This is a genomic window from Paenibacillus sp. SSG-1, assembly GCF_002224835.1.
GTDB lineage: Bacteria > Bacillota > Bacilli > Paenibacillales > Paenibacillaceae > Paenibacillus_AQ > Paenibacillus_AQ favisporus.
The window spans coordinates 4,181,883-4,239,553 of record NZ_MBRK01000001.1 but is presented as its reverse complement, the minus strand read 5'-3'; the positions used below and the strand labels follow the sequence as shown (position 1 = coordinate 4,239,553).

59 protein-coding genes (2 of these 59 cut by a window edge) are annotated in these 57,671 nt (G+C 55.3%); 52 read left to right on the top strand and 7 right to left on the bottom strand.

What is annotated here, in order from left to right; genetic code table 11:
* The 4 genes from BCV73_RS19695 to BCV73_RS19680 form a co-directional block, all read left to right on the top strand.
* A protein-coding gene (locus tag BCV73_RS19695) for a carbohydrate ABC transporter permease (protein WP_076169700.1) crosses the window boundary here: on the top strand, positions 1-712 show its 3' portion. Its footprint begins 185 nt before the window's first position; only the last 712 of its 897 coding nucleotides appear in the window; its start codon lies off the left edge, out of view; the stop codon is at positions 710-712.
* A 15-nt stretch (positions 713-727) separates the two neighbouring features.
* Positions 728-1,567, top strand: coding sequence for a carbohydrate ABC transporter permease (locus BCV73_RS19690; protein WP_076169701.1), 840 nt, complete (start codon positions 728-730; stop codon positions 1,565-1,567).
* Positions 1,568-1,610: 43 nt separating this feature from the next.
* On the top strand, positions 1,611-3,812 hold the full coding sequence (locus tag BCV73_RS19685) for an alpha-L-rhamnosidase-related protein (protein ID WP_089548276.1): 2,202 nt from the start codon (positions 1,611-1,613) through the stop codon (positions 3,810-3,812).
* A 260-nt stretch (positions 3,813-4,072) separates the two neighbouring features.
* The gene (locus tag BCV73_RS19680) at positions 4,073-4,678 is read left to right on the top strand and encodes a pentapeptide repeat-containing protein (RefSeq protein WP_076169703.1); all 606 of its coding nucleotides are present in this window, start codon (positions 4,073-4,075) and stop codon (positions 4,676-4,678) included.
* Between the two features lie 37 nt (positions 4,679-4,715).
* Here BCV73_RS19680 and BCV73_RS19675 read toward each other — a convergent pair whose 3' ends face one another.
* The gene (locus BCV73_RS19675; RefSeq protein ID WP_076169704.1) at positions 4,716-5,126 is read right to left on the bottom strand and encodes a GNAT family N-acetyltransferase; all 411 of its coding nucleotides are present in this window, start codon (positions 5,124-5,126) and stop codon (positions 4,716-4,718) included.
* A 145-nt stretch (positions 5,127-5,271) separates the two neighbouring features.
* Positions 5,272-6,021, bottom strand: coding sequence for an SDR family NAD(P)-dependent oxidoreductase (locus BCV73_RS19670; RefSeq protein WP_089548275.1), 750 nt, complete (start codon positions 6,019-6,021; stop codon positions 5,272-5,274).
* 370 nt (positions 6,022-6,391) lie between these two features.
* Between BCV73_RS19670 and BCV73_RS19665 the strand changes: the two genes are divergently transcribed.
* The 8 genes from BCV73_RS19665 to BCV73_RS19630 all read left to right on the top strand — a co-directional run bounded on the left by BCV73_RS19665 (position 6,392) and on the right by BCV73_RS19630 (position 14,912).
* Positions 6,392-7,465 (top strand): lactonase family protein, encoded by a 1,074-nt coding sequence (locus tag BCV73_RS19665; RefSeq protein WP_089550327.1) that lies wholly within the window; start codon positions 6,392-6,394, stop codon positions 7,463-7,465.
* Between the two features lie 162 nt (positions 7,466-7,627).
* Positions 7,628-7,945: a metal-sensitive transcriptional regulator gene (locus tag BCV73_RS19660; RefSeq protein ID WP_089550326.1), complete on the top strand. Its 318-nt coding sequence runs from the start codon at positions 7,628-7,630 to the stop codon at positions 7,943-7,945.
* A gap of 202 nt (positions 7,946-8,147) precedes the next feature.
* Positions 8,148-8,348: a cation transporter gene (locus BCV73_RS19655; RefSeq protein ID WP_089548274.1), complete on the top strand. Its 201-nt coding sequence runs from the start codon at positions 8,148-8,150 to the stop codon at positions 8,346-8,348.
* A 28-nt stretch (positions 8,349-8,376) separates the two neighbouring features.
* A complete protein-coding gene (locus BCV73_RS19650) occupies positions 8,377-10,839 on the top strand; it encodes a heavy metal translocating P-type ATPase (RefSeq protein ID WP_089548273.1) in 2,463 nt (820 codons plus the stop codon).
* Positions 10,836-11,729 (top strand): hypothetical protein, encoded by an 894-nt coding sequence (locus tag BCV73_RS19645; protein WP_089548272.1) that lies wholly within the window; start codon positions 10,836-10,838, stop codon positions 11,727-11,729. The genes BCV73_RS19650 and BCV73_RS19645 overlap by 4 nt, the downstream gene beginning before the upstream one ends.
* A 62-nt stretch (positions 11,730-11,791) precedes the next feature.
* A complete protein-coding gene (locus BCV73_RS19640) occupies positions 11,792-12,448 on the top strand; it encodes an NAD(P)/FAD-dependent oxidoreductase (RefSeq protein ID WP_076169710.1) in 657 nt (218 codons plus the stop codon).
* 136 nt (positions 12,449-12,584) lie between these two features.
* Positions 12,585-13,286 (top strand): RNA polymerase sporulation sigma factor SigK, encoded by a 702-nt coding sequence (sigK, locus tag BCV73_RS19635; RefSeq protein ID WP_076169711.1) that lies wholly within the window; start codon positions 12,585-12,587, stop codon positions 13,284-13,286.
* A 393-nt stretch (positions 13,287-13,679) separates the two neighbouring features.
* Positions 13,680-14,912 (top strand): MFS transporter, encoded by a 1,233-nt coding sequence (locus tag BCV73_RS19630; protein WP_089548271.1) that lies wholly within the window; start codon positions 13,680-13,682, stop codon positions 14,910-14,912.
* 54 nt (positions 14,913-14,966) lie between these two features.
* On the opposite strand, the gene BCV73_RS19625 is transcribed toward BCV73_RS19630, so the two are convergent.
* Positions 14,967-15,329: a winged helix-turn-helix transcriptional regulator gene (locus BCV73_RS19625; protein ID WP_076169713.1), complete on the bottom strand. Its 363-nt coding sequence runs from the start codon at positions 15,327-15,329 to the stop codon at positions 14,967-14,969.
* Between the two features lie 227 nt (positions 15,330-15,556).
* On the bottom strand, positions 15,557-16,573 hold the full coding sequence (locus BCV73_RS19620) for a LacI family DNA-binding transcriptional regulator (protein WP_089548270.1): 1,017 nt from the start codon (positions 16,571-16,573) through the stop codon (positions 15,557-15,559).
* 405 nt (positions 16,574-16,978) lie between these two features.
* On the opposite strand from BCV73_RS19620, the gene BCV73_RS19615 reads away from it, so the two are divergent.
* The 8 genes from BCV73_RS19615 (at position 16,979) to BCV73_RS19580 (ending at position 26,351) form a co-directional block, all read left to right on the top strand.
* Positions 16,979-18,115, top strand: coding sequence for an ABC transporter substrate-binding protein (locus BCV73_RS19615; RefSeq protein WP_089548269.1), 1,137 nt, complete (start codon positions 16,979-16,981; stop codon positions 18,113-18,115).
* Between the two features lie 16 nt (positions 18,116-18,131).
* Entirely contained in the window at positions 18,132-19,073 is a 942-nt protein-coding gene (locus tag BCV73_RS19610) for a carbohydrate ABC transporter permease (protein ID WP_089548268.1), read from the top strand.
* A 15-nt stretch (positions 19,074-19,088) separates the two neighbouring features.
* Positions 19,089-19,913, top strand: coding sequence for a carbohydrate ABC transporter permease (locus BCV73_RS19605; RefSeq protein WP_089548267.1), 825 nt, complete (start codon positions 19,089-19,091; stop codon positions 19,911-19,913).
* Between the two features lie 32 nt (positions 19,914-19,945).
* The gene (gene melA, locus BCV73_RS19600; RefSeq protein WP_089548266.1) at positions 19,946-21,247 is read left to right on the top strand and encodes an alpha-galactosidase; all 1,302 of its coding nucleotides are present in this window, start codon (positions 19,946-19,948) and stop codon (positions 21,245-21,247) included.
* A complete protein-coding gene (locus BCV73_RS19595) occupies positions 21,247-22,200 on the top strand; it encodes a carbohydrate kinase family protein (protein ID WP_256992911.1) in 954 nt (317 codons plus the stop codon). Before melA ends, BCV73_RS19595 begins: the two co-directional genes overlap by 1 nt.
* Positions 22,201-22,334: 134 nt before the next feature.
* A complete protein-coding gene (locus BCV73_RS19590) occupies positions 22,335-23,873 on the top strand; it encodes a right-handed parallel beta-helix repeat-containing protein (protein ID WP_076169720.1) in 1,539 nt (512 codons plus the stop codon).
* A 256-nt stretch (positions 23,874-24,129) separates the two neighbouring features.
* Positions 24,130-25,101, top strand: a complete 972-nt coding sequence (locus BCV73_RS19585; protein ID WP_089548265.1) for a D-2-hydroxyacid dehydrogenase — start codon at positions 24,130-24,132, stop codon at positions 25,099-25,101.
* A 113-nt stretch (positions 25,102-25,214) separates the two neighbouring features.
* Positions 25,215-26,351, top strand: coding sequence for a glycerate kinase (locus tag BCV73_RS19580; protein WP_089548264.1), 1,137 nt, complete (start codon positions 25,215-25,217; stop codon positions 26,349-26,351).
* A gap of 217 nt (positions 26,352-26,568) precedes the next feature.
* On the opposite strand, the gene BCV73_RS19575 is transcribed toward BCV73_RS19580, so the two are convergent.
* A complete protein-coding gene (locus BCV73_RS19575; protein ID WP_076169723.1) occupies positions 26,569-26,922 on the bottom strand; it encodes a LytTR family transcriptional regulator DNA-binding domain-containing protein in 354 nt (117 codons plus the stop codon).
* A gap of 222 nt (positions 26,923-27,144) precedes the next feature.
* Between BCV73_RS19575 and BCV73_RS19570 the strand changes: the two genes are divergently transcribed.
* Positions 27,145-27,726 carry an NADPH-dependent FMN reductase gene (locus tag BCV73_RS19570; protein ID WP_089548263.1) on the top strand — a complete coding sequence of 194 codons (582 nt, stop codon included), beginning with the start codon at positions 27,145-27,147 and terminating at the stop codon, positions 27,724-27,726.
* 158 nt (positions 27,727-27,884) lie between these two features.
* On the opposite strand, the gene BCV73_RS19565 is transcribed toward BCV73_RS19570, so the two are convergent.
* A complete protein-coding gene (locus tag BCV73_RS19565; RefSeq protein WP_089548262.1) occupies positions 27,885-28,958 on the bottom strand; it encodes a M42 family metallopeptidase in 1,074 nt (357 codons plus the stop codon).
* Between the two features lie 511 nt (positions 28,959-29,469).
* Between BCV73_RS19565 and spoVAC the strand changes: the two genes are divergently transcribed.
* The 30 genes from spoVAC to BCV73_RS19410 all read left to right on the top strand — a co-directional run bounded on the left by spoVAC (position 29,470) and on the right by BCV73_RS19410 (position 55,450).
* A complete protein-coding gene (spoVAC, locus tag BCV73_RS19555; RefSeq protein WP_076169727.1) occupies positions 29,470-29,973 on the top strand; it encodes a stage V sporulation protein AC in 504 nt (167 codons plus the stop codon).
* Positions 29,970-30,992, top strand: coding sequence for a stage V sporulation protein AD (spoVAD, locus tag BCV73_RS19550; protein ID WP_089548260.1), 1,023 nt, complete (start codon positions 29,970-29,972; stop codon positions 30,990-30,992). The genes spoVAC and spoVAD overlap by 4 nt, the downstream gene beginning before the upstream one ends.
* A gap of 3 nt (positions 30,993-30,995) precedes the next feature.
* Complete coding sequence (gene spoVAE, locus BCV73_RS19545) at positions 30,996-31,346, top strand: stage V sporulation protein AE (protein WP_076169729.1); 351 nt, start codon at positions 30,996-30,998, stop codon at positions 31,344-31,346.
* A 285-nt stretch (positions 31,347-31,631) separates the two neighbouring features.
* Complete coding sequence (locus BCV73_RS19540) at positions 31,632-32,588, top strand: AAA family ATPase (RefSeq protein ID WP_089548259.1); 957 nt, start codon at positions 31,632-31,634, stop codon at positions 32,586-32,588.
* A 3-nt stretch (positions 32,589-32,591) separates the two neighbouring features.
* Entirely contained in the window at positions 32,592-33,836 is a 1,245-nt protein-coding gene (locus tag BCV73_RS19535) for a DUF58 domain-containing protein (protein ID WP_089550325.1), read from the top strand.
* Positions 33,833-36,064, top strand: a complete 2,232-nt coding sequence (locus BCV73_RS19530) for a transglutaminase TgpA family protein (RefSeq protein ID WP_256992909.1) — start codon at positions 33,833-33,835, stop codon at positions 36,062-36,064. Before BCV73_RS19535 ends, BCV73_RS19530 begins: the two co-directional genes overlap by 4 nt.
* Positions 36,065-36,183: 119 nt before the next feature.
* Positions 36,184-36,711 carry a YqeG family HAD IIIA-type phosphatase gene (locus tag BCV73_RS19525; RefSeq protein WP_076169732.1) on the top strand — a complete coding sequence of 176 codons (528 nt, stop codon included), beginning with the start codon at positions 36,184-36,186 and terminating at the stop codon, positions 36,709-36,711.
* Positions 36,708-37,835 (top strand): ribosome biogenesis GTPase YqeH, encoded by a 1,128-nt coding sequence (gene yqeH, locus BCV73_RS19520; protein WP_089548258.1) that lies wholly within the window; start codon positions 36,708-36,710, stop codon positions 37,833-37,835. Before BCV73_RS19525 ends, yqeH begins: the two co-directional genes overlap by 4 nt.
* A gap of 55 nt (positions 37,836-37,890) precedes the next feature.
* On the top strand, positions 37,891-38,763 hold the full coding sequence (locus BCV73_RS19515) for a shikimate dehydrogenase (RefSeq protein WP_089548257.1): 873 nt from the start codon (positions 37,891-37,893) through the stop codon (positions 38,761-38,763).
* 42 nt (positions 38,764-38,805) lie between these two features.
* Positions 38,806-39,096: a ribosome assembly RNA-binding protein YhbY gene (gene yhbY / locus BCV73_RS19510; protein WP_076169735.1), complete on the top strand. Its 291-nt coding sequence runs from the start codon at positions 38,806-38,808 to the stop codon at positions 39,094-39,096.
* A gap of 15 nt (positions 39,097-39,111) precedes the next feature.
* Positions 39,112-39,714 (top strand): nicotinate-nucleotide adenylyltransferase, encoded by a 603-nt coding sequence (nadD, locus tag BCV73_RS19505; protein WP_089548256.1) that lies wholly within the window; start codon positions 39,112-39,114, stop codon positions 39,712-39,714.
* Positions 39,686-40,264 carry a bis(5'-nucleosyl)-tetraphosphatase (symmetrical) YqeK gene (gene yqeK, locus BCV73_RS19500; RefSeq protein WP_076169737.1) on the top strand — a complete coding sequence of 193 codons (579 nt, stop codon included), beginning with the start codon at positions 39,686-39,688 and terminating at the stop codon, positions 40,262-40,264. The genes nadD and yqeK overlap by 29 nt, the downstream gene beginning before the upstream one ends.
* A complete protein-coding gene (gene rsfS / locus BCV73_RS19495) occupies positions 40,261-40,608 on the top strand; it encodes a ribosome silencing factor (protein ID WP_076169738.1) in 348 nt (115 codons plus the stop codon). Before yqeK ends, rsfS begins: the two co-directional genes overlap by 4 nt.
* On the top strand, positions 40,605-41,525 hold the full coding sequence (locus BCV73_RS19490; RefSeq protein WP_089548255.1) for a CvfB family protein: 921 nt from the start codon (positions 40,605-40,607) through the stop codon (positions 41,523-41,525). The genes rsfS and BCV73_RS19490 overlap by 4 nt, the downstream gene beginning before the upstream one ends.
* Positions 41,526-41,573: 48 nt before the next feature.
* Entirely contained in the window at positions 41,574-42,341 is a 768-nt protein-coding gene (locus BCV73_RS19485; RefSeq protein ID WP_089548254.1) for a class I SAM-dependent DNA methyltransferase, read from the top strand.
* Positions 42,342-42,522: 181 nt separating this feature from the next.
* Positions 42,523-43,242, top strand: coding sequence for a 3-ketoacyl-ACP reductase (locus BCV73_RS19480; protein ID WP_089550323.1), 720 nt, complete (start codon positions 42,523-42,525; stop codon positions 43,240-43,242).
* 347 nt (positions 43,243-43,589) lie between these two features.
* A complete protein-coding gene (locus BCV73_RS19475) occupies positions 43,590-44,438 on the top strand; it encodes a PHP domain-containing protein (protein ID WP_089548253.1) in 849 nt (282 codons plus the stop codon).
* A 13-nt stretch (positions 44,439-44,451) separates the two neighbouring features.
* Positions 44,452-45,093, top strand: a complete 642-nt coding sequence (locus BCV73_RS19470) for a DapH/DapD/GlmU-related protein (RefSeq protein ID WP_089548252.1) — start codon at positions 44,452-44,454, stop codon at positions 45,091-45,093.
* Between the two features lie 22 nt (positions 45,094-45,115).
* Complete coding sequence (locus BCV73_RS19465) at positions 45,116-45,817, top strand: GntR family transcriptional regulator (protein ID WP_076169743.1); 702 nt, start codon at positions 45,116-45,118, stop codon at positions 45,815-45,817.
* A gap of 58 nt (positions 45,818-45,875) precedes the next feature.
* Entirely contained in the window at positions 45,876-46,301 is a 426-nt protein-coding gene (gene phnG / locus BCV73_RS19460; RefSeq protein WP_089548251.1) for a phosphonate C-P lyase system protein PhnG, read from the top strand.
* Positions 46,302-46,313: 12 nt separating this feature from the next.
* Positions 46,314-46,922: a phosphonate C-P lyase system protein PhnH gene (phnH, locus tag BCV73_RS19455; RefSeq protein WP_076169745.1), complete on the top strand. Its 609-nt coding sequence runs from the start codon at positions 46,314-46,316 to the stop codon at positions 46,920-46,922.
* Positions 46,910-48,058 (top strand): carbon-phosphorus lyase complex subunit PhnI, encoded by a 1,149-nt coding sequence (locus BCV73_RS19450; protein WP_089548250.1) that lies wholly within the window; start codon positions 46,910-46,912, stop codon positions 48,056-48,058. The genes phnH and BCV73_RS19450 overlap by 13 nt, the downstream gene beginning before the upstream one ends.
* Positions 48,049-48,912: an alpha-D-ribose 1-methylphosphonate 5-phosphate C-P-lyase PhnJ gene (locus BCV73_RS19445; protein ID WP_089548249.1), complete on the top strand. Its 864-nt coding sequence runs from the start codon at positions 48,049-48,051 to the stop codon at positions 48,910-48,912. The genes BCV73_RS19450 and BCV73_RS19445 overlap by 10 nt, the downstream gene beginning before the upstream one ends.
* Positions 48,909-49,754 carry an ATP-binding cassette domain-containing protein gene (locus tag BCV73_RS19440; protein WP_089548248.1) on the top strand — a complete coding sequence of 282 codons (846 nt, stop codon included), beginning with the start codon at positions 48,909-48,911 and terminating at the stop codon, positions 49,752-49,754. Before BCV73_RS19445 ends, BCV73_RS19440 begins: the two co-directional genes overlap by 4 nt.
* A 25-nt stretch (positions 49,755-49,779) precedes the next feature.
* Positions 49,780-51,027: a phosphonate metabolism protein PhnM gene (gene phnM, locus BCV73_RS19435; RefSeq protein ID WP_089548247.1), complete on the top strand. Its 1,248-nt coding sequence runs from the start codon at positions 49,780-49,782 to the stop codon at positions 51,025-51,027.
* A complete protein-coding gene (locus tag BCV73_RS19430; RefSeq protein WP_089548246.1) occupies positions 50,975-51,721 on the top strand; it encodes a phosphonate C-P lyase system protein PhnL in 747 nt (248 codons plus the stop codon). The genes phnM and BCV73_RS19430 overlap by 53 nt, the downstream gene beginning before the upstream one ends.
* A 187-nt stretch (positions 51,722-51,908) precedes the next feature.
* Complete coding sequence (locus tag BCV73_RS19425) at positions 51,909-52,967, top strand: phosphate/phosphite/phosphonate ABC transporter substrate-binding protein (RefSeq protein WP_089548245.1); 1,059 nt, start codon at positions 51,909-51,911, stop codon at positions 52,965-52,967.
* A gap of 47 nt (positions 52,968-53,014) precedes the next feature.
* Positions 53,015-53,803 (top strand): phosphonate ABC transporter ATP-binding protein, encoded by a 789-nt coding sequence (gene phnC, locus BCV73_RS19420; RefSeq protein ID WP_089548244.1) that lies wholly within the window; start codon positions 53,015-53,017, stop codon positions 53,801-53,803.
* A complete protein-coding gene (locus BCV73_RS19415) occupies positions 53,775-54,581 on the top strand; it encodes a PhnE/PtxC family ABC transporter permease (protein WP_244169258.1) in 807 nt (268 codons plus the stop codon). The genes phnC and BCV73_RS19415 overlap by 29 nt, the downstream gene beginning before the upstream one ends.
* Positions 54,578-55,450, top strand: coding sequence for a PhnE/PtxC family ABC transporter permease (locus BCV73_RS19410; protein ID WP_481855795.1), 873 nt, complete (start codon positions 54,578-54,580; stop codon positions 55,448-55,450). The genes BCV73_RS19415 and BCV73_RS19410 overlap by 4 nt, the downstream gene beginning before the upstream one ends.
* A gap of 129 nt (positions 55,451-55,579) precedes the next feature.
* Here the strand turns inward: BCV73_RS19410 and BCV73_RS19405 are convergent, their stop codons facing one another.
* Positions 55,580-55,738 (bottom strand): asparagine synthase, encoded by a 159-nt coding sequence (locus tag BCV73_RS19405; protein ID WP_076169753.1) that lies wholly within the window; start codon positions 55,736-55,738, stop codon positions 55,580-55,582.
* A 424-nt stretch (positions 55,739-56,162) separates the two neighbouring features.
* Here BCV73_RS19405 and BCV73_RS19400 point away from each other — a divergent pair, with 424 nt between their 5' ends.
* On the top strand, positions 56,163-57,671 hold the 5' portion of the coding sequence (locus BCV73_RS19400) for a type 2 periplasmic-binding domain-containing protein (protein WP_089548243.1). The gene runs 105 nt beyond the window's last position; 1,509 of the gene's 1,614 nt are visible here — the first part of the coding sequence; the start codon lies at positions 56,163-56,165; the stop codon falls past the right edge of the window.

Sequence of the window (57,671 nt, the reverse complement as noted above, 5' to 3'; positions counted from 1 at the left end):
CGATGAGCTGTTCTACCAGTCGCTGAAAGTCACCTTCATCTTTGCCCTCGTCTCCGTCCCTTTATATCAGATTGTCTCTCTTCTCATCGCGCTGCTGCTGAACATGCGGACCCGGGGCATGAAGCTGTTTCGCCTGATCTATTTCATGCCGTCGGTCATTCCGGCCGTAGCCGTGTCGATGATGTGGATCATGATTTTCAATCCGGAATACGGCATATTGAACCGGGCGCTGGGATGGTTCGGCATTCAGGGACCGGCCTGGTTGCAGGATCCGAGCTATGCGCTTGGGGCGCTGATCGTCATGGGCATCTGGGGTGTCGGCAACACGATCATCATTTACCTGTCCGGGCTGCAGGGCGTTCCCGAGGAGCTGCATGAGGCGGCGCAGCTAGACGGTGCGGGAAGCATCCGCCGCTTTTTCAGCGTGACGATGCCGATGATTTCCCCGACGATTTTTTTCAATTTGATCATGGGGATCATCGGGGGCTTTCAGTACTTCACCCAGGCCTTTGTCATGACAAATGGAGGCCCGCTCAACTCAACGCTGTTCTACAACCTGTATTTATATAACAAGGCGTTCGTGAACTACGAAATGGGATATGCTTCAGCTTTATCCTGGATTTTATTTGCGATCATCCTGTTCTTCACGCTGATTGTCATCCGCAGCTCCTCCATGTGGGTGTACTACAACGGCGATGACGACCGGGATTAAAAGGAGGGATCGCGTATGCATACGGCAATTCGAAAATGGAGTTTGTCGCGGATCCTGACGCTGCTGCTGCTGACTGCGGGCGCTGCGATCGTACTGGTGCCGCTGCTCTGGACCGTATCCACCTCGCTGAAAACGCCGGCCGAGGTCTTTCAGGATTCGTTCTTCCCCAAAACGTGGAAGTGGGGGAACTACCGGGACGCAGTGACCGCGGTGCCGTTTTTTCTGTTCCTGAAAAACACGGTGCTGATCCTGATTCCGGTCATGATCGGAACGGTGTTTACTTCAGCCCTGTGCGCATACGGCTTCGCTAGATTCAAATTCAAGGGCAAGCGCTGGCTGTTTCTCGTGCTGCTGGCGACGATGATGCTTCCGGGCCAGGTGACGATGATTCCGATGTTCATCATGTTCAAGGAGGCGGGCTGGGTCGATACGTTCCTGCCGCTGATCGTTCCGTCCTTTTTTGGCGGGGGCGCCTTCAACATCTTTTTGATCCGGCAGTTTATGCGGGGAATTCCCCGGGACCTTGATGAAGCCGCGTATATGGACGGGGCCAACCGGTGGAGCATTTTTACGCGGATCATGCTTCCGCTGAGCAAACCGCCGCTTATCGCGGTATCGATTTTTACCTTTATGGGCGTGTGGAACGATTTCCAGGGGCCGCTGATTTATTTGAACTCGAACGAAAAATATACGCTGGCCCTGGGGCTGTCCATGTTCAAGGGGCTCTATAACGTCGAATGGAACATGCTGATGGCCGCTACCGTGCTGATCATGCTGCCGGCGATCATCGTGTTTTTCTTCCTGCAGAAGTATTTCATCGAGGGGATTTCCCTCTCGTCCGCGATGAAGGGCTAGCCTTCGCGAAAGACCAATACACAAGAAGAAGAGGAGATTCCGAATGATAAAGCAAAGCAGCAGGCATCCATTCCCGATTTATTTGACGGCGGGTGAATATATCAAGGCGGTTGGTACGCAGGACGGCTATTTCCCCGACTTTGGACATCACGTTGCCGGTGAAATGGGAGGAGTATGGCTTCATCCCATCAAGCTGCTGGACGGCTTCTGGCTCCGGCTGACCGATCACCGCCGGAACATTTCCGTCTGGTCCAAGGCGGACGAGTTCATCAATCATCCTTGGGGCGCGGAATTCCGTTACGATCATGGCCTGGGTCATATCCCGGTCTCGATGAAGCGCGTCCAGTTTGCGCCTGACGAAGAAAAGGGCATGGTCGTCCGGTACGAAATCGTAAACTATGCGGCAGAGGAAACGGTGCTGGAGCTGGAAATGCTCTTTCGCTCCGATCTGCGCCCGGTGTGGTTTTCGGAGCAAATCGGTATCGAGGACGGGGAAGAGGACCGGTTTGAAGCAGTGTCGGAATCGGCCCTGATTGCCAAAGACAGCGGCAGCGAATGGTACGTGATGGTGGGGGCTGAAATGCCCGGCATCGGATCGGTCCAGATGACCACAGACCGTTCCCTGTTCGGCCCGGAGCGGACCGCAGGCAACGGTTCCGGGGCTTCGCTCACCGCTTCTCTGAAGCTTGCGCCAGGCGAAACCTTTGCTTTTCACGCCTTTATCGCAGGCTCCTACACATCCCGGGACGAATGCATCGCCACGTTCGACCGTCTCAAGCAGGAGCATGAACGGCTGTTTGAACAAAAGCTGCGCCTGCTGGAGAGCATCGACCGGAAATCCAAGCTGATCATCGAGGGGGAAGATGAGCTGAATGAAATCTTCTCCTGGACCAAATGGAATACGCAGTGGCTCGTGCAAAAGGTCGATTTTATCGGGCGCGGCCTGACCGCGGGCTCCCCGCATTATCCGTGGTGGTTCGGCTGCGACAACTCCTACTCGGTGCAGGGACTTGCCGCTGTGGGGGATTTTCAGCTCGCCAAGGATACGGTAGATATCCTCAGAAGCATTTCGCAGGAAGCCAACGGTAACGGACGCATCGTTCACGAAATTACGACGATGGGTGTGGTTGCCAACCCGGGGAATACGCAGGAAACCGCCCATTTCATCACGATGATCTGGGATCTGTTCACCTGGACCGGTGACCTGGAGATGCTGAGAGAGAACTACAACATTTGCGTGCAGGGTATGGATTGGCTGCTGCATGAAATGGACCCGGACGGCGATCTGTTCCCATCCGGCTACGGAATCATTGAAATTTCCGGCCTGAATATGGAATTGATCGATACCGCTGTGTATTCGGCGCAGGCGGCCGGAGCTCTCGCCAGCATGAGCGTGGCGCTGGGCGAAAGGCAGCGGGCGGAGGCGTACGAAGCGCTGGCAGACCGGATGAAAAAAGCCATCAACCGGGTATACTGGTCCGAGGAGGACGGCCTATACGCCGATGCGGTCGCTCCGAAGAGTGACATTGTGCCGAAGCTCGACCATCTGGTGTCCGTTGCGGAGAAGCACGGCGTCCAGGGTTACCGGGACGTTCTGAACCGGGTGCTGGGCCGGGTGCAGGATGAGCAGGAAGACCGCGGCTGGCTGCTGAACAAAAACTGGGTGATCGTGACCCCGATGGAAACCGGGATCGCGGAGCGGGAGAAGGCGGTCCGGGCTCTCGGCAACATGAGAACGGAGGAATTCATCGGTCCGTACGGCACATACCTCTCGGGGGTATACCGGACCGAAACGATGACGATATCTACGGGCGTGCACGCCGTGGCAGAGGCGGTATACGGCTTTGCCGATGAGTCGCTTGATCTGCTCCGGCGGATGATGCGCACGTTCTCGATGGCTCTGCCGGGCTCGATGAACGAGATGTCGCCGGATTACGGCTGCGCAGTCCAGGCATGGACGCTGTATGCGATGGCCGTTCCGCTGATCCGCCACTACTTCGGCGTCAAGCCGCATGCGCATCTGAATACCGTGCACATTGCGCCGCTCATTCCGTCCGTCTGGGATGGAAAAAAGATGACGCTTCAGCAGCTGCATATCGGCCAGGCAGTGATCGACCTGGAGTTCCGCTCCGAGGCGGGACGGCTGCATGCCGATATCGCGAATCCCGGCGGCCTGAAAGTCATCCTCGAATGGGCCGGCCAGACGGTGATCCGCGATGAGCCGCATATTCGGGTGACACTGTAAGCAGGCGGCAGCACCTCAGAGCGCTGTAAAGTCGATTAGAAACAGACCATTCCCAGCAATGGTTACGCAGGGGAAAAGAACAGAAGGCCCGGGATATGACCCCGGCCTTCTGTTTTTGTTTTTTTTTCAGGGGAGGACATCGGAATGGTGCACCATAAGGCTTCACGACGATTGAGAAAGGAACATATGTTTGATAGGATAGAAATTAAACCGTCTAGACAAACTTAAGGGTTATCGAATAAAACGTGGGGGATGAGCGGATGTATCAGTACATAGATGAGGAATACGTAAAGGTGGATTTTGGCCAGGCCGATCTGAAGGAAGGGGAACTGAAGGGATGCACCTTCCATCAGTGCAGCTTTCGCGGAGCCGCGCTGGATGAGGTCTGGACGACCGGCTGCCGGTTTATCGAATGCGACTTTGGGGGAGCGACGCTGAACGCTTCTGTCCATGCCCGGTCGGCGTTTACAAACTGCCGCTTTGCGGGAGCCAATCTGTTCGTAAGCAAGTTTGAGGATTGCAAAATGACGGGCAGCGACTTCTCCGGCGCATCGCTGGACGGCATCACAATCCAGGGCGGGGACTGGTCGTACACGAACCTGCGGCACGCCAATCTCGTCAAGCAGCAGCTGCGGGGCATCCGTTTTGTAGAGGCGGACTTGTCCGAATGCAATCTGCAAAAAGCGGATCTCCGTGAGGCGGATTTGAGCGGCGTCCGGCTGGCGAAGGCCGCGTTGAACGGTGCGGATCTCCGGGGCGCGAAGCTGGACCGCTTTGATTTCCGGTCGATCGACCTCACCGGGGTGCGGATCGACCTGGAGCAGGCGGTCGGTGTAGCCCGGGCCTACGGCGCCAAGGTGGACTAAGGACTTCGCCGAGACTGCCGCCGATGGCCGCTCCGTCCTAGAACCGCCTGTACATGCCGACCGATGCCGGCGCCGTCTCCTCGAAGCCGAACTGCCGGTACAGCCGGTCGGCCGGCACATCGGCGATCAGGCTGACATAGGCGGTGGGCGGAGCGTTATGGTCCAGGTAGCCGGTGATTTCGGCCATGATCCGCTTGCCCAGGCCCTGGCCTTGATGATCGGGATCAACGGCGATGTCCACGACGTGGTACATGCAGCCGCCGTCCCCGATGACACGGCCCATGCCGATCAGTTTCCCTTCCAGGCGGAGGGTCACGATGAAGAGGGAGCCCTGAAGTCCTCTGCGGGAGGCCTCGATGTCCTTGGGACTGAGACCGGCTTTTACCCGCAGCTTGTTGTACTCCTCGGCTTCCGGGACACCATGTCCTAGCTGAATGTGTGAATTCATCATCTCACTCCTTTGCTCCCAAGTATATCTGAAGCTATGGAAGGTGTCACCGCTCAACGGACAAGCAGGCGACTTGCTTACACCGCTGTGCCCGGGAGCCGCCAATCCACGCAGCGGGATGCTGCTTCCCCATCAAGCTTGAACGCTACCGCAGCATCATGGTGCCGCCGTCAACCATGATGGTTTGCCCGGTAATAAATTTGGCGTCCCTGCTTAGCAGGAAGCAGACGACCCGACCGACGTCATGCTCGCAGTCGCCAAGCCGCCGCAAAGGGATGTTGTTGACCATTTTCTCGTAAGCTTCGGGCATCTTCACTTTCCATTCCAGCACGCCTTCGGAAGCTGCAATCGGGCAGACGATGTTGACATTGATCTGATCCGGCCCCCATTCCTTAGCCGCCACGCGGGAAATGCCGCGCAGGGCTTCCTTGGCGGCTGCGTAGGAGGTTTGCGTGGGCATGCCTTCGAGCGCCGCTCCCGATGCAAAGTTCACGATCGAGCCCTGCGTTTCTTTTAAATAGGGGTAGCTCCATTTCATCAGATGAAAAGCGGGCAGAAAGCCTGTATGCAGCGCCAGTCTGAGCTCTTCTTCAGTCGTATCCAGAAAGGGCACGTTCCTGGAAGCCTGCGCGCAGTTCACCAATCCGTGGAGCGTTTTGAACCTTCCGATAACCTGCTTGAAGCCTTGAGCGACCTCATCTTTATCGAGCAGGTTGACTTTCACAAACATGCATTCCGCTCTTTCGCTAACCTCCTTCTCCGTGATGCGTCCCTTTTCTTCGCTGCTGTCGAAAAAGGCTACCCTGGCGCCCTCTTTGGCGAGAGCCATAACGACCCCCCTGCCGATGCCCGCCGCGCCCCCATTGACGAGAATCGTATGATCCGCTAATTTCATAGGTTTGATCAGCCTCCTGATGTTGGGTTTGTTTGCGTTCGATCGCTCTATCCGAAGCACCGTAATGATTTTTACATCCGGCTGTGATCCCAGATATTCCTTATGTTTAAGGATGATGTCGCCCGTACCATAATGACTGTAAGACGATTGAACAGATCCGCCAGTGATGCAGCAATTCCCGTTACACGCATCCGCCAATAACACCGACCGTATTACTATGTTCCTTCCCGAGGATAATTACACCATGGACCCGATGATCCATCCCTTTCCCTTATGGATGGGTGAAAAAGAAGGCTGAGCCCCTTTTGCCGTATTCCACTAACAATGATACAATCATTTATACAAACACAAAGAGAGAGGCGAAGTGATCATGACAGCAAACGATCGCATGCTGGTGTTCGTCGGTTCATATGCCGAAGCGGCATCCGACGGAATCTACGTATACGAATTGAATGAAGGGAAAGGCGAGCTGACGCTGCTCGACAAGGTGGACGGCAACAAAAATCCGACGTTCCTGAACGTGGATCAGGCGGGAAACCTGCTGTACGCGATCAGCGAAACGGCAGACGAAGACGGAACGAAGACGAGCGACGCCGCAGCTTATACGATCGATCCGGAAACAGGCAAGCTGACCGAAGCCAGCCGGGCGTACGCACTGAACGGTCCGGCATGCCACATTCAGCGGAGCGCAAACAACAAATATTTGACGCTGACCAGCTATCATAAAGGCACGATCAGCCTGGTGGAGCTTGCCGCCGGCGGCAAGGTGGGAAGCGTGCTGGATATCCAGCAGCATGTCGGACAAGGCGACTACAGCGGAGTGGCTCCGCATCTGCATTCCTCGTTCTACAGCCCGGATCAGCGCTTTTTGCTCGCGTGCGACCTTGGTCTGGATCTCATCCGTACATACCGGATCGACGAAGCCGAAGGCAAGCTCGTGCCTGTGAGCGACGCCCGGGTGGAGAAAGGCGCCGGACCGCGCCATCTGACTTTCCATCCGAACGGAAAATTTGCGTATGTCATCAATGAATTGAATTCGACGGTTACAGCCTTTCAATACGATGCGGAACACGGAACGCTCGAGACGCTGGAAACCGTGCCGACGCTGCCTGCCGAGTGGACGGGGGCTAACGGCTGCGCGGAAATTACGATTTCTGCCGACGGCCGGTTCCTGTACGGCTCCAACCGCGGTCACGACAGCATTGTCGTCTATGCGGTCGATCCGGAATCCGGCAAGCTGACAACGGTGCAGCACGTGTCGACGGAAGGCCAGCACCCGCGCCATTTTTCCATCGTTCCCGGCGGTAAGCATGTGATCGCGGCCAATCGGGATACGAATAACCTGACGCTCTTCACCGTAGACCAGGATACCGGCAAATTAACGTATACAGGCCATTCGGTCGAAGTGTCCAAACCGGTCTGCGTGTGGGCTGTCCGCTTCTAAATCGATATTCCCCTGAAGATCCGGCGGGCTTTCGATGCCCGGCTGATCAAAGATCTTTACGAAACCGGACACCGGATGCACGATCCGGACTCATCAATCGGGGAAACGGATGGTACAATAGAGATAGCCAGTAAGAAAGGATGGATGCGTGTGGAAGAGACCATGGAAGAATCCGTCAAGCACGAGTCTTGCGGAACAGGCGAACGGAAAAGCCATCATTCCCCCAAAACGAAAAACAACCTGATCAGCCGCTTGAACCGGATCGAGGGGCAGATCCGCGGCATTAAAGGCTTAATCGAAAAGGATACGTACTGCGACGACGTGCTGAACCAGATTTCGTCGGTCCAATCCGCTTTGAACGGGGTCAGCAAGCTTCTGCTCGAGCATCATATGAAGAGCTGCCTGATCGAACGCATTCAGGACGGGGAGAATGAAGTAATCGACGAGCTGCTCATAACGATTAATAAATTGATGAAATAATCGAATACGGCTCGGATGATCAAAGGATTCGAAAGAATCCTTTTTTTGTAGGCAAAAATATAGATTAGGGGGGTATAGTAAAATAATGGTTGACTAATTATAGGGTAGGGGGGTATACTTCATTACAAGGAGATGGTGATCGATGATTCGGGCTCATGCCAATACCATCTTCCATCTAAAACGATCCGAGGAGAGATGATATATGAACCAAGTTACATTACAGGTTAACGGCATGTCCTGCATGCACTGCGTCAATTCCATCGAAGGCGCGATGAAGGCGCTGGGTGCGGACGCCAAGGTCAACTTGGCCGACGGGACAGTCACGGTAGCGTATGACAGCGGCAAGCTGTCGCTTCAATCCATTAAGGAAGCCATTGAAGATCAAGGCTATGAGGTCGCCTAACGAATAAATGAAACGGGGTGTCGTTGCAATGGAAACTTACGGTAGGGAGCAGGAGCAAGCGTCTTTGCAGATCACAGGCATGACTTGTGCCGCATGTGCCAACCGGATTGAGAAGGGGCTGAAAAAGCTGGATGGCGTGTCTGAGGCCAACGTGAATTTTGCGATGGAGCGCGCCACGGTTACGTATGACCCGGACCGGACCAGCATGGATCATATGGAGGAAGCCGTCAAGAAGCTGGGGTACGATACGGCCAAAGAAGTGGTCGATCTGGATATTACCGGGATGTACTGCGCGGCCTGTGCGGTCAAAATTGAAAAAACGCTCAACAAGATGCCTGGGGTAAAGAGCGCCAACGTCAATTTTGCGATGGAGACGGCCAGAGTGGAATTTAACCCGCTGGAAGTCAACGCGGGCGACATGGAGAAGCGGATCGACAAGCTGGGATACAAGGCGACTCCCAAGCGGGAACAGACCGCTGATCCGGCAGAGCAGCGCAGCCGGGTAATCACGCAGCAGAAGCGCAAGCTGCTGATCTCCGCTCTCCTGTCTCTGCCGCTGCTGTGGTCTATGGTCAGCCACTTCTCCTTCCTGTCCTGGATCTGGATGCCGGAGTTGTTCATGAACCCGTGGTTCCAGCTCGCACTCGCCACCCCGGTACAGTTTTATATCGGAAGGCAGTTCTATAAAGGGGCGTTCAACGCCCTCCGCAACAAAAGCGCCAATATGGACGTTCTGGTCAGCCTGGGCACATCGGCCGCTTACTTTTACAGCCTGTATCTAACCATCGAGTGGGCCGCCGGAGGCGGAAGCCTTCATCACGGCCCGGAAATGTATTATGAAACAAGCGCCGTGCTGATTACGCTGGTCATTATGGGTAAGCTGTTCGAGCTGCTCGCGAAAGGACGGACGTCCGAAGCGATCAAAACGCTGATGGGGCTGCAGGCGAAGAATGCCGTCGTTATCAGAAACGGCGAAGAGCTCACGGTTCCGGTCGAAGAGGTTCTGGCCGGGGACATCGTCCTTGTAAAGCCGGGCGAAAAAATTCCGGTGGACGGACTCGTGCTCGAAGGGGCGTCGGCCGTCAACGAATCGATGCTGACCGGCGAGAGCATACCGGTTGAGAAAAAGGCCGGCGATTCCGTATTCGGAGCGACCGTCAACAAAAACGGGCGGCTGAAAATTCAGGCGACGAAGGTCGGCCGGGAAACGGCCCTCGCGCAAATTATCAAAGTGGTGGAGGAAGCGCAGGGCTCGAAGGCGCCGATCCAGCGGGTGGCCGACGTCATCTCCGGCATCTTCGTCCCGATCGTGGTCGGCATTGCCCTCCTGACGTTCGTCGTCTGGTACTTCTGGGTTTCCCCGTACGACTTTGCCAGTGCGCTGGAGAAGGCGATTGCGGTTCTGGTTATCGCCTGCCCGTGTGCCCTCGGACTCGCGACACCGACGTCGATTATGGCCGGGTCGGGCCGCGCCGCCGAGCTGGGCGTCCTGTTTAAGGGCGGCGAGTATCTGGAGTCGACGCACCGTATCAATACGGTCATCCTGGACAAAACGGGCACGGTTACGAAAGGGAAGCCGGAGCTGACCGATGTACTGACCGCATCAATGGATGAGCGCGAGTTTCTGCGGCTGGCCGGCTCGGCGGAGAAGCCTTCGGAGCATCCGCTCGCTGAGGCCATCGTAGATGGCATCAAGGCCCGCGGCATTGCGTTTACCGAAGCCGGGGAATTCGAGGCGATCCCGGGTTACGGCATCCGGGCCGTCGTGGACGGCCGTGAGGTGCTCGCCGGAACCCGCAAGCTGATGGAGAAGCATGGCATCCTTGCCCGGGATGCCGAGAGCAGCATGACGAAGCTGGAGGAAGAGGGCAAAACGGCGATTCTCGTCGCAGTAGACGGCCGGTACACCGGACTGATCGCCGTTGCGGATACGATCAAGGAAAGCTCCAAGGCGGCGGTCGGCCGGTTGAAAGGCTTAGGCATTCAAGTGGTCATGATCACCGGGGACAATGAACGCACCGCCCAAGCGATCGCCCGGCAGGCGGGCATTGACGAGGTGCTTGCAGAGGTTCTGCCGGAAGGCAAAGCTGCCGAAGTCAAAAAGCTGCAGTCGCTTGGCAAAAAAGTGGCGATGGTCGGCGACGGTATCAACGATGCACCGGCCTTGGCGCAAGCCGATATCGGCATGGCCATCGGAACAGGGACGGACGTCGCCATGGAAGCGGCGGATGTGACGCTGATGCGCGGTGATTTGAACAGCATTGCCGATTCCATCGAAATGAGCCGGAAAACGATGCGCAATATCCGCCAAAACCTGTTCTGGGCGCTTGGCTACAACACGCTGGGCATTCCGGTCGCGGCCCTCGGGCTGCTCGCTCCCTGGATTGCAGGGGCAGCGATGGCGCTGAGCTCAGTCTCGGTTGTCCTGAACGCACTTAGACTGCAGCGGATGAAACTGCAGATGAACCCGAAAGGAGAGCGGGCTGCATGAAACGTTCATTGGGACTCGCCGCACTGCTCGGACTCGCGGTGCTGACCGCCTGCGAGTCCGAAACAAAAGTCATAAAAGGAGATGGAGAACAAATGAACATGTCGCATGATCATCACTCGGCCCATGGGCCGGCAAAGACGAACGGCGCAGAGGCCAGTACGCATAACCACGGCGGCGGCCAAACAGGAGGGCTTCAGGAAAAGGACGTGAACGTCAGCTGGACGTACGCAGATGGCCAAGCGCCGGAAGCCGGCGTGGATACGAAGATCACCATGGCATTTACGCATGACGGCAAGGCGATTGAATCCTTCGAAACGACGCATGAACAAAAAGAGCATCTCATTATCGTCAGCAAAGATCTGTCATACTTTCACCATATTCATCCGGAGTACCTGGGCGGCGGCGTGTTTGAAGTGAACAACCGCTTCCCCGCAGGCGGAGATTACAAGCTGATCGCCGACTTTGTTCCGGAAGGCGGAAGCGCGATGAATAAATCGACGTGGCTTGAGGTGAAGGGTGCACCGCTGCCGGCTGCTCCAGTGAAGCCAGACGGAGAGCGGGTCAAAACGGTGGACGGACTGCGGGTGACCCTGGATTTTGACCGGCTTGCGGCTGGGCAGGAGCTGATGCTCACGTACACGATCGAGGATGCCGAGACCGGCGCACCGGTCACCGACCTGCAGCCGTACCTGGGCGCCGTCGGACACGTGGTCATTCTGTCCGAGGATGCGGAGCAGTACCTGCACGTCCACCCGATGGATGAAAAAGGCTCGGGGCCAAAAGCCGAGTTTATGACAACCTTTCCTCACGCCGGCATCTATAAAATATGGGGGCAGTTCCAGCGCGACGGACGCGTCATTACCGTTCCCTTCGTCGTGAACGTGCCGTAATCTGCTGCCGGCTGTCACCAGGTACCAGGTGTATTCATCGAAGCGATAAGGAGTGAGGAAGGTTGGGTCAGCGCAAATTTGCGGTTACCCCCGGCTTCGGGGTCGGGGGAACCGTGTTCTCCCCGAAACAGCTTGCAGCGATCGGCGGCATGGCCGACAGAGTCGTCAACGTGGAAATGACCGGCTTCAAACAGCTGTACGTGACGGCAGAAGAAGAACGTCTCGCAGAGGTTCAGGAGGAACTCAGGGCCGCCGGGCTTCAAATTCACCCGGCGGGCTTTGTGACTAAGAGCCTGATCGCCTGCCAATTTTGCCGCGGAGCGGAAGAGGCCGGTTTGGATGTGGCGAGAGCTCTGGATCTGGCGATCGCGGGCATAGCGGTACCGAGTCCGCTGAGGATCGGGTACGCCGGCTGCGCACTCGGAACGAGCGAACCGCTGCTGAAGGATATCGCCGTTGTCAAGATGAAAGACAGCTACGATCTCTATGTCGGAGGTGAGCCGAAAGGGATCAAGGCCGAATTGGCCAAGCTGCTCTTGACGGGGCTTCAGGCGGAACAGCTGATTCCGGCCGTCACCAGGCTCATTGCCCAGTTTCAGGAGCATGGAAAAAGGAAGGAGTCCTACCGCCGTTTTGTCCAGCGGTTTACCCTCGAGAAGCTGCGCGAAGCCGCAGAGGACGCCGCCGGGGACACATCCTCGCAAGCAATGCAGGCCTAAAACGGCAGGATTTTCTTTTATACGTACAGGCACAGATGGGCCTTCGCCCACATAGAATGAACAGACCGCAGCCTAACAGCAGGAAGCAGCAGCCATGTTTTCGCGGTGCCCAGTCATTCAGCAGGAGGTGTCATCTTTGCCCGGACTTTTCAGCTTTATCGCCCTTTTCATTAAAGAATTAACGCTGCTGGTATCGTACGTCAAAAACAACGCCTTTCCGCAGCCGCTGACAGAGAAAGAGGAAAGTAAGTACCTTCAATTGATGGCGGAAGGAGACGCCCACGCCCGCAATATGCTGATCGAGCATAATCTGCGGCTGGTGGCGCACATTGTGAAAAAATTCGATAATACCGGCGAGGATCTGGAGGATCTGATCTCGATCGGTACCATCGGGCTCATCAAAGCTATTGAGAGCTTTCAGGCAAATAAAGGCACGAAGCTGGCCACGTTCGCAGCCCGCTGCATCGAAAATGAGATCCTGATGCATTTGCGTTCCTTGAAGAAAACGAGGAAGGACGTTTCCCTGCACGATCCGATCGGAACGGATAAAGAGGGAAATGAAATCACGTTGATTGATATTTTGGGCAGTGAGGCGGACGACGTGGCCGACATGGTCCAGCTCAAGATCGAGAAGAGCAAAATTTACCGGAACTTGGACATTCTCGATGAGCGCGAGCAGGAGGTCATCAAAGGCCGCTTCGGCCTGGAGCACGGCGGAGAAGAGCGGACACAGCGCGAAATCGCCAGGGAGCTCGGCATCAGCCGCAGCTACGTGTCGCGGATCGAGAAGCGTGCCCTGATGAAGCTGTACCATGAATTTTATAAATCCAAGCAATAGCTTGCAGCGCAGGAAACACCGATACTTTTGTCTAATTGACATAGGAAGCAGTGAGTTTGAGAAGATAAAGTAATGATTGATAGTCCGAAGGTTCGTGGCGTTTAACGTCACGGGCCTTTTTCTTTTTCTCGACGATGGTCTTTGATGACTCCCATAATCCAGTATCAAAAAGTATCCTACCTTACAAAAATGATCGGACCATACAAAAAAGTGCGTACTATTCAGGCGTAGAGGAACTTGATAATCTTACCTATAGAACGATCGATCCAGATTTCGCCGAGCGGTGCGGTCGTTTAAATCACAGGTGAGGTGCGAAGGTATGCAGAAATATTAGCTTACTTTGAAAGATAAGAACGGCACTGTCCATAGAGATAGAGTAGGAGGGGATTTATATTGACTAGACAACATAAGCTTCTGACTTTGAATTTATTTTTATTGACTTTTGTCTTGGGAACCAGTGAATTTGTGATGGTCGGGTTGTTAACCGAAGTGGCCACGGACATGAAGATCGCCATATCGATCGCAGGCTCCTTGGTGTCGGCCTTTGCCCTGTCTTTTGCCATCGGTACCCCGATCTTCACGGCGTTATTCAGCCGATTCTCCAAGCGCCCGCTCATCCTTGCTCTGATCGGCGTATTTATTATCGGGAATATGATCACGGCGATATCCGGATCCTATGGTTTGCTTCTGTTTTCCAGAGTGATCACCGCCGTGGTTACTGGCGTCCTGATTGCACTTGCGATGGCTGTGGCCAGCGAAACTCTGCCACCGGAAAAGAGAGGGCCTGTGATCTCTATCATCTTTACGGGTTTCACTGTGGCCAGCGTTCTTGGCGTCCCCCTTGGCACATTCATCGGGCAATGGGGCGGGTGGCATATGTCTTATTGGTTTACGACGCTATTGGGGATTGTTTCACTGATAGCAAGCTCTGCAACGATCCCGAGGGGACTGAAGGGGGCGCGGAGTTCACTCAAAAACCAACTTCGATTATTTACCTATCCCAGAATTGTGCTTGCTTTCTTTATTCCAGCATTTAGCATAGCGGCAACTTATAGCGTCTATACGTATTTAGCCCCTATGCTGCAGGATGTGCTTTTTGTGCCGGCACGGTATATTAGCCTAGTCTTTTTGCTTTATGGTATCGTGTCCATCTTTAGCACTTTAATCGGGGGGAAGCTGGCTGCCGGTGGCGGGATGGGAAAAATTCGCTATATTTTCCTGGCGCAGGCTGTCATTCTCGCGTCGCTTTATGTATCTTACGGCTCGCTTGCCGGGGGGCTCGTCAGCATCTCATTGATCGCCCTCGCTGTGTACCTTATGAACTCGACGATGCAGCTGTATTTCATGGATTGGGCCGATCGGCACGTTCCCGAGGCCAAAGACTTGGCTTCCTCCTTAACTTCCGTATCCATCAATGTCGGGATCGCGATGGGATCCGCTTTGGGAGGTGTCGTCACGAAGAATATGGAGCTCATTGATCTTTCCTGGTCCGGGGGAATGATGGCTGTTTTAGCATCCTTATTGGCTTGGATGACCTATCGTTTAGATCGGGGAGCCCGCAGCGTATCTAGAGAGAAGAATGGGCTGCGCACCAATACGAAGGAAGTTGGTGATCACGGAATATAAGAAGAAGAGGTACCCACCCAAGGTACCTCTGTTTTCCACATTCGAAGCGGCTGTTCAGGCATGCTTTGGGCTGGTATAGGATACTTCATCGGGATAACTTTCGATATAGGCAGTGCCAAAATCGCATAACATCGTGAGCATGGGAGCAAATTGTTCGCCCAGCTTGGACAAGCCGTATTCCACTTTTGGTGGCGAAACCGGGTAAACCTTGCGAATAATGAGTCCGTCGTTTTCCAGCATCCGCAGCTGCATCGTGAGCATGCGTTGGGTCGCTTCGGGAAGCAGCCGCTGCAGCTGATTAAACCGTACCGGACCATTGGCTAATTCGTTTAATATGGATATCTTCCATTTACCGCTAACTAAGCTTAGTATAATTTCCGAGGTACAGCGATATGTTTTGTCTCTAAAGGTTATCATCTGTCGACACATCCCCTACAGAAGAATAGAAAAACCATGGGTTTTCCAGTTCAGTCAAATTATAGATCAGTCATTCCATATATTATGTTGAACCATGCCCCTTGTCAAGAACTTCTGGATCGACTAGTACATAATTAATGAAGGAAGCCCCTGCAGCCGAAAAAAGGCCTCTCTTACCGTCTGAAGTTCATTCTTCAGAGCGGAAAGAGGGGCCTTTTGCGCTGCGACTACACCTGCCAGATGCTGGACTGGCGGAAGATCGGTTCATACGGCAGCACGATTTTGACCGGCAGCGGGAAGGGATCCCCGGTGATCTGCAGGATCGTTCGCGCGGCCATGACGCCGATTTCGAACGTCGGAATATGAATGGTGGAGAGCGGAGGAACGGTATAGCGTGACGGTTCGTTGTCGTCGAAGCCGACGACGGCGAAGTCCTGGGGCATGCGGTAGCCTTTCTCGGATATGGCCCGCATGGCGGCCATCGCCATGATGTCACTGGCCGCGAAGACCGCCGTCGGGAGCTTACCCTGATGCTCCTCCAAAAAGGTCAGCATGAGTCGGTAGGCCCGGTCGGGCTCCCATTCGGCATTCAGCACATACTCCGGCTGAACCGGCAAGCCGGCCTGCTCCAGAGCCTGCTTGTACCCCCGGTACCTTTTCTCCCGGTCGAATTGGCCGGACAAGCCCGTACCTCCGATAAACATAATCTCGCGGTGGCCCTGTCCGGTCAAATGCTTGACGGCAATCGACGCCGCTTCGACGCGGTCGTACGAAATGGTCGGGATGCTTGGGTCGGAAACGTCGATTCCGACGACATGCGGAACGTGTTTTTTGAGATAGCTGTATAATTTGGGCTCAATGCCCTCGATCACGATTAAACCGTCGATTGAATCTTTGCCGGAGATTTGCTGCAAAATTTCATTTTTTTGCAAATCTTCTTGCGTGTAGGTAAAAGCGATCTGGTATCCGTGACGGGCCAGTTCCTTCTCAATCCCTTCAAAAATAACCGAAAAATAGGGATGGTAGCGCCGTCCCTGCATGGTGGATACGACGCATCCTATTTTTTTGACTGCGGCCTGGTCCTGGGGCGGCACCTTCGCCATGTATCCGAGCTCCTGCGCCGCGTCCCAGATCTTCCTCTTGGTCCCGCTGCTTGAGGAGCGATTCGAATCGTCGGCCAGTACGCGGGAAACGGTCGATATGGAGACGCCGACGCGTTCGGCAATATCTTTTAATGTGGGCATGTCATGACCTGCCTTTAATGTCAGATGAGGATTCTGCAAAACCTGTCGTTTGGATTGCTTACTCTATATGTTAAGTAAAATAAAATCACAGGTCAACTGAAAAACGGTGATAATGTTTTGCAAATTATAATAAAATTATTGCAAAATAGTTGCAAAAATTGATTGACTAACTTTTTCATCAGAGGTATGATTTTCATGAGATTGAGGTGATATAAGCAAAAAAGTAAAGGGAAAGGGGTTATGTCATTGCGATATTTCAAAAGTTTCTCTGTTTTTGCTCTAATTTGCATGTTATTTTTGCTGATTGGTTGCGCAAAGAATGATGGCTCTGATGCTTCCGCTACCTCTGCCGGTTCAACAGGCAAAACCAAACTTGTGTTTTGGAGTCATCAGGAAGATGCCATTATGAACGCTTATAAAGCGCTGATCGCCAAGTATCAATCTTTGCATCCCGACATTGAGATCGACTACCAGACTTTCCCTTACGACGTGTACAATCAGAAGCTCAAGGCATCCTTCTCCGCCAAAAATCCGCCCGATATCGCAGAAATGTTCGGTACCTGGGTACCGGAATATTCGAAAAACGGGGCGCTTGTGGAGATCCCGGAGGCCGAGCAGCTGCGGAAGGAGTATTACGAAGCCCCGCTCGGAGGGTACACGTTGAACGACAAGCTGTATGGACTGCCGCTCGAATTTAACATCGAGAACGGCGGAATGCTGATTCACCCGCAAATGCTGAAGGATCAGGGCATCGCGAGCCCTCCGGCCACATGGGACGAACTGGTTGAAGACGCCAAGAAACTGACGGTGCGGGACGCAAACGGCATCAAGATGAAGGGATTCGATTTCGTCTCCAGCGACAATATTACCTTCACGTTCCTTTCCTTGATTCTGCAGCAAAAAGGCAAGTATTGGGGCGATAACGACCATGTGGACTTTCAAACCCCTGAAGCACAAAAGGCGATGACCGCCTTAACCTCTTTGATCGCCACCGATAAAGTGGCGGACCTCACCACGTTTGGCGGTGAACTTGACACCTCAGACTACTTCTTTCAAGGCAGCTCGGCAATGACCTACCGGGGTCCATGGACGATTGCTGCAGGGCTGAATACATACAAGGTGAAAGACTTTGAGTATGTGCCCGTTCCTTCCTTTACGGCAAATCCGCCTTCATATGCGGCCGAATCAGGCTGGGGGCTCGTAGCTTCCCAGAAGGGCAAGCATCAGGAAGCGGCCGTCGATTTTATCAAATTCATGTCATCCGACGATAATCTGCTCGAGTGGAACCAGGGAACGTTTACGGTTCCGGCCAAAAAAGCGGTGGCGCAAAATCCCGATTACGTCAAAGCGAATCCTTATATGAAAACATCGCTGGATATTTTGGAGCTGGGTCAGTGGATCGGGCCCATTGCCGACCGGGACTTTTTCTTTAAAACGATCAATGATCATTTCCAATTGATGGCGACCGGCCAGGAATCGGTGGAAAGCGGTCTGCAGCAGATTGAAAAAACCATCAACGACAGTCAGGATCAACATAAATGATCGGAGTGGTGTTTCCATGAAGCATGATGCTGCAGCAGGCAGCAGTCCAGGGATCGTCCCCGGTACCCCGAACCGCAGAGGGGAGAAAGGAAGGGGCCGCTGGTTCATCTATTTATCGCTGGCGCCGATCCTGCTGTTATTTGGTGTATTCGCTTTCATTCCTATTGGATGGAGCTTGGGACTTTCGGTATTTAAGTATAATCCGCTCAGCGCAAGCGCGCTGTTCGTCGGGGCGGACAATTATATCCGCATGCTGGGCGATTCCATTTTTATCAAGTCGCTTTGGGTCACCTTTAAGTTCGTCGTCATTGCCGTTGCGGTCAACATCCTTATCACCTTGATGTTTGCCGTCGCGATCCAGCGGATCCGTACGGGGTGGCTGCGGAACCTGATGCGAACCGTCTTTTTTCTGCCGACGATCGCGCCGCTGGCGGGAACGGCGATCGTATGGAGCACGATGTTCAATTACAATCACGGATTGTTTAATATCGTGCTGACCCAGCTCCACATGGCTCCCGTGCAGTGGCTGAGCGATCCTCATTATGCGCTGTACTCGGTAATTCTGATGACGCTGTGGGCTGATATCGGGTATAACATCGTGCTCCTTATCGCCGGTCTGGATTCCATTCCGGATATGTATTATGAAGCGGCCATTCTGGACGGGGCGAGCCGCTGGCATTCGTTCTGGCATGTGACGCTGCCGCTGCTCCGGCGCACGATGCTGTTTGTTTCGGTGACGACGGTCGTCTCCTATTTCCAGGCTTTCGCCCAGTTCCAGATCATGACCAAGGGTGAGCCGTTTAACGAGACCCGGGTGCTGGCGCTCCATATTTATGAGCAGGCGTTCTCCAATTCCAACATGGGATATGCGTCCGCGATGGCCACGGTGTTTCTGATCATTATTTTAGTGGTGACCCTGCTGCAGCTGAAGTTGGGGCGCACCGAGTGGGAGTACTGACAAGGGGGACTTTCGATGCACCGGAGGAATAGATGGTTCGACGGCATCGTCATGCTCGTGCTGATCGCAGCCGGATGCCTGATGCTGCTGCCGTATTTGTGGATGGTTTTGTCTTCTTTAAAAAGCAACATGGAAATCGTGTCCGGCTCGCATGCGCTTCTGCCGCAGCATCCCAGCCTGGAGGGGTACCGGACCGTCCTTGAAGACGCACCGTTCGGAAGGTGGTTTTTGAACAGCGCGATGACGTCGGTTGTCATTACGGCCGCAACGTTATTTACGAGCGTCCTGGCGGGCTATATTTTCGCCAAGCATCAATTCAAGGGGCAGAAGCTGCTGTTCATCCTGATCTTGGCTACGATGATGATTCCGTTTCAGGTGGTCATGATTCCGACGTATTTGATTACGGCCAAACTGGGGCTGGTCAATCATTTGCTGGCGATTATCCTCCCCAATCTGGTCAGCTCCTACGGAGTGTTTCTGGCAAAGCAGTTTATCGAGGACATTCCCCAGGATCTGCTCGATGCCGCAAGGATCGACGGGGCGGGCGAGCTGCGGCTGATGGTCCGGATCATTGCGCCTCTGATTCTGCCGATGCTGTCGGCGCTTGGTATTTTTACGTTCATGAATGCCTGGAACAACTATTTATGGCCGCTCATTATTTTGAACGACGAGAGCAAAATGACCGTGCCGCTCGCCCTTGTTTATTTTAACGGAACCCATATGGTCAACTATAACGTCGTCATGTCGGCGGCTGTGCTCATCACCCTGCCGGTCATTGTGGTGTTCCTGATTTTCCAGAAGCAGTTTATTAAAGGACTTACGATGACAGGCATGAAATAAAAAGAGAAGAGACCATGAGGAGGAGAAACTGCATGACTAAAATATCGATTATCGGCGCAGGTAGCGCCTTTACGCAGGACATCGCTACGGACATTTTACTGATTGAAGGCGTTGAGGGCGGTACGATCGCTTTGGTGGATATCGACGCGGAGCGGCTGGAGATCGCCCGCAAGCTGGTCGAGAAAATCATCGAGCTGTCCGGCAAGCGCTGGAACGTTATCGCTTCGACCGATCGCAGGGAGGTCATCGGGGGCTCGCAGTTCGTCATCAACCAAATCGAAGTGGGCGGGCTGCAAACGGTCCGCTATGAGTACGAGATTCCTCTGAAATACGGGGTCAATCAATGCATCGGCGATACGCTGGGGCCGGGCGGACTGTTTAAAACGCTGCGCACGCTTCCGAGCTGGATGGACATCATCCGCGATGTGGAGGATTTGTGCCCGGATTCGACCATTCTGAACTATACGAATCCGATGTCGGCGGTGACCCTGCTGACGTCGCGGGTGACCTCCATTCCGGTCGTCGGCCTGTGCCATTCCATCCAGAATACGTCCCGGCAGTTAGCCAAATACGCCGGCGTACCTTACGAAGACATGCAGTGGAGGGCCGGAGGAATCAACCATATGTCCTGGTTTGTGGAGTTGACCCACGAGGGAAAAGATCTGTATCCTGTGCTTCGGGACAAGATCCAGAATCCCGACCTGCTGAAAAAGGACCCTGTGCGCTTTGACGCCATGAAGTACCTGGGCGCTTTTGTCTCGGAGTCCAGCGGGCACTTTTCAGAGTACATTCCGTACTACCGCAAACGGCAGTCCTTAATCGACAAGCACTGCAGCACCGGGTATAATGGCGCGACAGGCTACTATGCGGATAACTGGCCGATCTGGCGCAAGGAAAACGACGAAAGAATCGTCAAGCAGCTGGAAGGCTCGCTCCCGATCGAGCTTGCGCCAAGCAATGAATACGCGGCTATCATTATTGAAGCGATGCTGAAAAATGAACCGAAGGTGATTTACGGAAACGTGCCGAACGAAGGGCTGATTCACAATCTTCCCGGGGACGGGATCGTCGAAGTAGCCTGCATGGTCGACCGTAATGGCGTCAATCCATGCCGTTTCGGCAGCCTGCCTGAGCATCTGGCCGCGCTGTGCCGGTCCAACATGGCGTTCTTTGACCTGGCCGTCGGCGCTGTGCTGAATAACGACAAGGAAATGGCCCGCCATGCTCTGATGGTCGACCCGCTGTCCGCCGCTGTCTGTTCGCTGGATGAGATCAGCGGCATGTTCGAGGAGCTGTATGAAGCGGAGCGCGACTTCATACCGGTGCTGAAATGATGAGAGGGGACAAGAATAAACCGATTGTCGTTGTGGCCGGCGAGCTGAACGTGGATATCATTATTTCAGGAACGGACGTGATCCCGGAATGGAACCGGGAGAAAATCGTCGACGGTTTTGACGTCGTTCTCGGCTCCTCATCGGCGATTACCGCGAGCGCGCTGTCCAGCCTCGGCCTGGACGTGCGGTTCGTCAGCGTGGTGGGGGCGGATGACTTCGGCCGCTTCTGCCTGGGCGAGCTGCAGCGGCTGGGGGTGAACACCGATCATGTAGCGGTGCTGCCGGAGATCACAACGGGGGTTACCCTCTCGTTTACGACGCCTTCCGACCGCGGTTTGATCACGTATCCCGGAAGTATTCCGCTGTTGACGCCCGGCTATATTCCCGATGCTTTGATTCAGGAGGCGGATCATTTGCATTTTGGCTCCTACTATTTGCAGGACGGCATGCGGCCGCATTGGAAAGAGCTGTTCGGGAAGGCGCAGGACTTAGGGGTGAGCACATCTTTTGATACCGGATGGGATGTCCGTGGCCGGTGGGATGCTGCCGGGATCCGCGCACTGCTGGCCGTTACAGATTTGTTTATCCCCAGCGAGGAGGAGGCGCTGCATATTTTTGAGCGGGACAGCGTAGAAACGGTATTCGGCCAATTGGCGGCCGTTCCCGGTCTGATCGCCGTCAAACAAGGCTCAAAGGGTGCATCGCTCCGGTCTCCTGATGGTTCTGTCGTGTCGGCGCCCCCTTATCCGGTTACCCCCGCAGACACGACAGGAGCGGGGGATTGCTTCAATGCCGGCTTGATTTGCGGTTTCCTCCAAGGCTTGACCGGCAGAGAGCTGCTTGAGTACGCCAATGCCTGCGGCGCGTTATCCACGCTGGGCGTGGGGGGGACCGGCCATTTGCCGACAGCAGCGGCGGTATCGGCCCTGCAGGGAAGGCGGCAGCTCCAGTAAGCGCCTCGGCGGTGGAAGCTCAGGCAAAGGTTCATGAGAGTCCGGGCAAAGGGGGTGATCGACACATTACATAGCAAGTCTAAATCGGATTTTTTCATTTCAGTTCAAACTTTAATCATGGGAGTTGATATTTCGTGAAATTCGGTAAAACACTGATTGCAGGTATCAGTCTGGCTGTATTGGGGCTTGGCATCGGGTATGCGGCGTCGCAGACCGTCGAGGCTTCGGGCGCCGAGTACTACGTTGCTGTTAACGGAAGCGATTCGAATGCGGGTACGAGCGCCGCACCGTGGGCAACGCTGCAGCATGCAGCGGACACGGCCGGGCCGGGGAGCACGGTCTATGTCCGGGGCGGGGTGTATAACCAAAAGCTGAAGGTCACCAAATCCGGTTCCGCGGATCAAGGGCCGATCACCTTTGCCAATTACAGCGGCGAGACGCCGGTTATTGACGGTACGGGACTTTCCGTAAGCGGAACGGAAGGCATCGTTGACCTTGCCGACGTCAACTATGTGACCATTCAAGGTTTCGAAATTCGCAATTATACGACGACTGCTAACAACGTCATGCCCGTTGGGATTTATGTTCACGGCGCAGGCGGCAACATTACCCTGTCCAAAAACAAGATCCATGATATCAAAAACACGTCGACTCCTGCCGGCACCGACCTGCTGGGCCGGGATGCGCACGGCATCGCCGTGTACGGAACCAAGGCGCCGGAATCCATTCATGACGTGACAATCGACGGCAATGAGCTGTACAATCTGGTGCTGGGGTCCAGCGAAACGCTCGTTCTTAACGGAAATGTGGATACTTTTGCCGTGACGAACAATATCATTCACGACAACGACAACATCGGTATCGACGTGATCGGATTCGAAGGGAAGTCGCCGAACTCCGCCTACGACCAGGCACGAAACGGAATCATCAGCGGCAATAAAGTGTACAATATCACCTCCAATAACAATCCTTCCTACGGCAAAAAGCTTCCGAACAACAGCAATTCGGCGGACGGCATTTATGTCGATGGAGGTAAGGACAGCATTATCGAGCGAAACTACAGCTATAACAACGATATCGGGGTGGAAATCGCCTCCGAGCATGCCGGCAAGGCGACCAGCAACATTACGATCCGCAGCAACTTCATTTACAACAACCGTTTGACGGGTATCGCCATGGGCGGATACGACACAGATCGCGGCTCGACGGTAGGCTGCCACATCGTCAACAATACGCTGTACAAAAATGACACCATTGGCGACGGCAGCGGTCAGCTCTACGTGCAGTATGACACCCAGAACAACGTCATCCGTAACAACATTTTTGTGGCCAGTTCTACCGATGTGCTCATTTATAATGAATACACGAAAAATTCCGGCAACGTCGTGGATTACAATCTGTACTTCGCTCCCGGCGGAAGTTCGGATGCCAGCTGGACCTGGAAAAACAAAGAATACACCGGCTTTGCCGCTTATAAAAATGGAACGGGCAATGATGCCCATTCCGTCTTCGCCGATCCACTCCTTGTGAACGCCGCTGCCGGCGATTTACATCTGAAGGCAGGGTCTCCTGCCATTGATAAGGGCTTGACGAATTCGGACATCGGGTCGCTCGATATCGACGGGCAGCCCCGCGTTCAAGGGGCAAGCGTCAATATTGGCGCGGACGAATAACGTTCCTTCATCGTCACCGCTTGCCTAATTAGCAGCCTCCTTTCGCGGGGGGCTGCTTTTATTTTATGAGGAAAAGTCTAGTTCTCAGCAAAGGTTTCGCATCTGGATCTTAAAATGATTTCCCGCTTGGCGGGACTGTTGTCGAAACGGACTTGTTCACCCGGTACTGCCTGAATGGTATAGTAGATGTAACTATCCTGCTGCTAGCTGAAGAGGCGGGAATCTATTACACTTTCAGGAACAGGAGTTGACTGTAATGAACATCGTCGTGCTGGACGGACATACGCTGAACCCGGGGGATTTAAGCTGGGACGAGCTGGGAAAGCTCGGTTCTGTGTCGGTCTATGACCGTACTCCTGCCGGGCTGATACAGGAGCGGATCGGGCTCGCCGAGATCGTGCTGACGAATAAAACCCCGCTGACGCGGGAGGTGCTGGAGGCGGCAGAGAACCTCCGCTACGTCGGCGTGCTTGCGACCGGCTACAATGTAGTTGACATTGAAGCCGCTGCTGCGCGCGGGATTACGGTGACGAATGTGCCGGCATACGGAACCGAGTCTGTCGCGCAGTTTGTGTTCGCGCTGCTGCTTGAGCTCTGCCACCAGATCGGGCGGCATGGAGACAGCGTACGCTCGGGAGATTGGGCGAAGGCGGTGGATTTCTCCTATGCGCTGACTCCGCAAATCGAGCTCTGGGGGAAGACGATGGGGATCGTCGGTTATGGCCGGATCGGCCGCCAGGTCGCGCGGCTGGCGGAGGCTTTCGGCATGCGCGTACTGGTATCCGGCAGACCGGGGAAGGCGGGCGGGAACGAAGACAGCGGCGTCCGGCGTGTCCCTCTCGAGCAGCTGCTGGCCGAGTCGGACGTGGTGAGCCTGCATTGTCCGCTGACGGCGGAAACCGACGGGCTCATCAACCGCGAACGCCTGGCGCTGATGAAGTCTTCGGCGTTCCTGATCAATACCGCCCGCGGCGGGCTGCTGCAGGAGCAGGATGTGGCTGATGCGCTGAACGAAGGCCGGCTTGCGGGCGCGGCACTTGACGTGCTTGCGGCAGAGCCTCCCGCCGCAGACCATCCGCTTGTGCATGCCCCGCGCTGCATCATAACCCCGCATATGGCATGGGCGGCGGTGGAAGCGCGGGAGCGGCTGATGAGAATCGCTGTGGGCAACGTCGCCGCGTTCCTGGAAGGCCGGCCGGTGAACACGGTTGGGCCGCATTCCCGCTGAGACTGACGTACTGCCGGAAAGCGTGAAGGCTCTTTTGATTGTGTGGGGAGAATCCGTTCATGGGAGGCATAAACATAATGCAAGGGAAGATTGTAAAAGGAGGGTTTAGCCGAATGAAAATCGTGATCGCTCCGGATTCGTTCAAAGGCAGCATCCGTGCCGCCGACGCGGCGGCCGCCATTGACAGGGGCATAAGACGCGCACTGCCTGGCGCGGAAACGGTGCTTGTTCCCATGGCGGACGGCGGAGAGGGGACGCTGGACAGCTTGACCCGCTTTGGCGGTACCAAGGCCAACGTGCAGGTGTCCGATCCGCTGGGAAGGCCGGTCGACGCCGAGTACGGCCTCATCCACGGAGGGTCCACCTGCGTGGTGGAGCTGGCCAGCGCGTCCGGGCTTGAGCTGATCGCCGCTGAGGAGCGGGACCCGCTGCATACGACGACGTACGGGACCGGCGAAGTGATCCGCCGAGCGCTCGATGCGGGCTGCCGCCAATTTATTATGGCAATCGGCGGCAGCGCCACGAACGACGGAGGCGCCGGCATCCTGCAGGCGCTGGGCGTGCGGCTGCTGGATGAGGACGGGCAGCCGGTCGGACGCGGGGGCCTGGAGCTGCAGCGCGTGGCGGCGATCGACATGGGCGGAATGGATGCACGGCTTGCCGAATCCACCTTCGTGATCGCTTCCGATGTGCAGAACCCGCTGCTCGGCCCAAACGGCGCGTCCCATGTGTATGGCCCGCAGAAGGGCGCAACGCCGGAGATGGTCGCGGTGCTGGAGCAGGGGATGCGCGTCTGGGCGGACCGCATCCTGGAGGCGACGGGCCTGCGCGTGCATGACCTGCCAGGAGCGGGCGCAGCCGGCGGCGCTGGAGCGGCGCTGCTCGCTTTTTTCAAAGCCGGGATGAGGAGCGGCATCGATCTCGTGATCGAGCATTCGGGATTCATGGCGCACCTGGAAGGCGCGGACCTCGTCATCACGGGCGAAGGCCGGATGGATGCGCAGACCGCATCCGGCAAGACGCCGATGGGCGTCGCCCGGGAAGCGCGGCGGCACGGGGTTCCGGTCATCGCCCTGGCCGGATCGGTGGGGCCGGGGATCGATCCGCTGTATGATGCGGGAATCCTCAGCGTGCACAGCATCGTGAACGGACCGATGGCACTGGAGGAAGCGATGGCCCGTGCCGGAGAGCTGCTGGAGATGTCGGCCGAGCAGGTGATCCGGACTTTTGCCGGTATTGTCCGCGGGTAGAACTATGCCGTCCGAATCGTCTTTTTATAGGGCAATATCATAAAGACTATCAACGTACATGCCAAGAAGCCAGACCGCGTTTAGCGGAAAATGATTTGCGAGATCAGGATGTTTAGCCTAGGAAGTTTATATTTTCGGATATAAAAAAAGCGGCAGTGTCCGGAAAGCCCGGCCAACTGCTGCTTTTTCTGTGATGACCCCTTGATTCTGGTTTGTGTTATTTCTTCAGCGTCATATCCGTCAGCGGGCTGGACATCCGTTTCTTAATCTGCTCCAAAATGCGTTTGGAAACGGAAATGGTGCGGGGGTAAGCAAAATCATCGCGGAAGTGAAGGACGTTGCCTTCAAAGGAAGTAATTTTATTCACGTTGACATGGATGTTGGATGCGGCTCGGACAAAATTGGGCTGCGAGATCAAAGCGGAGATTTCCTGGCTGGTTAACCGTTTCTTGATAATATAGTTTCTGCCGTGGAAAATAACCTGTCCCTGACCGCCGACCTTAAAGAAAAACGCGTCCGTCACCGGATCAAATTGATGATATTCCTGCAGCACCTTGTCGGATGAAGTCATCTTACCAAAGCCCCCTTTTAGAAGATGATAAAGTGTTAGCGCTTTCATTCTACCACACTTTTTCGTCCTGCATAAGAGTAAATTTGTGAATTTTATGATTTTTTTTGTGAACTTGGACAAAAGCGCTCGCGGTATTGACCAAATTTTCCATTACGGCCACAATGGTCATAGACGGCTGCGATAAGTGCGGCCGCCCGCCAATGTCAAACCGAGAAAGGACGAATGCCTTTGAATTCAAGTCCTATAAAGATCACGGCGATTTCCGGAAGCCTCCGGAGACAATCGTCCAATACGAGCCTGATTCACGCCCTCTATCCGCTGGCGCCGGAAACGATGGAGATTTCGATATTTGAAGGCATCGGAGACCTGCCCCATTTTAACCCGGATATGGATGGAGACGACCCGGCCCCTTCGGTGGTACGGCTTCGTGACACGATCCGTCAGGCGGACGGTGTGATCATCAGCACCCCCGAATATGCCCATGGCGTGCCCGGCGTGCTGAAGAATGCGCTCGACTGGCTGGTATCGTCCGGAGAATTCGTCTACAAGCCCGTCGCTGTCGTCAGCGGATCGCCGATGGAAACCGGTGGAGAGAAGGCGCATGAGTCCCTTCAGATGACCCTTAGGATGATGACGGCTGACCTGGTGGAGGGCGGTTCTTTCACCGTACCTTTCCTCAATCAGAAGCTTCGGGGCGGAGAGATTAAGGATGAAGAGCTGAACGAGAGGCTGAAGGGCATGCTCGGGAAGCTGGAAGAGGCTGTACGAGAGGCAGCTGCAAATGGTATGAACGGGTTCAGGTAAGTTAGATAACCGCATTTCGAAATACAAAAGCCTGCAACGCTCCAACTCTGAGATTTGGAGCGCGCAGGCTTTTTCGTGTTACCGTGTCGGAACTTCGGACGGGGAAGCATGCTGTTTAGCAAGCAATGAGCTTTCGCCGCCGGAGGGAGAGCCGTGCTTCAGGCATTTTCGATAATGGTGTTCAGCGTCGTGCGGTCGAGGCCTTTGACCAGTTTGGTCAGCAGCTCCTTGGCTGCATCGTAATCGTCGGTATGGATAATCGACGAAGACGTATGAATGTAGCGGGCACAAATGCCGATGACGGTAGACGGCACACCGATTCCGCTTAAATGCACCTGCCCGGCGTCCGTGCCGCCAGGGGATACGAAATACTGATACTTAATGTTGTGGGTATCGGCCGTATCCTGCACATATTCCACGAGTCCGCGGTGGGTGATCATCGTCGGGTCGAATATGCGCAGCAGCGCTCCCTGTCCGATATGGCCAAAGGCACTCTTGTCGCCGGTCATATCGTTGGCTGCGCTCGCATCCAGCGCGAAGAAAATATCCGGCTGGATGAGGTTGGCCGACGTGCGCGCGCCGCGCAGTCCCAGCTCTTCCTGAACCGTTGCGCCGCAGTACAGCGTATTCGGCAGCTTCTCCTGGTGGAGCGCCTCCAGCAGCTCGATTGCAAGGCCGACCCCGTAGCGGTTGTCCCAGGCTTTGGCCATGATTTTCTTCGGATTGGCCAGCGGCGTAAATTCGCAGACCGGCAGCACCTGAAGCCCCGGACGGATGCCGAAGGATTCGGCTTCCTCGCGGTTATCCGCACCGATGTCGATGTACATGGCTTTGATATCCACCGGTTTACTGCGCTGCGATTCGTCCAGCAGGTGGGTCGGCGTCGATCCGACGACCCCGAATACCGGACCGTTTGGCGTGATGATCTGCAGCCGCTGGGAGAGCACGGCTTGGCTCCACCAGCCGCCGAGCGGCTGAAAGCGCACCATTCCGGCTTCGGTAATGCCGGTGACAAGGAAACCGACCTCGTCAAAATGGCCGGCCACCATGACTTTCGGGCCGTTCTCATCCCCGCGGAGGACGCCGAACAGACTGCCGAGGCGATCCTGTACGAACTCGTTCGTGAACGGGTTCACCGCCTCCTTGAAATATGCGCGCAGGTCTTTTTCAAATCCGGAAGCTGCGGGGAATTCCGTCAGCTTGCGGAACATATCTTTCGTTTTTTGATCCATCGAACCTTATCTCCTTTATCATGAATGTGGTTATGTATATAGATTGAACCAAAGTTTTGCACCGAACTTCCTGTGATTACGGCCTTAAGAGGCCTATAATATTCATTTCTTTAGTTCATTCTATGCAGTTGGATATACTCCTTAGTATGAACCCACTTGATCCGAATGTCCACGTCCGGCGGGCAGAAGCACAAATGGCGAACCTGATGAATAGGATATTCTGGACGGATGCCCTGAAGTCAGCCGGAAGGAGCCTGGTTATGGAACCGATATACATGGATCGCCGCCAAGAAAACATCCTGATCCTCGTATTGTTGATTTTGCTGGTCATTGTGCTTCTCTTCTTATTATAATCCGCCTGCCATGGATAGCCCTCATTAAACAGCCGCCAGGTTTCAAATATTAGCGCCCGGCTGCCTGGCGCTGTTTGCTGCCCGCCTCCGCATAACATACATAACTCTCCTGCAAATGACAAATAATGAAAAGGAATGATGAATAGGAGGTGCCTGTAATGCCTGCCAATACGAAGAACAGGGGAACCGGATTCAAGATCGATTCCTTGACGCCCGAGGAATATAAATCCATCAGCAAAAAGCATTCTCCTTCGCGCAGCACATTCAAAAACTGCGTAAGTGCTTTTGTGGTCGGCGGCTTGATCTGTCTGATCGGACAAGCGATTCAGCGGGCGTTCATGAGCTGGTTTGACATGACGGTCAAAGAAGCGGGCAATCCGACCGTTGCGGTGCTCATTATTATATCGGTCATCCTGACCAGCTTTGGCGTGTACGACAAAATCGCCCAATGGGCCGGAGCGGGTACGGCGGTACCGGTTACGGGCTTCGCCAACTCCATGTGCTCGGCGGCGCTTGAGCATAAAGCGGAAGGCTATGTCCTTGGCGTCGGGGCCAACATGTTCAAGCTCGCCGGCTCCGTGATCGTGTTCGGAACCGTCGCCGCCTTCGTCGTGGGACTCGTCTACGCCATCTTCGGCATCCAGGGAGTGCATCAGCCATGAAGCTGACCGGCCAGACCTGGGAGTTTGACACCAGGCCCGTTCTGATCGGAAGCGCCGCCGTCGTCGGTCCTGATGAGGGACAAGGTCCGCTGTCTCCCGATTTCGATTATGTGTATGACAATCTCGAAATCAATGAGAAAACATGGGAGAAAGCGGAGCGGAGGCTGCTGGAGCAGGCCGCCCAGCTTGCCGTCATCAAGTCGGGACTGGACAAGGAACAGATCCAGTTCTATGTTGGCGGGGATCTGATGAACCAGATCATCAGCAGCACGTTCTCCGCCCGCAAGCTTGGCGTGCCATACCTGGGCGTGTTCGGGGCCTGCTCGACGTCCATGGAAAGTCTGGCGATTTCCGCCCTGATGGTCGACACAGGGGCCGCGGAACGGGTGATGGCCGGAACGGGCAGCCATAACTGCACGGCCGAAAAGCAGTTCCGGTATCCGACCGAATACGGCTCGCAGAAGCCGCCGACCGCCCAATACACGGTCACCGGGGCGGGCTGCGGCGTTATCGCCAAAGGCGGGCAGGGCCAAACCGGCCCGAGAATCGCCCGGGCGACCATCGGCAGGATCATGGACCTTGGGGTCAAAGATCCGTTCAATATGGGCGCCGCGATGGCGCCGGCCGCTGCCGATACGATCGCCGCGCATTTCCGGGATACGGGGCTGTCTCCCGATTATTATGACTTGATTGTGACCGGCGATCTGGCTTCGGTCGGTCTGCCGATTGCGAAGGAACTGCTGGAGAAGGAAGGCTACCAGATGGACGAGACGAAATTCGGCGATTGCGGGCTTATGATTTATAACCGTGAGAAGCAGAAGGCCGTCCTGGCCGGAGGAAGCGGCTGCGGCTGCTCGGCGGCGGTGACCTACGGCCATTTGGTCAAACGGATGTTACAACGCGAATTACATAAAGTGCTGGTCGTGGCGACCGGCTCGCTGCACTCCCCCTTGTCGGTTCAGCAGGGAGAGAGCATTCCGTGCATCGCCCACGCCGTAGCGCTGGAAATGGAGGATTAACCAATGCAGTTTTTATGGGCGTTTATTATCGGCGGTCTGATTTGTGTCATCGGCCAGCTCATGATGGACTTGTTCAAGATGACGCCGGCGCATACGATGAGCACGCTGGTGGTGGCGGGAGCGGTGGCTGACGGTCTCGGCTGGTACGATCCCCTCGTCAAATTTGCCGGTGCCGGCGCTTCCGTTCCCATCACCAGCTTCGGCAGCTCGCTTGTTCACGGAGCGCTGTCGGAGCTTCAGAGGGACGGCTGGATCGGGGTTGTGACAGGCATCTTCGAGGTCACCAGCGCGGGGATATCGGCGGCGATTATCTTTTCGTTTATCGCCGCGCTGTTCGTCCGTCCCCGCGGGTAATTCCACCAATCCGCCGTTTGCATTTCCTTGCTTGAACTGAAAATGGGTTGCCAGAATAAACACCCCGGAATTGTGTATTCCGGGGTGTTTTGCCGTTCATTTCGGCGGGTATGTGGGGGTATACGACGATTTTAGGAAATGTGCCCAATATACTTTCTGTTCTTCCTTCATGTACAATGTAAAATATATACTTATATGTATCCAGCTATTTTACGATGTTATCGATTTACCAGTGAACGCATCTGCGAGCATGTTCATTGATTACGAATTCTAGGAGGAACTGATATGCCCGTACGCAGCGAATTTCTTCACATTATTGCAGCAGTAAGATCCAATCTCGAATCTTGCATATTGGGAAAATCATTTGAAATACAGCTCCTTCTAACTGCTCTGCTGGCCGAAGGGCATGTTTTGATCGAAGATGTACCCGGAACGGGGAAGACGCAGCTCATCAAGGCGCTCGCCCGGTCCATGAGCGGCGATTACCGGCGTGTCCAGTGCAACCCGGACATTCTGCCGAGCGATATTACCGGCGTTTCCGTATTTCATCCGCGCGAGGAGCGGTTCTACTTCCGTCCGGGTCCGGTGATGACCAACATTCTGCTGGCTGACGAAATTAACCGGGCCACGACGAAGACCCAGTCGGCCCTGCTTGAGGTCATGGAAGAGCGCAACGTGACGGTGGACGGCGAAACGTATGAGCTTCCCCGTCCCTTCATGCTGTGCGCCACCCAGAACCCGATCGACTTTGAAGGCACTTACATGCTGCCCGAAGCGCAGCTTGACCGTTTTATGATGAAGATCAGCCTCGGCTACCCCGACGCGGCCACGGAAAAAAGCCTGCTGTACCAGCACAAGCAGGGCCAGCCGGTCGACCGGCTGACTCCGGTGACCAACATGGAACAGATCGCGGATATGCAGCATGAAATCCGCAGCATTTATATCGACGAGGCGGTGACGGACTATCTGCTGAGCATCGTCCGCCGTACCCGGGAGCATGCCTCCGTCCTGCTCGGAGCCAGCCCGCGCGCTTCCCTGTCGTTTCTGAACGCGGTCAAGGCGTTTGCATTCCTGCAGCAGCGGGAGTACGTCCTTCCGGACGATATTAAGACGCTCGCTCCTTATGTTCTCGCCCACCGCATCATCCTTCGCCCGGAGTCCCGGCTGGACAACGTAAGTCCGGAATCCGTGCTGAAAAACATCCTTCAGCAGGTGCATGTGCCTGTAGCGATGGAGCGATAAATGATGACAAGGCTGTTAACCGGTATCCGATCCGGACTCAAAACCCCGAGGTATTGGGCCGTACTGCTCGTATGGGTCGCCAGCCTGTTCTATGTTCTGTTTCAGGGGGGCAAGACGTCCCTGATGCTGTTTGTCATGATCAGCGTCATCGTGCTGTATTTGATCGTGCTTGGCATCAGCGGCGTCCGGCTGACGCGGGGAACGCGCCAGCTGTCCACCGAAAGGGGACAAGGCACCGTGCTTCACGCCGGCGAGCAGATCAAGGTCAGGCTCCATTTTTCGATTCCGGGATTTCTGCCGATGCCATACATCATCATCCGTGAAGTCATGAAGCGGCATAACGGAGATTCCTGGTCGTTTGAGGAAAGCGTCATTCCCAATTACAGAGGCAGCGGTACCCTGATGTTCCAGACGCCGCCGCTGGAGCGGGGAAGATACTATTTTACCGAAACGGAATGTGTCAGCGAGGATATTTTCGGTTTTATCGAGCATAAAGGCCGTTTTCATGTGCCCGGCCAGTTTCGCGTGATGCCCCGGACCGTGTTTATCCCCACCTGGAAGCTGTTCGACCGGAATTCCCCGCTTGCGGGGCCGCAAACCGCCTCGGCAGCTTCACGCAAAGAAACGACCCAGATTAACGGCGTCCGCGATTATGTGTACGGGGACCGGATTTCCCGGATTCACTGGAACGCTACGGCGAAGACCGGACAGTGGAAATCCAAGGAATTCGAGTACGATTCCGTTCCGAAAACGATGCTTCTGCTGGACGCCACGAAGGCTCACTACGGCTCCGACGCGCAGTTTGAGCTGGCTGTTTCCACAGCGGCTTCCCTGCTCGAGTATGGCGGGCGCGGCAGAATGAACATGGGCCTCGCTACCCTCGGCGACGCATTCAAATTGTTTCCGCCAAGCAGCGTGCAGGGAGACCGCCAGCGGATGATGCATCATCTGGTGGACCTGTCCGCCGACGGTTACGGTAAGCTGCTCCCGAAGCTGGAGCAGAACGCACGGTTTCTTCCGGCGGGGGCCTTCCTCGTTTTCATTTCACCGGCCAGCGGCCAGCAGGTGCTCGACATTCTGCGCTGGGCTGAAACCCGGGGTATGAGCTCTTCGCATATCCGGATCAGCTCAGGACGAGAAAAGGGCATAGAAGGCTGGGGAGCGATGCTTGCTTCCCGCGGAACTTTTGCGTGCAGCATTCAATCGCTGAGTGAGCTGCCGGCCGCATTAGGGGGTGGAAGGGTTTGATCAACTGGCTGTATTCGCTGCGCACTTCGTTTTTCCGCACCTTATCCCTGGTGTGGTTGTGGATTATGGCGCTGCAGTGGATTTATTTTATGAACAACATTTGGTACAGCGAGACGACGGCCATCGTCATCATCAGCGTGACGGTCATCACGGCGATCGAAATTTTGCTGCCAATCAAAAGCATTTACCGGTACGCGCTGGAAGGCATCGCCGTGCTGTACATCATTCACCGGGAGATGATCGCGTACTGGATTTACTTTCCGGCAGGAAGTCTGCCGAACCGGATTCAGCAGTTTACGGGCAACGCGCTGCCGTACCTCGGTTTTGCCGTAGGCGCTTGGATTCTGCTGCTGCTCAGCGCCAAGCTGGTCAACAATCAGCGCAGAATCCTCGTGTTCACAGGCATGCTGATCGTGGCGTTCTCCATACTGGATTCCTTCACCGTGTACGATTTATGGAAGGAAGTCGCCTGGACGGTGTTTGCGGCGCTCGGCTGGCTGGTCAGCGAACATTTCCGCCGCTTCCAGCAGAAATACCCGCATGGCTGGCGCTATCTTCGGCAGTACCCGCTAAAAATGCTGCTGAACGTAGCGGTCATTTTTTCGCTCGTGTTTGCCGTCGGTGTTAACATGCCGGAAGTGCCGCCGTCCTTGACCGATCCCTATACGGCTTGGGTCGTCCAAGGCGAGACGGCTGCAACGGCAGGCATTGACGGGGATCCGGCCGAATCGGTGCTGCGGACTTCCTCGGGATACAGCCGCAATGATACCAAACTCGGCGGCGGGTTCAACTTTGACTACACGCCGGTGATGGAAATCAGCTCCGACCAGCGAAGCTATTGGCGCGGGGAGACCCGCAGGCTGTATACCGGCAGCGGCTGGGGGGACGAGCGCAATTCCGGCAGGGAGACCGATGAGGTGACGGCGGATACGAAGCTTTCCGGAGATGGACCAACCGCCGGCGATTCGATGACGGTAAAACAGACGGTTACGATGCTGAGCGACAATCAGTACCCCGTTTTGTTCGGTGCGTATAACCTGTCCAAAGTAGAGCTTATCGATGACGGGAAAAATACAGGCAGCCTCCGCTGGAACAGTTCCCAGTCGGAGCTTCGCTGGACCGCCGAGTCAAAGCGGGACCGTTATCCGAAAACCTACACGGTGGTGTCCGAGGTTCCGGTCGTTTCGGAGGATGAAATCCGCCAGAAGTCGTTCGCCGACCTGTACAGCTCCCAAGGGACCGAGGATGCCTATCTGCAGGTGCCGAACAATTTTCCTAAGCGGGTCCGCGACCTTGCGGAAGAAGTGACGGCTTCCGGAGCAACGCCGTATGAAAAGATCGGTCTGCTTCAAAACTATTTAACAACGAATTACACATATACAAACGAGCCCGACTTATCCAAAAAGGTCAGCGACGATTTCGTGGACAGCTTCCTGTTTGAAATCAAGGAAGGATACTGCGATTATTTCTCGACTTCGATGGTGATGATGGCCCGTTCCCTCGGCATCCCGGCGCGGTGGGTCAAAGGGTACGCTCCCGGCCAGGTGCAGGGAAGCAGCGCCGACGTGCAGGTCCAAGGCGTACAGGGCACCTCGGACTCCGGCGTGTATACGGTGACCAATGCCGATGCGCATTCGTGGGCCGAGGTCTATTTCGGGCCGTACGGCTGGATTCCGGTGGAAGCGACCCCCGGCTTCAGCATGCCGCTGCTCACGCATGACGCCCAGGCGCAAGATCCGGCCGAGCCGGAGAAACTGCCGGAAGTGGAGGAGGACCAGCCTGAACAGGCGCCGCAACAGGCAGCGCAAGGCCAGGATCGCGGACCAGTGGTGCAAATCGTATACGGCGCTTCCCTCCTCTTCCTTGCAGCATTTGCAGTGTATGTGCTGTGGCGGAATCGGCTCCAGCTCCGGTTCGGATGGCTCCGGCTTCGTACGGGACAGAAGCTGTCTCCCGACCAGAAGGTCATTGTCATGACCGAACGGTGGATCAAGGAGCTGCGCCGAAGAGGACTCAAACGCGGCGCGGACGAAACGCTCCGGGAGTCGGTCAGCCGCTGGGAAGGACGGTCCCCGGCGCTCGGATCCTTCCTGGAGCCCCTGCTGCAGCTGTTCGAGAAGGCGCGCTACAGCCCTTCATCGGTGTCGGAATCGGAATGGAGAAGCGTCCATGCCCATGCGAAGGAATTGAAAGCTGCGATGAAAAAGATACCGAAGAATGCAGCGTGATGGACTTTTTAGAAGGCGCCCTCCGGGCGTTTTCTTTTTTGTTTCGCCCGAACATAAGTTTTTTACTAACTACGCAGATTATGGTATAGTTTGTCCTATGAAACTGAGGTGACATCAATTTGTTTGAAATGCTTATCCCGAAAATGAAGGTAAAAACGGTGTTTGATCTGGATTTGGAGCGGCTGTACTCGCAGGGATTCCGTGGAATCATCACGGATCTGGACAATACGCTGGTCGGTGCCAAGGCTCCCTTGGCCACCCCCGAGCTGATCGCCTGGTTCGAAAAGGTGAAAAAGGCAGGGTTTCAGCTTGTCATCGTGTCCAATAACCAAATGGCGAGGGTATCGACTTTTGCCACCCCGCTGGATATCCGGTTTGTCCATGAAGCCCGCAAGCCGTCGAACGCGCCTTTCCGGAAAGCCATGCAGATGATGGGCCTGAAGAGCGAGGAGACGATCGTGGTCGGCGACCAGATGCTGACCGATGTGTACGGCGGCAACCGGCTCGGCCTGTTTACCGTGCTGGTGCTCCCGATATCCATTCAGGATGAAGGTTGGGGTACGCGCATGAACCGGCGTCTGGAGAAAATTGCGCTCGCACGATTGCGGAAAAAGGGATTATGGCTGGAGGAGGAACACCAACAATGAAAGACCCGATAGACGGCAGTCAAGCCGTAAAATGCAGCGGCTGCGGGATTGCTATCCAAACGGAACAGCCCGAGCTACCGGGGTATACCCCGGAGAAAGCGATGGACCGGGATCCGGTCATCTGCCAGCGCTGCTTCCGGATTAAAAACTACAACGAGGCTTCTTCCGTTGCCGTCGACCAGGATGAATTCCTGCGTCTGCTCAGCCAAATCGGCGGGAAGAACGCGCTCGTTATTCATATTGTAGATCTGTTCGATTTTGAAGGAAGCCTCATTTCAGGCTTGCAGCGGTTTGTCGGTAACAATCCGGTCATTCTCGCCGTGAACAAAATCGACCTTCTGCCTAAAGTGACGAACTGGAATAAGGTGCTTAACTGGGTGCAGAAACAATGCAAGGAGCACGGCCTCAAGACAGAAGAAATCGTCCTTTGCAGCGCCAAGAAAAATCAGGGCTTCGACCGCCTGCTGGACACGGTTGCCTCGTATCGCGGGGACCGCGACGTTTATGTGGTAGGGGCGACCAATGTCGGCAAATCGACGCTGATCAACCGGCTGATCCGGGATTACAGCGATTTGGAGCAGGAGTTGACCGTATCGCGTTATCCGGGAACGACCCTGGATATGGTCAACATTCCGCTCGACGACGGCCGCTTTATTATCGACACGCCGGGGATCGTATACCCTTGGCGCTACAGTGAGCTCGTCACTCGTGAGGACCTGGGCGCCGTCATGCCGGACAACCCGTTGAAGCCGGCCGTGTACCAGCTGAACGAAGGACAGACGCTGTTTTTCGGAGCCATGGCACGGTTTGACTTTATTCAGGGCGAGCGCCAGTCGTTTACCTGCTTTGTCGGCAGCCGCGTAGGCATACACCGCACCAAGCTGGAGCGTGCCGATGAGCTGTACGCGGAGCATGCCGGAGAATTGCTGTCCCCGCCGAACCGGGAGAACATCGGGAAGCTGCCGGAATGGACAAGGCATGAATTCCGCATCAAGCGCGGTATGCGCTTGGATCTGTTCGTCTCCGGATTGGGCTGGGTTAAAGTGAACAGCGATCAGGGAGCCCTGTGCGCTATTCATGCGCCGCGGGGAGTCAAGGTGCTGGCAAGACCTTCTTTAATCTGACGCTGCCTTTGAACGTTGCAAGAGCTGACAGGTGAGAGCAGGGAAAGGGGAAACCATGAATTTGGCTAAACCGGAGTTACTGAAACATACAGGGGAGCTGCTGCTGGGCGTCATCGGGGATCCGATCGCCCATTCCAAATCGCCCGTGATGCATAAGGCGGCGCTGGCCGCACTCGGCATCCCGGGCGCCTATGTTCCGATGCGCGTATCGCGGGAGCAGGTCGGAAAGGCGCTGGAAGGCATCAAGGCGCTTGGCTTTCGGGGAATCAACGTCACGATTCCGCACAAGCTGGAGGTTATTCCGTTCCTGAACGAGCTGGACGAAACGGCCTTGAAGATCGGAGCCGTCAACACGATCGTGAATGACGGAGGCTACCTCACGGGGTATAATACAGACGGTATAGGTTATGTCCGTTCCCTGAAGGAAGAAGCGATTGCCGAGCTGAAAGGCAAAAGCATTCTGGTGCTCGGAGCCGGAGGTGCCGCTCGCGGTATCGTATACGCCCTGACGCTGGAGCATCCGGACCGGATTTATGTCGCCAACCGGACGGCCGATAAAGCCGAGGCGCTGGCGGCTGAATGGAAAGCGCTGGCGGACATTCGCGGGATGGCCATGGACGGCATTCCGGCCATTCTAGGCGAAGTAGATGTAATCATTAATACGACATCGGTCGGCATGCATCCGCATACGGACGGAACACCGCTAGATTCCGAGGGGATTCCTCCGGGAATCGTGGTCAGCGACCTGATCTATAATCCGCTGAAGACCCGGCTGCTCGCTGACAGCGAGAAGAAGGGCTGCGTCATTCACAGCGGTCTCGGGATGTTTGTGTATCAGGGAGCCTTTGCCCTGGAGTATTGGACCGGACTGCCCGCCCCGGTAGAGGCGATGCGCAGCGCGGTTCTGGCCAGTATGAAGGAATCATGATTATTGAATAGTACATTGAAGATTAAGGAGTTTTGACATTTTATGTTAACAGGTAAGCAAAAACGCTATCTCCGGTCCCAGGCGCATCATTTGGACCCGATTTTTCAAGTCGGCAAGGGCGGAACGAACGACCAGTTAATCCGTCATATCGTCGAGGCCATTGAGAAGAGGGAGCTGATGAAGGTCAGCATTCTCAACAACTGCTTGGAAGACAAGCACGAAATCGCCGAGGAATTGGCCGAAAAATCGGGCTCTGAACTGGTGCAGGTGATCGGCAGCACGATTATTTTATATAAAGAATCCAAAGATCATAAGCAGATTGAATTGCCATAAGCGGGAGGGATCAGCATGAAGGTAGGTATCATGGGAGGTACCTTTGATCCGATCCACATCGGACATCTGCTCGCTGCCGAGGCGGCCCGGGACACGTTCGGACTGGACGAGGTTTGGTTTATGCCCAGTCATATTCCGCCCCATAAGGAACAGGCGGGAGCTACTGGCGAACAGCGTCTCGGCATGGTCGCTGAAGCGATTGCGGACCATCCCTGCTTTCGGACCCTCGATATCGAAATCAGAAGAGGCGGGGTTTCTTATACGATCGACACGGTCAAGGAAATCCGCAGCTCGTTTGACAACATCGAATTTCATTTCATCATCGGGGCCGATATGGTCAATTATTTGCCGAAGTGGGAGGGCATCGAGGAACTGGTGGAGCTGATGAGCTTTATCGGTGTCGGGCGTCCGGGCTCCACGCTGAACTTGGACGCGCTCCCCGCTTATTTGAAGGGAAAAATTCTACTGGCCGACATGCCCCAGGTGGACATCTCGTCGACCGAAATCCGGGAAAGACTGGCCACCGGACACTCCATTCGTTATATGGTGACAGACAGTGTCTACGACTATATCAGAAGGAGGGGAATGTATGGCATTCAGCCGCGAAGAACTGATTAAAGCCGTGTCCGGACAAATGCCGGCCATGCGCTGGAAGCACACAGAAGGCGTGATGCAATCCGCCGTCATGCTTGCGGAGCGTTACGGAGCGGACCCTGTTAAGGCCGAAACGGCGGCGATTCTGCACGACGTGGCCAAATACTGGCCCGTGAAGCAAATGGAAGCGATCATTAAGGAAAACGATCTGTCCAAGGATCTGCTGTTTTACGATAAACCGCTCTGGCATGCCGAAGTAGGTGCGTTTGTAGCGGAACGGGATTACGGGATTACCGATCCTGAAATTTTGGATGCGATCCGGTATCATACCTCCGGCCGCATCGGCATGACCCTGCTGGACAAGGTCGTGTGCCTGGCGGATTACATCGAACCGGGAAGGGATTTTCCGGGCGTGAATAATATCCGGGAACTGGCCAACCATAGCCTTGAAGAGGGATTGATCGCCGGACTGGACTCCACGATCAGCCTGCTCATCTCCCGCCGTCAGATCATTTACCCGCTGACCGTATTTGCCCGCAATGATCTTATTAAACAGTTGGAGGCGAATGTATGACCTTGAAACCTGAAGAATTGTTAAATCTGGCCGTGGCTGCCGCTGAAGATAAAAAGGCCATGAACGTCGTGGCGCTCGACCTGCGGGGGATTTCCCTCATTTCCGATTATTTCGTCATCTGTCACGGGAATTCGGATACCCAGGTCCAATCCATCGCGACCGAAATCCGCAAGCGCGTGCATGAAGCAGGCCTCGAAATCCGCGGTGTGGAAGGAATGGATTCCGCACGCTGGGTGCTGATGGACCTGGGCGACGTGATCGTGCACATTTTCCACCGGGATGAACGGGATTATTACAACATCGAACGCCTGTGGTCGGATGCCAAGGTCGTGGAAACGGTATGAGTCCGATTGCAGGAACGATTCAAACCTATGAGGTGATGCGCGAAGTATCGCCTTACGGCTATTTTCTCGATGCTGGCGGACAAGATGTTCTGCTCCATTACACGGAGCTGACCCGGAAGATCGAGCCGGGAGATCGCGTGGAAGTGTTTATTTTTTACGATACGGAAGACCGGCTGGCGGCAACGATGAAAAAGCCGTATTTGACCTTGGGCGAGATGGCGAAGCTGGTTGTGGCGGACGTGCATCCAAGGCTGGGATGCTTTCTCGAGATGGGGCTAGGCCGTCAGCTGCTGCTGCCGATCCGCGAGCTGCCCGAACTGAGAGAGCTTCATCCACGGGTCGGGGACTCGGTGTTCGTCATTATGGAGCATGACAAGCAGGGACGGCTGCGCGCGAAGCTGGCCGGCGAACAGGAACTATCGCAGCATACGTTCCAGGCGCCGCAGTCCTGGGTAAACCAGTGGTTCACCGCCACGGTGTACCGCCCGCTGCAGATGGGAACGTTTGTAATCGTGGACGGGGGAGTGCTCGGCTTCGGTGCCATCGGCATGATCCACTCCTCGGAGCGAACCCGCATGCTGCGTCTGGGCGAAGAGCTGCAGGTGCGGGTCAGCCACATTCGTGAAGACGGACGTGTCAACCTGTCCATGGCGCAGCGCAAGGAAGTTGGCCGGGATTTGGATGCCGACCGCCTGCTGGCGTTCCTGAAGGAACGTCCGAACGGAGGCATGCCGTATTCGGATGCGACGCCTCCGGACATTATCAAGCAGCGCTTCGGCATCAGCAAGTCGGCATTCAAGCGCGCACTCGGCAAATTGATGAAGGAAGGTCTTATCACGCAGAAGGAGAACTGGACTTATCTGGTTCAGCCGGAAAGTTCCAAACCGGAAACGGGCGGGAACGCCGATCCGTCCTAACAGGGCTGGGAGGATTTTCGGAACGTTAACAGAAAGTGCGGTGTCATCATGTCCTCTTACAGAAAATTTGCATATGTTTACGATGAACTGATGGAAGATATGCCGTATCCCGATTGGCTCAGGTTTGCACGACAGGCCTGGGAAAAATACGGCATGCCGAAAAGTGTGGTAGAACTGGGATGCGGCACGGGCAGCATCACGATTCCGCTTGTGAACTCGGGGTTCGAAGTGACAGGGATCGACCTGTCGGCGGACATGCTGTCCGTAGCAAGGCGGAAGATGGAGAAGACGCCGCAGGGCAGCCGGCTGTTCCGGGAGGGCTCCATCCGCTGGGTGCAGCAGGATATGCGTGCCTGGGAGCTGCCCGAGCCCGTCGATGCGGTCATTTCATTTTGCGACTGCATCAGTTACCTGCTGGAAGAGGCCGATATCGTCGCTACCTTTAGACAGACCTACAATGGGCTGAAGGAAAAGGGGATCTTCGTGTTTGACGTGCATCATCCGAATACGATCATCCGCTATGACGAGGAGCAGCCGTTTGTATGGGACGACAAGTCGGTTTCGTACATCTGGACCTGCGACCTGGACGCGCCGCGGTGCGAAATCGAGCATCATTTGAGCATCTTTGCGAAGGAAGAAGACAGCGATTTGTACCGCCGCTTTGAAGAAGTGCACGTGCAGCGGGGCTATGATCCGAAATGGATGAAGAGCGAACTGCTCAAGGCCGGATTCCGGGACGTGCAGACGTATGCCGACTTTGAGTGGGTGGAAGCGGACGACGAGGCGCAGCGGCTGTTTTTCGTCGCGGTCAAATAGGCTGAGAATATCATGTCCTTGCAAAGCATCTGGTCTATATTGGAGAGGATGCTTTGCGGGATTTTGCCTCGGAACGAAGGTTCCGGGGCTATTTGCGGCTAATAGTATAATGGGAGATGCCTACATGGAGGCATCGTCTTCAACAAATTCAAACAGAAACGGAGAGAACATGATGAGTTTGATGGATCTACAAGGAAAAACGGCGGTCATTACCGGAGCGGGCAAAGGAATCGGCTTGGCGATTGCTGAGCTGCTGGCCAAAGAAGGCGTAAATCTGGGCCTCATTTCCCGCACCGCCTCCGATTTGGATGCGCTGAAGGCTTCGCTGGCCGGTGAACACGGCATCCGTGTTGCGACCGCAGCGGCGGACGTATCAAAGCGGGAGGAAGCGGAAAGCGCGGTGAGTGCGCTGAAGGCAGAGCTCGGCACGATCGATATTTTGATTAATAACGCGGGCATCGCTTCGTTCGGGACCGTACTCGAAATGGATCCGGCCCAGTGGGAACAAATCATTCAGGTAAACCTGATGGGTACATATTACATGTCCCGGGCCGTCCTGCCGGATATGGTGGGGCAAAACAGCGGCAGCATCATTAACATCTCCTCCACAGCCGGGGAAAAAGGCTTTGCCACGGGCTCCGCATACTGCGCGTCCAAATTTGCGGTCATGGGGCTGACAGAATCGCTGCTTCAGGAAGTGCGCAAGAACAACATCCGCGTCGTTGCGCTGACGCCATCCACCGTCAATACGGCGCTGGCCCGCGACAACAATCTGAAGGTCGGCGATGAGGACCGCATGATGCAGCCGGAAGACGTGGCCGAGCTGGCGCTCGCCACGCTGAAGCTGCCGCAGCGCGTATTTGTGAAATCGGCCGGCATCTGGACGACCAACCCGCAATAACAACATTGTACGGACTGTAAGCCTGTCTCTTATGGATCGGAAGCAGATCTGCCAAGAGGCAGGCTTTTTTTGGCAGGAACCGATTTCGATGTACCGCAAAGTACCTGAATATTAATATTGCAGCATAGTCCCACCAATGTGGGGCTTTTTTTGTGCGAAAAAGCTGGAGACGAGGCAAAATTTACGGTTACGGCGTTTATTTTTACAGAAGCTTTACCGTGCCTTAACCCTTGCAACTTGGCACCAAGTTAGACTGTCACTACAGACAGCCGAAGCGATGCAGCGGGCGTGAATCATCGGTTGTGGCGTCGGTTGTCTGCTTATCCAAGATAAGGTGGTGCTGAGCGATCAAGACGGAACTGCATTGTCATACGACCATTTCGGACGGTTCGTATTCATTTGAGGAATTGGCCGAGGCGGCATTGAATGAGAACATTGGCGTGCTGGCGGTCACAAACCACGATACGACAAAGGGACTTGTCGCCATGCTGGAACGGGGAAGAGACCTTGGCCTTGAAGTGATCCCGGGGATCGAAATATCCGCCTATGACATGGAAAGAGGCAGGAGGGTACATATCCTGGGCTATTTCATCGAGCCGGGGCATCCGGCTCTGGAGCAGCTATGTAGCCCGATGATCGCTAAGCGGCATGAAGCTTCCCGTGTGATGGTTGAACGGCTGATTGAGGCGGGGTACGGCATCACCTGGGACCAGGTTCTGCGGTATGCGGATGGGGGAACCGGCGTATACAAGCAGCACATTATGCACGCACTGATTGACAATGGCTATGCCAAATCTATATACGGTGAGCTGTACAAAAAGCTGTTTTCCCGCGGGGGGAACGGTGAGGAGCCCGGCATGGCTTACGTCCGGCTGGACTACCTTCACGCCCGTGACGCCATCGAGGCCGTCATTCAGGCTGGCGGGGTGCCGGTTCTGGCCCATCCTGGCCAATACGGCAACTTTGAATATGTCCGCGAGCTGGTGGGCATGGGACTTCAGGGTATTGAAGTGTGGCATTCGCTGCATGGTGCCGATGATGAGGAGCGGGCCATGGAGATTGCGCGCCGTTACGATCTCGTCATGACCGGAGGATCCGACTTTCACGGGTTCTATGGGGAGAAGGAGGTTCGGCTGGGAAGCAAAGATCCGGGCATTTCCTGTGTCGAAGAGCTCAAGAAGCGCAGACCGAAGTAAAGGGGGAACATTCATGGAAAAGCATTCGATTCATCGCCCTGCGGAAAATAAACGGCTGAGCCCGGATCCTGATATCCACGAAAGCGCGCATATTCTTCACAGCACGTTCGGATCCTGGACCTCCGTCGGTCCAGGCAATCAAATTATCGAATCCGATATCGGGGATTACACCTACACCATGGACGACGTGACGATCAACTACACGGAAGTCGGCAAATATACTTCGATTGCCTCGCATGTATGCATCAACCCGGTGGATCATCCCATGGAGCGGGTTACGCAGCATCATATGACTTACCGGAGAAGGGATTACGGTTTTGCCGGCACCGATGACGAGGCGATTTTCAACCGGAGGCGGGGCAACCGGGTAACGATCGGGCACGATGTCTGGATCGGTCACGGCGCGATCATCATGAAGGGGGTTCATATCGGCACCGGAGCGGTGATCGGATCCGGAGCAATCGTCACCAAAGATGTCGAACCGTATGCCATCGTCGTCGGCGTTACCGCCAAACCGGTCCGAAAGAGATTTTCGGAGGATGTCATCGCGAAGCTCCTGCAGATCGCGTGGTGGGATTGGCCGCGGGAGGTCATCCAGGAGCGGTTCGAAGAGTTAAACGATACGGATTCTTTTATCCGGAAGTACGGGGTTTAAAAGAGGAGGGTGAGCATAAGGGATGCATGACGAAATGGAGATCATGGATAAGCTCATAGCCGATATGGAGGCAGGCATCTATGAGCCGGATGACAAGCTGCCGTCGGAGAACGATTTGGCCAGGTTGTTCAAAGTGCCCCGCATGACGGCTCGAAAAGCTTACGAGAAGCTGCAGGACCTGGGGTATGTGTACTCCAGGCAGGGCAAGGGCAGCTTTGTCCGCGACCAGCATCAGCGCATCCCGCTCCTCTTTTCGGGTAACGAAAGCTTCAGCCGGAAGATGATCCACATGGGGTATGACTATCAGTCGCGCAACATTTTTTGCGATCCCATCGAGTATAACCACAAAGTGTATAAAGCGCTTGAAGCACAGCCGGAAGAGAAGGTATACCGCATCGGCAGGCTCCGTCTCATCGACAACCGTCCGATTGCGATTCACACGTCGTATGTGGCGGAGTCTATGTTTCCGGACATCGGACGGACAGGCAGGGACATTACCTCGATGTTCGATTTCTACCGGGGAAAAGGGTATACGGGGTTCGAGTCGATGAAGACGCTGCTCAGCGTGACCTATCCCGGCAGGAAAGAAAGGGAGCTGCTCGCCTGCACCAGCCTCATTCCACTGCTCGTCGTGGAGACCGGCTGTTTGGACAGCCAGACGAACAAGCCGCTGGAATATACGAGAATTATGTACCGGAGCGACTACTTTACGTACGAGCTCTAAAAGTGCGTGTTCAACAGCGGATTTTTTGAACAACCTCAAACAGGGAGGCCGGGAATGGATGAAACGAAGACGACGGACTGAGATTCTGGTAGAAGGCTCCAGGGAACTCGCCGCCCGTATGGCGCAGGCTATTGCAGACCGTTATGAGGTGAAGCTGGTCGAGCAGCCAAGCCAGGGACTGGTCATGGTCAAAGTGAGAGAGACCGCCAAGCGTAGCTTGTTCTATCTGGGGGAAGTGCTGGTGAGCGAATGCAAGGTGCAGGTCGAAGGCAGCATGGGCATCGGCGTGGTCAAAGGGCATGACCATGAGCTGGCCTATCAGCTCGCCCTCATCGACGCGGCGTATCAGGCCGGACTGCAGGAGACCAGGGCATGGGATCAGACGCTGCTGGACGAAGAAGCCCGGATCGCTGCTACGCGCAGCCAGGCTTTCGCCGAGATCGCCAAAACGAAGGTCGATTTTGAAACGATGGATGTGGATTAGGGGGAGAGAGTGATGAACTTCGACGCAGTTCATGATATACAGCGCGCCTACCGCAAAGTGGTAGATTCCATGTCGAGACCCGGCTTGATTTCGGATCTGACGGCGGAAGCGGCTAAGGCCGACGCACAGTGGGGAGGGCTACCCGTCACCTGGGTGCTCGCATTGATGCTGCTGGATACGGAGGTTACGTTCTGCATCTGCTCGCAGCGGGAAGCGGAACTTACGCGGCTCCTGAACCAGCTGACCTTCGCCGTCCGGACGGAGCCGGAGAAAGCGGATTACATTTTTGTCCTGCATGATGCCAAGGAAGGGGAGTTGCTGAAGGCTCTACAGAGCGCCAAAGTCGGTACGCTGGCCGATCCGCATGCCTCTGCCACTGTGATCGTGGAGTCGGGGGAGCTGTCCGGAGACTTTGAGCTGAGCCTCAAAGGGCCGGGCATCGAGGGTGAAAGCTTTGTCCGGATTCCGCTGGCTCCCGGTTGGCTGGAGGCGCGGGCGGAGAAAAACGCGGAATATCCCCTGGGAATTGACATGCTGGTCGTCGACAAAAACAACAAGCTGCTGTGCCTGCCCCGGACGACGCAAATCGAGGAGAGGGAGGTGCTTCTATGGGATATGTAGCGGTAAAAGGCGGAACGCTTGCGATCGAGGAATCCTTGAAGCGGATCAAATTCGAACGGATTAAGCAGGGGAAGGTACTGGACGTCACCCGCATTGAAGGCGGGATGAGAGGGCTGATCGATCAGATCATGTCGGAGAGCAGTCTGTACGACGAAACGCTGGCGGCGCTGGCGATCAAGCAGGCGGAAGGAAGCCCGGAGGAAGCGGTGTTTCTGCTGAGGGCCTACCGCTCTACGCTTCCCCGGAAGCATTATTCTCGAGCGGTGCACACCCGCGAGATGAGGGTTGAGCGGCGGATCTCCGCCAGCTTCAAGGACATCCCGGGCGGGCAAATTCTCGGCGCTTCGGTCGATTACAGCCACCGGCTCCTGGACTTTGACCTGATGCATGAAACGGATGGGGATGCCGCCCGGTGGCTGGAGGCGTTTGCGGGTGAGCTCGGAAGCTTGCCGGAGGCCGGCCGCCCGCCAGAGCTGATGAAGGTCATGGACTATTTGATCGAGCAGGGACTCATGGCCTGTCCCGTGGACGATCATACCGAACCGGATGACGTGACGCGCCGAAGCATCACGTTTCCGGCCAGCCGCAGCCAGAAGCTGCAGGTGCTTACCCGGGGCCAGACCGGGACGGTTACCTCGCTCGCTTACGCGGTCATCCGCGGATACGGCGTATCGCATCCCACTGTCGGCGAGCTGCGGGTCGGGCGAGTTCCGGTATGCATCGATGATCCACTCGGATCCAGTGCAGATGCTGAGGACAGCTATTATATCGGGGAAATCAAGGTAACGGAGGCGGAAATGCTCATGTCTGCCTCGGTGGTGAAGGAGCAGGGCGGGAAGGAATTGTCCTTTGAGATCGGCTACGGGCTCTGTTACGGGCAAAACGAGACCAAGGCGATTGCCATGGGCATTTTGGATCACAGCCTGGAGCAGGGAGACAGCCGCTTTCCGACCCAGGATCAGGAGTTTGTGCTGTACCATATCGATTCCGTGGAATCCACCGGTTTCATGTCCCACTTGAAGCTGCCGCATTACGTCACGTTCCAGTCCAAAATGAACGACGTGCGGAAAACGAAGACGACTGCGACGACGCCTGAGGCGGACGAAACAGAGGAGGTGGAGGAGCTGTGCAAATAAACTACAATTTCGCGTTTTTCGACGAGGGCTCCAAAAGGGAAATCCGCAGAGCGACGCTGAAGGCGATCGCCATTCCGGGGTATCAGGTTCCTTTTGCCTCCAGGGAAATGCCGATTGCCAGGGGATGGGGAACCGGCGGACTGCAGCTCACCCTGTCATTGGTTGGTCGAGAGGATATAGTCAAGGTAATTGACCAAGGCTCCGATGAGTCCGTTAATGCCGTCAGCATCAAGAAGCTGGTCCGGAACACGACGGATATCCGCACGACGGATGAGACGGCGGAGGCGACGCTGATTCAATCCAGGCACCGCGTTCCGGAAATTCCGCTTCGGGCGGGTCAAATTTTGGTGCTGCAGGTGCCCATGCCGGAACCGCTGCGGATGTATGAACCGCGGGAAGCCGAGACGAAGAAGCTGCACGCCGAAAAAGAATACAGCGGTGCCTGGCTCATGCTGTTCGAGCAAATTATGAATTACGGCAGCATGACGACCGGCGCTGACCACCCGGTGATGGTCCATGACCGGTATGTGATGGCACCAAGCCCGATCCCCAAATTCGACAATGCGAAGCTGAATGCTTCCGAAGCGCTCATTCTGCTCGGGGCCGGACGGGAAAAGAAGATTTACGCGGTGCCGCCTTACACCAGGGTCGTATCTCTTGATTTTGAGGACTACCCATTTGAAACGGAGTCTTATAAAGACCGGTCCTGCAGGCTATGCGGAGCTACCGGCGTGTTCATGGATGAACTGTACGATGATGCCAGCGGCACGGCTTATTTTCAATGTAATGATACGAGCTACTGTTTGGAGCGGATGAATGAACAATCGTGGCGGGAAGGTGCTGAGAGCCGATGATCCAGACGGAACAACCGATGATTTCCGTAAAATATTTAAACAAGCAGTTCGGGCCGGGCTGTCCGCACTGCATGAATCCGGGCAGCCGGAAGCTCTACAAAAACTTTTGCACCGTCTGCCATACCGTGTATTCCTGCCAAGACGTGTCGTTTGACCTGTACCCGGGCGAAATCATTGGGGTGGTGGGGGAAAGCGGCAGCGGAAAATCCACCATGATGAGATGCCTCTATTTTGACCAGGAGGCGACGAGCGGCGAAGTCTATCTCCAGGCTTACAAAGACGGTTCTCGAAACCTGTTTGCAGAGTCGACGCAGCAGAAGCGTTATATCCGGAATCACCTCATGGGAAAAGTGTACCAGAACCCGATGCTCGGTCTGCGGATGGATTTCACCTCCATCGGCAACATCGCGGAGAAAATGATCGCGGCGGGCAGCCGCCGCGTCTCCGAGATGGAAGATCGGGGCATGGAGCTGCTGGAAAAAGTCCATATCCCGCTTCACCGGATCAAGGAAGCGCCTAAGCATTTTTCCGGGGGGATGCAACAGCGGGTCCAGATTGCCAAAGCGTTGTCGAACCGTCCCCCGGTGCTGCTGCTCGATGAAGTGACCACCGGCCTCGACCTGTCTGTTCAGGCCAGCGTGCTGGATCTGATCAAGGCGCTGCAAAGGGAGCTTGGCATCAGCATCGTGCTTGTCTCCCATGACCTCGGCGTGGTCCGCATGCTCGCCGACCGGACACTGGTCATGCTTGACGGGAAAGTCGTGGAGGAAGGCTTGACCGATCAAATTTTGGAGGACCCGCAGGAAGCTTATACCCAGCAGCTGGTTCACTCCCTGTTATAGCTTATTTTCGAAGGAGGAGTCGCCTTTGTATCTCATTACGAACGCACGCATTATCACGGAGGAAGGGGTTCTGAGCGGATACGACCTGCTTATTCAGGGAGACCGCATCGGCAGAATCGCCCCGCATGGCGTCATTGCTGTGGATACGCAAACGGAGGTCTTGGACGCCGCAGGCGGGTATCTGTCCCCGGGGTTCATCGACATTCATTCCGATTACATTGAGCATATGGCTGCCCCGAGGCCGACATCGCTGATGGATTTTCGACTGAGCCTCAGGGAAACGGAAAAAGAGCTGATCACGCACGGCATTACGACGATGTTTCATTCCTTGTCCATTTTCAGGGGGTCGGAGTACAAATACCGCCCGATCCGCGAGCCGGAAAACGTGCGCAAGCTGCTGGAGCTGATCGAGGAATCGCATACGAGCCAGCACTTGGTGCGCCACCGTTTCCACGCGAGGTTTGAAATCGATAACCTGCTGGAGGTAGACAATCTCAGAAACTACATTGCCGAAAAGAAGGTTCACCTCGTTTCGTTTATGGATCATACTCCCGGCCAAGGGCAATACAGGGATCTGGAGATTTACAAGGCCACGGTGAAAGGCTATGACGATATGACCGATGAGGGTATCGACGAGTTGATCCGGAAGCACCAGAGCAAGGAGAAAATGACCATCGAAAGCATCCGCGAAATTGCCGGACTGGCGCGGGAAGCCGGAATCGCGGTCGCTTCGCATGATGACGACTCTCTCGATAAGCTGGAGCTCGTCCAGGGCTTCGGCGCAACGATCAGCGAGTTTCCGATTACGCTGGAGATTGCCCGGCGGGCCAAACAGCAGGGCATGTACACCGTGGCCGGTGCGCCGAACGTCATCCTTGGCGGCTCGCACAGCGGGAACTTGTCCGCAGCTGAGGCGATTCAGGAGAAGAGCATCGACATTTTGTGCAGCGATTATTATCCGGCGGCACTGCTTCACGCGGTATTTTACCTCGTGGACCGCTGCGGGCAGGAACTGGCCGACATGTTCCGCCTGGTGACGCTTCATCCCGCGCGGGCCGTCAATCTGGATCATGAAATCGGCTCGGTGCGCGAGGGGAAAAAAGCGGATCTGATCCTGATCGAGAAGATCGACGGGGATTTCCCGGTCATTACGGCCGTATTTGTGGACGGAAAGCTCATTCAGAGAACCCATTACAGGGATCATGAAGGGGGTAAAGGGATTGAACAGTCTACTCACGATCGAACACTTGTCCAAAACGTTCACTCTGTATAACCTGGATCAGCAGATCGAGGCCGCCGCAGACGTCAGCCTGCATGTGGACGAAGGCGAATTTATCGGCATTACGGGCAAAAGCGGGAGTGGGAAGTCGACCGTCCTCCGCTGTATTTACCGGACCTATCTCCCCCAGAAAGGGACCATCCGGTACCAATCGGCAGCGTACGGTGAAATCGATCTGGCCTCTGCACCGGACCGGGTGATGATCGACCTGCGAAAGCGTGAGATTGGCTACGTCTCGCAGTTTCTGAACGTCATGCCGCGGACGACGGCCCGGGAGCTGGTCACGCAGGCTCTGCTGGAAATGGGCAAGGATCCCCATCAGGCTGCCCGGGAGACAGAGCGCATGCTGGATCATTTTGAGCTGGATGCCAAGCTCCGCGACAGCTATCCCGCCACGTTCTCCGGGGGGGAGAAGCTTCGCCTCAACATCGCCAGAGCAATGGTGAAGCGGCCCCGACTGCTCCTTCTTGACGAGCCTACCGCCAGTCTGGACCATGCCTCCAAGGTCAAGGTGAAAACGCTGATCGAGCAGCTGATGCACGAGGGAACGACGATGCTCGGGATCTTTCACGACCTGGAATTTATGGAGGGCCTGTGCAGCCGTCAATACCATATGCAGGACGGCCGGTTTCATGAAGGCGGCAGACCGGAAGCCGCAGGTCGTTACTTAATAGATCAGAAAGTATAAGTTTCGGAGCCTTGGCTTCCTGATCTCGCAAGAAAGACTTCCTTTAGACGCGGTCTGTCTACTTTGAAGGTTACTGCGATGGACGTTTTTCTTACACAAACATGTCCCCCCGTTAATCTTCTGCTGACTGTTCATCTTCATCATGAAATTGTATCCCATTATCCAAGGAAAAAGGGGCGCTGAAACCATGAAAAGATCGATTTCACTTCTCTTGATGCTGATACTGGCCGTGACCGTTGCCGGATGTTCTTCAGGGGCGGCTTCATTAGGCCTGAACGTTGGCGGTTCGAAGGACAAAAATACCCTGACAATCGTGTGGTATCCGAACGAATCCGCAGCGGATTTGAAGGATGCGCGCGACGAGGTCGGAAAGATCGTGGAGCAGGCTACAGGCAAAAAAGTGGAGCATAAGATGACGACCGATTACAACATCGCCATCGAGGCGATTGCAAGCGGAAGCGCAGACCTGGCCTATATGGGCCCTCAGGGTTATGTGGAAGCAAGAAACAAGACCGAGGACGTGAAGCCGCTGTTCACCAACAGCGGGGAATCGGGAACGCTGGACGACGCCGTATATTATTCCTGGCTGAACGTCCGGAAAGGCGACGAAGGCGAGTTTAAAAGCGGGGACGGTTTTACCCTCGACCCTCTTCCCGGGAAAAAGTTCTCCTTTGTATCGAACAGCTCGACTTCGGGATTCAAGGTGCCGTCTGCAGGCATCATCAGCTATTTTGGAAAGATGGACAAGTACAAGGATTTGAAGGAAGACGATTTGATGCAGGGCGGCAAAGATAAATTTTTTAGCGACGTTCTGTTTGGCGGCTCCCACCAGGGTTCGGCGGTGAATCTCCTGACGGGTAAGGCGGACGTTGCTGCTTTTTGCGATACTTGCGTATCCAATTACGTGGAACTGGCGGACGGAACGGCCAATAAACCCGGGGCTGTCTATAAAGTCAAGGATGGCGCTGCTGAGCCTTTCAATACGCTCTCCGGAAAAGAGTTTGTGGTGATTTCCGTGACACCGGTCCTCAATTCCCCGTTTGTGGCGAACACGAAAACGGTGAGCGAGGATGAGCAGAAGAAGATTACCGAGGCGTTTACTTCCGATGACGTGACGCATAATCCGAAAATTTTCCTCCCCAAAGATTCCAAAGACAGCGGGCTGTTCAAGCAAAAAAGCGGGAATGAACGGTTCCTGCCTGTCGACGACGCCTGGTTCGAACCGATCCGCGAGCTGTCCAAATAACCGGCAGCCGGCTATGAACTCCATACCAAACCGCCTGGAGGTGTACGATGACTGCGTTATTGGAATTCAAGCATGTGTCCAAGCAGTATGGATCTGAAACACGGGCATTAACGGATGTAAGCTTTTCGGTGAGGAGTGGGGAATTTGTATCGATCATCGGCCCCTCGGGGGCCGGGAAATCGACACTGCTCCGGTGTATCAACCGGATGATCGATGCCAGCAGCGGAGAAATATGCATCGAAGGCAAAAATGTGCTGGAATTTCGCAAGAAAGAGCTGAAGCGGATGCGGACGAGCATCGGTATGATTTTTCAGCACTACAATCTGGTAGACCGGCTGAGTGTGATGGAAAATGTCCTGCACGGCAGGCTCGGCTACAAATCCACGCTTGCCGGCATGCTGGGGCTGTACCGTGAAGAGGAGAAGCAGCAGGCGTACCAAATTCTCGGCATTCTCGGCCTGGAAGAGCAGGTCTACAAGCGCTGCGACCAGCTCAGCGGGGGACAGAAGCAGCGGGTCGGTATCGCCAGGGCGCTGATTCAGGGGCCCAAAATGCTCCTCTGCGATGAGCCGATCGCTTCCCTGGACCCGAATGCATCCAAGGTGATCATGGATCATTTAAGGCACATCTCCACGAATTTGGGCATCACCGTGATCGTCAATCTGCATCAGGTGGAGACCGCCCTGAAATATTCCGACCGGATCATCGGGGTCAATCAAGGGAAAATCGTCTACAACGGAACACCGGGACAAATGACATCCGAGGAGCTCCAGCGAATTTACGGAAGCGAGAGGAGAGAGCAGCGTGCTGATCAAGGCGAGACGCAAGCAGGTTGATTACTTCACGGCCAAACGAAGGCATGCGTATTTGTTTTGGGGGCTTCTTCTGTTTGTAACCTATGCTGCAGCCGTACTGACCCAGTATGATTTCGTCCAGGGGCTGAGCTCCATCCCGGGCGCATTGGTATGGGGCGTCACCCATTTTTATCCCAATGCCGAATCTCTGGCCAAGTTTCCCGACGTTCTCCGCACGCTCGTCGAAACGCTGCTGATGTCCATCGCCGCTTCAACCGTCGCTTCGGTGTTTGCGCTCGTGTTCGCCCTTCTGGGCTCCCAGACGATCGGCGTTCACGCGGGGATTAAGCTGGTCAGCCGTTCGATCGCGACCGTATTCCGGAATATTGATGTCACGGCGTGGTCGATGATCCTTCTGTTTTCATTCGGGCAGAACGTGATGACCGGCTATTTCGCCTTGTTCTTTGGATCCTTCGGGTTTTTGACCCGCGCCTTCCTGGAGTCCATCGATGAGACGGGAGGCCATTCGGCGGAAGCGCTGCGGGCAACCGGGGCCGGTTATGTCTCCGTCATTTGCCAATCCGTCATCCCGGCGGCGCTGCCCCAGCTCATCAGCTGGATCCTGTTCATGATCGAAACGAACATCCGCAACGCGACGCTGATCGGCATTCTGACCGGCACCGGCGTTGGGTTCCTGTTCAATCTGTACTATAAAAATCTCGATTACAACGCAGCCAGCCTGATTGTATTCGTCATCGTGATCTCCATATTGGTCATCGAATTCACCTCGAATTATATCCGAAAGGTGATGATCGGATGAGCACCGAGGCCGTCGACAAGATGATTGCCGCCGAGCTCCATCTCCGTCCGGACCGAAGACTTCCGGGCATCCCGCTTAAGAAGCCTTTTAGCAAGACCAACTTAACGATCAGGCTGACCTTAATTGGGCTAAGCCTGCTGACCGTGCTCGCCTTCGTGAGCTTTGACTACAAAGGGATCCAGATCTTTCAAGGCATCTACGCCACGCTGCTGAACCTGAAGACGATGTTTCTGCAGCCCCGTTTGCACCATTTCACCTTCGCCGCCGCTTTGTTCGAAGTGCTGATTACGCTGGGGCTTGCTTTTCTTGCCACCTTGTTCGGAGCGGTTATTGCGCTGTTTCTCGGCCTGTTCTCAGCCCGCAATTTGTCATCGCCGTTCGCGTCCGCCGTCATTAAAGGCCTGGTCGCGTTCATCCGCGCGGTGCCTACGGTCATGTGGGTGCTGATTTTTGCCGTCGCAGCAGGACTTGGCAGCGTCGCCGCCGTCATCGGCATGACTTTTCACTCCATCGGTTATTTGATCAAAGCCTACTCGGAAGCCTTTGAAGAGATGGACAAGGGCACGATCGAAGCGCTGAAGTCCAGCGGTGCGAACTGGTGGCAAATCGTGTTCCAAGCCGTCATTCCGTCCTCCTTATCCTATTTGATGTCCTGGACGCTGCTCCGGTTCGAAATCAACTTCTCCGTGGCGGTTGCCATGGGAGCGGCCGCGGGGGCAGGGGGGATCGGATACGATATGTTTATGGCCAGCGGCTTTTACTTTGATCTGCAGGAAATCGGAGCGATCACCTACTTTATTCTGGGCTTTGCCATTCTGCTGGAGATCGCCGCAAACCGTGCAAAGCGGAAGCTCAAGCAGGGAAAATAACAGGCAGCCGCAGGGTGTGCGTCTCCATTGGGATCGGCCGCCTGCACAAATAAAGAACCTTGGACAGGGAATGTCCAAGGTTCTTTGTGTCCGAAGCGCGTAACGCTTGCGGACGGTCCTCCAAACGGATTACCGGTGTTCGATCAGATCGATCGCACCCAGTACGATGTGGGCCAGACCGAATCCGACAATCCCCGTGGCGGCAAGCTTATACTTGCTGCCCAGCAGTGCGGCGCCGGAAGCGGTAACTACAGTTCCAAGAACGGCAGGAATCATTCCTTCACGCATGACGACACTCCTTTGGCTGTTGGTTTGGATAGACAAAGGTTATTTTTGTTTACCGTCCGGCGAATTATTCACCGCCAGCTAACATGGTGGGGGTGGAATTCAGGCCGATATGTAGATTTTCCCAATGGCATATTTGACATACTTGCTATACAATGGCTTAGCACTGCTATTTTCCGCATCCCTGTTAAACATTGGAGTTTGTATACATATTCAACATATCAAAAATAACATATTTACGCGAAACCGGCCTGTTACTACACTTTTTGTAAACGCTAACAAACAAAGCGCAGCAGCAGCCGATACCATCCTTCACCCAGAGCTGCGGAGAAAAAGCGTGGAGTAGGCTTTAGTCCGAATTCAAGGGGGGAAACTCCGAAGGGCCAACGTAAAGCCGCGCACAACAATGAACAGGAGGAATCATCTGATGAGAAAACGTTTAAAGCCTTGGGCCATCGTATTGTGCCTGTCCATGGTCGTCTCGCTGCTGGCCGCATGCGGTTCCGGCTCGAAAGATAGCGGGGACGGCGGTCAAGCCTCCGGCTCGGCGGAGAGTGTACACAAGGAGGGCTTCCCGATCGTCGACAAGCCGATTACGCTGTCGGTATTTGCGCCTGACGTGGGCAGCGCCAAGTGGGATACGATGCAGGTATTTAAAGACATGGAGAAAATGACGAACATCAAGCTTACATTCCAGACGGTTCCGGTCGACAGCTTCGAGACCAAGAAAAATCTGATTTTTGCGAGCGGCGACCTGCCGGATATTTTCTACGCTTCGGCTTTGACGCCGGCTGAGCAGGTGACGTACGGAAGTCAGGGAACGCTGATTCCGCTGGAAAAGCTGATTGATGAATATGCGCCGAACATCAAGAAGCTGCTGGACGAAAATCCGGACGTGCGGAAGTCGATCACGACCCCCGACGGTCATATTTACGCCCTGCCTTACGTAGATAAAGGCGCGGTATGGTACAAGAGCCCGCTGTACTATAACGGCAGTTTCCTCAAGAAGCTTGGCGTAACCAAGCTTCCGGAAACGCCGGACGAGCTGTACGATTACCTGAAACGGGTCAAGACCGAGGATCCGAACGGCAACGGCAAGGCGGATGAAATTCCGCTCACGTCGACCAAGCTGAAGGATATCCGTGTGCAGATGCTGGGCTTCTGGGGCATCTATGACGAGGTGTATTATGCCGACAAGCAGGGGAAAGTTCACTACACACCGCAGGAGGAAGGGTTCAAAGAGTATCTGACCTTCCTGAACCGGCTGTGGAAGGACGATCTGCTTGACCATGAAACGTTCTCCCAGACCGACGACCAGAAGAAAGCCAAGGGCAAAAACAATCAGGTGGCCTTGTTCAACGACTGGCTGCCGTACTTTATGCTGGGCGGTGAGCCGAACACCGACAACCCGTTTATGGAGCCGCTGAAAACCGGCTTCCCGGACTCGCCGGTGGTGGCCAAGAATTCGGGAATTTCGAAGAACGGAACGTTTGCCATTTCGAGCACCAACCCTGCTCCGGAGGCAACGATGCGCTGGGTGGACTACCAGTACAGCTATGAAGGTTCTACGCTGTTCAACCAAGGGCCGGAAGGCGTGTTGTGGAAATACAAAGACGAGGCAAACCACGTCAAAGAATGGCTTCCGGTACCGGATGGAGGCGACCGCGAAAACTACCGCGGCAAGCTGACTCCGAACTACGGCATCACGACGCCGGGCGTCAGCCTTCCGGAAGTGAGCAAGGGGCTCCGTTCCGACATCGACGAATGGGTCGAAAAGGAGAACCAGGAGAAAATCTTGCCATATGCCAAAGTGCCGTATCCGAACGTATTCCTGACGGAAGAGGAACAAACCGAGGTGACTTCGCTGCTGTCGGACCTGAACAACTACGTCGAGCAGATGGAAGCCAAGTTTGTGACCGGGCAGGAGCCGCTGTCG

Excerpts from the sequence above, each read along its gene's own strand:
- BCV73_RS19690 (WP_076169701.1), top strand. The coding sequence starts at position 728 with ATGCATACGGCAATTCGAAAATGGAGTTTGTCGCGGATCCTGACGCTG.
- BCV73_RS19685 (WP_089548276.1), top strand. The coding sequence starts at position 1,611 with ATGATAAAGCAAAGCAGCAGGCATCCATTCCCGATTTATTTGACGGCG.
- BCV73_RS19680 (WP_076169703.1), top strand. The coding sequence starts at position 4,073 with ATGTATCAGTACATAGATGAGGAATACGTAAAGGTGGATTTTGGCCAG.
- BCV73_RS19675 (WP_076169704.1), bottom strand. The coding sequence starts at position 5,126 with ATGAATTCACACATTCAGCTAGGACATGGTGTCCCGGAAGCCGAGGAG.
- BCV73_RS19670 (WP_089548275.1), bottom strand. The coding sequence starts at position 6,021 with ATGAAATTAGCGGATCATACGATTCTCGTCAATGGGGGCGCGGCGGGC.
- BCV73_RS19665 (WP_089550327.1), top strand. The coding sequence starts at position 6,392 with ATGACAGCAAACGATCGCATGCTGGTGTTCGTCGGTTCATATGCCGAA.
- BCV73_RS19660 (WP_089550326.1), top strand. The coding sequence starts at position 7,628 with ATGGAAGAATCCGTCAAGCACGAGTCTTGCGGAACAGGCGAACGGAAA.
- BCV73_RS19655 (WP_089548274.1), top strand. The coding sequence starts at position 8,148 with ATGAACCAAGTTACATTACAGGTTAACGGCATGTCCTGCATGCACTGC.
- BCV73_RS19650 (WP_089548273.1), top strand. The coding sequence starts at position 8,377 with ATGGAAACTTACGGTAGGGAGCAGGAGCAAGCGTCTTTGCAGATCACA.
- BCV73_RS19645 (WP_089548272.1), top strand. The coding sequence starts at position 10,836 with ATGAAACGTTCATTGGGACTCGCCGCACTGCTCGGACTCGCGGTGCTG.
- BCV73_RS19625 (WP_076169713.1), bottom strand. The coding sequence starts at position 15,329 with ATGATAACCTTTAGAGACAAAACATATCGCTGTACCTCGGAAATTATA.
- BCV73_RS19620 (WP_089548270.1), bottom strand. The coding sequence starts at position 16,573 with ATGCCCACATTAAAAGATATTGCCGAACGCGTCGGCGTCTCCATATCG.
- BCV73_RS19615 (WP_089548269.1), top strand. The coding sequence starts at position 16,979 with ATGAACGCTTATAAAGCGCTGATCGCCAAGTATCAATCTTTGCATCCC.
- BCV73_RS19610 (WP_089548268.1), top strand. The coding sequence starts at position 18,132 with ATGAAGCATGATGCTGCAGCAGGCAGCAGTCCAGGGATCGTCCCCGGT.
- BCV73_RS19605 (WP_089548267.1), top strand. The coding sequence starts at position 19,089 with ATGCACCGGAGGAATAGATGGTTCGACGGCATCGTCATGCTCGTGCTG.
- melA (WP_089548266.1), top strand. The coding sequence starts at position 19,946 with ATGACTAAAATATCGATTATCGGCGCAGGTAGCGCCTTTACGCAGGAC.
- BCV73_RS19595 (WP_256992911.1), top strand. The coding sequence starts at position 21,247 with ATGAGAGGGGACAAGAATAAACCGATTGTCGTTGTGGCCGGCGAGCTG.
- BCV73_RS19585 (WP_089548265.1), top strand. The coding sequence starts at position 24,130 with ATGAACATCGTCGTGCTGGACGGACATACGCTGAACCCGGGGGATTTA.
- BCV73_RS19580 (WP_089548264.1), top strand. The coding sequence starts at position 25,215 with ATGAAAATCGTGATCGCTCCGGATTCGTTCAAAGGCAGCATCCGTGCC.
- BCV73_RS19575 (WP_076169723.1), bottom strand. The coding sequence starts at position 26,922 with ATGACTTCATCCGACAAGGTGCTGCAGGAATATCATCAATTTGATCCG.
- BCV73_RS19570 (WP_089548263.1), top strand. The coding sequence starts at position 27,145 with ATGCCTTTGAATTCAAGTCCTATAAAGATCACGGCGATTTCCGGAAGC.
- BCV73_RS19565 (WP_089548262.1), bottom strand. The coding sequence starts at position 28,958 with ATGGATCAAAAAACGAAAGATATGTTCCGCAAGCTGACGGAATTCCCC.
- spoVAC (WP_076169727.1), top strand. The coding sequence starts at position 29,470 with ATGCCTGCCAATACGAAGAACAGGGGAACCGGATTCAAGATCGATTCC.
- spoVAD (WP_089548260.1), top strand. The coding sequence starts at position 29,970 with ATGAAGCTGACCGGCCAGACCTGGGAGTTTGACACCAGGCCCGTTCTG.
- spoVAE (WP_076169729.1), top strand. The coding sequence starts at position 30,996 with ATGCAGTTTTTATGGGCGTTTATTATCGGCGGTCTGATTTGTGTCATC.
- BCV73_RS19540 (WP_089548259.1), top strand. The coding sequence starts at position 31,632 with ATGCCCGTACGCAGCGAATTTCTTCACATTATTGCAGCAGTAAGATCC.
- BCV73_RS19535 (WP_089550325.1), top strand. The coding sequence starts at position 32,592 with ATGACAAGGCTGTTAACCGGTATCCGATCCGGACTCAAAACCCCGAGG.
- yqeH (WP_089548258.1), top strand. The coding sequence starts at position 36,708 with ATGAAAGACCCGATAGACGGCAGTCAAGCCGTAAAATGCAGCGGCTGC.
- BCV73_RS19515 (WP_089548257.1), top strand. The coding sequence starts at position 37,891 with ATGAATTTGGCTAAACCGGAGTTACTGAAACATACAGGGGAGCTGCTG.
- yhbY (WP_076169735.1), top strand. The coding sequence starts at position 38,806 with ATGTTAACAGGTAAGCAAAAACGCTATCTCCGGTCCCAGGCGCATCAT.
- nadD (WP_089548256.1), top strand. The coding sequence starts at position 39,112 with ATGAAGGTAGGTATCATGGGAGGTACCTTTGATCCGATCCACATCGGA.
- yqeK (WP_076169737.1), top strand. The coding sequence starts at position 39,686 with ATGGCATTCAGCCGCGAAGAACTGATTAAAGCCGTGTCCGGACAAATG.
- rsfS (WP_076169738.1), top strand. The coding sequence starts at position 40,261 with ATGACCTTGAAACCTGAAGAATTGTTAAATCTGGCCGTGGCTGCCGCT.
- BCV73_RS19490 (WP_089548255.1), top strand. The coding sequence starts at position 40,605 with ATGAGTCCGATTGCAGGAACGATTCAAACCTATGAGGTGATGCGCGAA.
- BCV73_RS19485 (WP_089548254.1), top strand. The coding sequence starts at position 41,574 with ATGTCCTCTTACAGAAAATTTGCATATGTTTACGATGAACTGATGGAA.
- BCV73_RS19480 (WP_089550323.1), top strand. The coding sequence starts at position 42,523 with ATGGATCTACAAGGAAAAACGGCGGTCATTACCGGAGCGGGCAAAGGA.
- BCV73_RS19470 (WP_089548252.1), top strand. The coding sequence starts at position 44,452 with ATGGAAAAGCATTCGATTCATCGCCCTGCGGAAAATAAACGGCTGAGC.
- BCV73_RS19465 (WP_076169743.1), top strand. The coding sequence starts at position 45,116 with ATGCATGACGAAATGGAGATCATGGATAAGCTCATAGCCGATATGGAG.
- phnG (WP_089548251.1), top strand. The coding sequence starts at position 45,876 with ATGAAACGAAGACGACGGACTGAGATTCTGGTAGAAGGCTCCAGGGAA.
- phnH (WP_076169745.1), top strand. The coding sequence starts at position 46,314 with ATGAACTTCGACGCAGTTCATGATATACAGCGCGCCTACCGCAAAGTG.
- BCV73_RS19450 (WP_089548250.1), top strand. The coding sequence starts at position 46,910 with ATGGGATATGTAGCGGTAAAAGGCGGAACGCTTGCGATCGAGGAATCC.
- BCV73_RS19440 (WP_089548248.1), top strand. The coding sequence starts at position 48,909 with ATGATCCAGACGGAACAACCGATGATTTCCGTAAAATATTTAAACAAG.
- BCV73_RS19425 (WP_089548245.1), top strand. The coding sequence starts at position 51,909 with ATGAAAAGATCGATTTCACTTCTCTTGATGCTGATACTGGCCGTGACC.
- phnC (WP_089548244.1), top strand. The coding sequence starts at position 53,015 with ATGACTGCGTTATTGGAATTCAAGCATGTGTCCAAGCAGTATGGATCT.
- BCV73_RS19410 (WP_481855795.1), top strand. The coding sequence starts at position 54,578 with ATGAGCACCGAGGCCGTCGACAAGATGATTGCCGCCGAGCTCCATCTC.
- BCV73_RS19405 (WP_076169753.1), bottom strand. The coding sequence starts at position 55,738 with ATGCGTGAAGGAATGATTCCTGCCGTTCTTGGAACTGTAGTTACCGCT.